Raw genomic sequence first — 57,671 nt, forward strand, 5'->3', positions numbered from 1 at the left:
GGGGCCACCGATTTCCGGTGGCCCCGCCTCTGTTGTTGGTGGGGTGGGACCCACAGTTAGTCGGCAGCTTCTTCGAGACATTGTCCGACAAATTGCAAGCTTTAATGAGGTCGGCCGTGTCGATCAATCTGCGGGCAGTGATTCTGCGGACGCGTCGTTCTTCTGGATCATCAACACATTGGATGCTTCTTTCAATCTGGGCGAGTTCGTGGGATATTGCTCAGCGCCGCTCTGTTTGTAGTAGCCGGCTGTGCATTCGCAGTGTTGTTCCGTTCGCGACAGCGTGAAAGGGCGCGGGACTTCTGCCTAGTGGAGGTGATGTCGTCTCGTTGTCGAAGAAACCGCCGAGGGTGTTGCATGCTTGGGAAGCTAACCCCACCCACTGTCATGAGAGCCAGGGAAATTGCACTGCCTGTAGTGCTTGATGGATAAGTGGGTTAAAGGTTTCGCCCCGGCGATAAGAGCCTCTGGGCTCTTCCTTGCGATAGCTTGGGAAGTCATTTTTGTCAGGACGTGGCGCGATCGTATGGACTTAGTGGTTCTGAGCGGTCATACTGGGAGTACCGAGGTCCGGCGTTCCGAATAGTTACCGTATGGTTGGCGTAGCTCAGTAATCACTGAGAGTAGGGCGCCGGGCCGTTATCATTCCTAGTGAAGTTCCAGTAGGTCCCTTCCGGGCGCCACGTTCGTGACCTAAAGGTATCGAAATCCCTGGACGGGTTCGCCTTCGCGTTCATAAGATGCCTACCAATTGCCCCCGCCGTCATATCGGCTAGTTGGATGCCGCGATTTACTTTCGAGTCGTCAAACTTGACGGAGTGCACGGTTCCCGGAACGTCGCGGTTCACTAACCCCATCAGGTACTGATTATCTGGGATGTCGAAAGCAGCTAGATCGTTTCCGTCGATGATGATCTTGGCATTCGTGATCTGTCCCCAGTTGCGCTCGAGTAGCATCTTGATCAGGTAAGACTTCAGTGCGTTGCCGTTGTTGCGAAGTTTAGGGCTGTGTATGAGTTCCTTGTCCGCGTAGATCGCACGCACAGCGAAGTCGAGTGATTTGATGAGGTCGAAGTAGAGACGTTTTGTCTTGTCCTTGGTGTTGTTGTATTTGAACTCCACTCGGTGGCTGCGTTTAGCTGCGCATTGTTCTGAGATGGACTTGAGGTTCTCGATCTGTTTGGGATCGCGGAAAATACATGCGGACATCACGATATAGCGGCTCGAACCCTTGTTGAGTTGCATCCCGGGGTCACCAGAATCGTCGATGAATACCCACATGTCTGGTGGGCCTGCAGGTGTTTTTAAGGCTAGTGCTGGTGGGTTGGGGCGTCTGCTGTAGGCAGAGAAGCTGTCGGCCATTGTCATGGGCTTCCCAATCACTGGTGGGGCTCTTCGCCCCGCCTGCTGGCGGCTTCGCCCTCAGCGTTGAGGGCCCGTTCGCCCCTGTGCGTTGCTAGGTAGGAGTGCAGCCGGTTACGCGGTGGGGCTGGGATCTTCTCGGCTTCGTCGGCTTCGCTCGGTGTTCCTACGGCTTGCGAATCAGATGATGAAGTGTCATTGCAGTCTCCTGTCGTCGACGGTTCTTCCACGAGCGACAAGATCAGCGCGTCCAAGGCGTCACGCTGACGCAAGGTCAGACGCTCAGTCCCCGACGGCGGCACCCACGGCTCCTCCGCGGGATTCCCAAGCATTCCCTGTAGCATACCGACGGACACGCCGAGACTGTCAGCCAGCGCGGTCATTGTCTTCGGCCGAGGAGCCGCGCCTCGGACAGTCCGACTGATAGTCGTCGTGTGCACGCCAGACGCAACGCTCCATTGGCGCATGGATGGTTCGTTTGTCCTCGGGTCGAGGAAACCTGCCCGCCGCATGGCTGCCTGGAGTGGCTTAGGAATGTCGTTGCTCACGTCTGTAATGTCCATCTGTCTAGGGGGGGAATTCGCAACACACAGCCTAACCGTCTTCTCCGCGTATTCCATGATTGTAATTACGGTGTTCCGCTTGCTGGTGAGTATTTGCCTTGTGATGTGGTGGAGCATGAGGAAGCGGTGTTGTGTCCACATTGAAGGGCAACGTGTTGGAGTTTTGTGTGCCTGTTTGGCGGCAACTAACGGATGGGAAACCTGCCGAGCACGTACAGCTGAAGGGCGCGCATAATTCGTACCGCGCTGGGGGGGGAGTCACCGGTAACAAAACAGTCTACGTGGCGGTTATTGATTTCAGCGCGTGGTCGGGAGAAGCGGTCCCGGCAAGCTGGGTCGTTAAGGATGAAGAAACCCTGCTTGAACCCATCGTCCCCGAGACATCAGGACCTGAGCCGGTGGGCCGAGCGGCGACGCACCGGTCCCTGCTGGTTGGATGAAACAAGACACGTTGAAATTGCTGAGGCCGTTCTGCGGTCGTCTTTGAAGCTCAACATCTGTGTCTTTTGGCAACACGCTAGTCTGGTGTTGTCGATGGCTACAGCGTGTGTGGCCGTTGGCTTATATACAGCTGGGCGCGTTCGTGTATCAAGTATTTACAAGCTGGTAGGGGAGTGAGACATAATGCGCCGGCCGGATGCTTTGGACGAGATTACGAGCGAAGTGCGGGCGCTTGTCGTGCAGGAACTCGGGCTCACCGACGATGATTTGTCGATCCCGGATTCTCTGATCCGAGACAACGAAACGCATGCGGCCTTCGAAATGCTGCGGACAGAGACTTGCCACGAAGGGATTATTTGGCCGGATCACCTGGTTAAGCAGTTCCGTGAACTTCCGGAGCGGTTTGATCTTGGGCGAGAGTTTGATGAGTTCATGAAGTGGCAGGACGAAATCCGAGCGAAGAAGAACGCGACTGCCTCAGAGCCTGTCTCTTAACCACATACAGCAGATAAAGATAGTGAACCCACCCGAGTTATCTGGGTGGGTTTTCTTATACCCAAAAGTTGAGTTTCCCCTAAACCGTCAGGGGCACATGGCGGGAACAGACTGCGCGCGTTCGTGCGGCATGAATGGAGGACGCATGTCTGACACCTTCGGACGAGGCGCTTTGCTTCCGTGTCCTTCTACGCCAACTCGCCATCTGAAAGGAGATGCGTCAACCCTGGTCTTCGGTTTCTTCGTCCGCGCGCTGCATCAGCACACCGAGTTGCTCAGAATGTGAGTGCAATCTGTCGATGGCTGTCTCCAAGGGCGCACTTACCTCGGCCTCGAGAGCCTTCACAAACTTCAGTCCAAAACTCGAGTCTGGATTTCGGCCCAAATCTCGGTTAGAGAGAACTTCCGACCTCAAAGCCTCAATCGCGCCTGCGCCGTTGTTTAATGTGCGCGACAGAATGATGTCTTCAGCGTGCGGAATATCCACCAGATCCAAGACGTACAGGTGAGACACCTCCATTGAGGCCGCAAGCCTCTGCACAGGGTCGAAGCACTCAAGCCATTGCTCAATGAAGCGGTGGCAGAGCGTGGAATCGGCAGGAGCGATTTCCTCCTCCAGAACTTCTATGACCAGAGAAATCGACATGTCGTCCGCAATCTTGAGTGCATCAGAGAAGTCATCGTGTAGTGACGCCGAGATCGCCTGAATCAGTCGAGCCTTGCTGTCTGACCTGCTCATTGCTGACCTCCCTTTCTTGGCCTCAATGTCCGCAACTGAGTGCTTCGTGCCCACATTTTGCACAAACTTTGGCAGCGCTGGTGTGGTTCGGCAGCGGCACACCGGTTAGCAACAAAAACACCCTTTAGCCGGAATCCACCCCTTAGCCGCAGGAAAACTCCCCTTAGCCGGAAAGTGTCGCCGTAGAAGCTGTTGCTAAGGCGCAGAATCCGGCTGTCGGGTGTGGGATCGCATGCGCTGTGCGGATACAGAAAGTCCCCCCAGTGGGACTCGAACCCACACTGAATCGATTTTAAGTCGACTGCCTCTGCCGATTGGGCTATAGGGGGAGTTGTGCGAATGTGGCCCGGGTACGGGCCCGCACGGCTTCATCGAGCTTAGCAGGACAGCTCCGAGCGCCGCCCGGTCCGGCCGTTCATCTGTCGTCAATCTGGGTGCGTAGAGTGGACACGAGAACCGAGCGAAGGAGCCAGAATGCACCCCCATCCGAAAGAGAACCTGCGCGAGTACATTGACAAGCTGCGCACGGAAGGCTACACGGTAGTGGATGGGCACACTCCTGACCCCCACCTGATCAGCCCCGAGGGCAAAGCCGTCGAAACCTGGCGCGAAGGCTACCCGTACGACACCCTGATGGACCGGGAAGCCTACGAGATCGAAAAGTACAAGCTGCAGATCGAACTGCTGAAGTACCAGTACTTTGCCGAAGACAACGGTCTGCGCAATGTCATCGTGTTCGAAGGCAGGGACGCCGCCGGCAAGGGCGGAACCATCAAGCGCTTCACCGAGCACCTCAATCCGCGCTCAGCCCGCACGGTGGCACTGGCAAAACCCACAGAAGAAGAAGCGGGTCAGTGGTATTTCCAGCGCTATATTCGACACCTGCCCACGCGCGGGGAGATCGTCATGTTCGACCGCTCCTGGTACAACCGGGCCAATGTCGAGCGCGTTATGGGCTTCTGCACCGACGACGAATACGAAGTCTTCATGCGCCAGGCGCCGGAATTTGAGCGCATGCTCGTCGAATCGGGCATCCACCTGACCAAGTTCTGGTTCTCGGTGACGGAAGCTGAACAGCGCACCCGCTTTGCCATCCGACAGATTGACCCTGTGCGCCAGTGGAAGCTCTCGCCGATGGACCTGGAATCACTCGGCCGCTGGGATGACTACACGGTGGCCAAAGAGCAGACCTTCCTGCGCACCGACACGGACCACGCACCGTGGATTTCGGTGAAATCCAACGACAAGAAGCGCGCCCGTCTCAACGCCATGCGCTACTTCCTCAATACCGTCGACTACGACGACAAGGACACCAGCGTCGTCTACGCGCCCGACTCCAACATCGTCATGCGCGGCATCGAAGCTGTCGGCGACTGATCTGAACGCAGCTGCCGCAGATGCACGAGGCGGGGCCGGAGAAATCTCCAACCCCGCCTCATGCGTGTGATTGCCCGAAGGTCAGTCCTTCTGCTGTACCTCAGACGGTTCGGCGGGCTTTTTGCTCAGGGAGTAGTCGGCGTCCTTTTTGCGCAGGCCGCTTTTCTTCTCTTTCTTCTTCTGTGCGCTGTGGGCGTCTTTTCCAGTCGAGGTGATGTCTTCGGGAGTGTATTCCTCGGTCGGCTGGTCTTCACTCTGACGCTTGTCATCACGTGCAGTGGCCGCGGAGCTCGGGGCCGGTGCGACAGTTTCCGTCTTCTTCGCCGGCTGTGCCTTGCCCTGTGTCTTCTTCTTCGCTTTGCGCTGCTTCTTGTTCTTAGCTTCGCTTTGGCGGTTGTAGTTGTTCTGGCGCTCGCGCAGCGATTTCACGGCTGCGCGAGCCTTCTTGCGGCGACCGTGGCCGATGAACGACAGACCAATGAGCAGGCCCGATGCCAGCAGGATGATGGCACCGGAGGCAATGCCGGCGTCCATCCAGAACGTCTGCGGGAACAGGCGGATGAGCGAGTCGTCGATGTAGAACTCCCACGTGCCCGCTGAGAAGAACAGACTGTGGAAGCCGCGGAAGAAGCCGTCCCAGCTGACGAGGGCGAGGACTCCCAGAACCAGAATCGACACGAGGGTGAGGACAGCGCCGAAGCGGACGCCGATGCGCAGGCCCGGTCCGTGGGGGCGGCTGAGATACAGACCGGCGAGCACAGCGCCGATGAGTCCGATGATCGCCACCAGCGTGAGGATCTGGACAAGACCCTTGACATCCGCCATGTGTGCGACTTCGGCCTCGTTGAACACGGGCACGCCGTTGCCGGCGACGACATCGGCCAGATACCGCTTGGAGTCGGCGTTGTACAGGTAATCGACGGTGTAGGACCCGAAGTGCAGGCGGTCGGAGTCGCTGAAGCCGAATTCGTCAGCGGGGAAGCCGGGCCGGTGGAAATACTCGAACTTCAGGAACAGTCCGGAGGCCACCGTGCGGACTGCCACCGCGAGCGTGATGAAGGGAACTGCGAGGATGACCCACGCGGTTGCCACAACATCGAAGAAAGTGAACTTGCGGTACAGGCGCGTTTGGCTGAGCAGTTCGACCGGAGTCTGTTCGGCTTTGGCTGTGCGACCGGCCCCCCGATCGCCAAGGTAGCGCCACTCTTCTTCCGACAGCGCGGTGGGCCTGCGGACTCGCGACTCCTGTCGGCGCACCGGCGGATACGCCTCGTACGGCGCGGTGTCGCCGAGTTCTTCGGGCCGGTCGACCGATTTGGCACTGCGCGAATCTTCGCTGCGCTCGGCAGCGTCGGCCTGCGTGTTCTCAGCGGTCTTCATCCGCTTGGACACGAGGTCGTCGGAGCTTTCTGGAGTGTTCGATTTTTCAGCCACAGAACCATGGTGCCAACTGTGGGCCGCCAGCGCTTGGATGACACGCGCAATCAGCACCTACAGCGGGCGTGCGGGGGCTTAAGACAGCACTGCGGACAACAGCACAATCGTGGGAAACGCGAGGATCGTTGTGACGAACACGGCATCGCGCACGAGCGTTTCTGCCATGCGATAGCGCATGGAATAAACATAGACGTTCTGGGCTGTCGGCAGGGCGGATGTGACGACGATGGCCAAGAGGTCAACGCCGGTGAAGCCGAGCAGCGGGCCGCCGATCAGCCATGCGATGAGCGGCTGAACGGCAAGTTTGACCACCGTGATGAGGGTCAGATCCGTACGTGTTCCGCGGGCCGGCAGCACCCAACCGTCCTTGAGGGAAATGCCGAACGCCAGCAGGGTCAGCGGAACGGAGGTCGCGCCGATCATCGACACGGGATCGTGGATGACCTGGGGCAGACGCAGACCGGTGAGAGCGAAGAACAGGCCGACGGCCGCGCCGATGAGAATCGGGTTGCAGATCACCTGCAGAAGGGGAGTCCACCAGCGGGTGAGAGTCCCGGCGCGCTTGGCCTGGTGAATGTCGAGAAACACCATGCCCAGCGGTGCGAGGATCACCAGCTGGAACAGCATAATCGGCGGAACGTACGAACTGGACTTCAGAACGTAGATCGCGATCGGAATTCCCAGGTTGCCGATGTTGACATACGACACTGACCAGCCGGTCATCACCGCCCGACCCAGAGACCGGTTCTTGAAGTACGAGAACGTGAACATTGCCGCGCCGACGAGCGCTGCCGAACCCGCCGTGGCGAAGATCGCGGGGGAGAAGATCCGCTGAAGCGGAGCTTCGGCAATCAAGTCGTACAGCAGCGCCGGAGTGGACACGTAGAAGACAGTGGAGGCCAGAACCCTCTGCCCCTGTGAGCCGAGAACTCCGCTGCGACCCAAGAGGAAGCCCACGAAGATGATGAAGCCGATGACGGCGAAGCCTTCGAGAGCGCCGAGCACAGAATGTCCTTTCTTCGATCAGTCGTCACTCTACGCCTGTCTCACCCAGTGCGCGCAGATGTCCCGAACACCGGACGGACCTGTGAGGTGCCGGGAGGCCGCCGCGTCATGTGCCGGTCAGCCCGCACGCTCACCACGAGGTGAGATCCGGCTACTGTTGTGGGGATATGTCTGACGCTTCGTCTTCACACCCGGGTTCCCGCCGCGCTTCGCGCCGCCGCGGGAAGCGTCGCTCTGATCGCGGCAGCGCTGCTGAACGCGCCGAAAGCACACAGCGGCTGCGCCAGGCGCGCTCGCGGACCCAACTGCACATTGAGTATCCGGACGAACTTCCCGTCAGCAGCCGCCGCGACGACATCGCGCGGGCCATCAAAGACAACCAGGTTGTCGTTGTGGCCGGTGAAACCGGTTCGGGGAAAACCACTCAGCTGCCGAAGATCCTGCTGGAGCTCGGCTACGGCATCAACGGGCTGATAGGACACACTCAGCCGCGGCGCATTGCCGCCCGCTCCGTTGCAGCTCGACTGGCAGAAGAGACCCTCACCGAACTCGGTGAGGGAGTCGGCTATCAGGTGCGCTTCACCTCGGACGTTGTTGATGCCACCCGCGTGAAGGTCATGACCGACGGTATTCTCCTGGCCGAACTCCAGCACGACAAGCGTCTGGAGGCCTATGACGCGATCATCATCGACGAAGCCCACGAACGCAGCCTCAACATCGACTTCCTGCTGGGCTGCCTGGCCAGGCTCCTGCCGAAACGGCCTGACCTCAAGGTGATCATCACCTCGGCCACCATCGACCCGGAGTCCTTTGCCGAGCACTTCGGAGACGCGCCGATCGTGTCGGTGTCCGGCCGCACCTACCCGGTGGAGATCCGCTACCGACCGGTTGACGAAGACTTCGCAGACGACCGCGAAGCTGACGGCGATCTGCTCGACAAAGAACAGCAGGAGCCGCGCGCCGCGGTGCCGCACGTGCCAGACGCTGATGCGCTCATGGGCGGTCTGCTGCGAGCCGTCGACGAACTTGCCGGGGAACCACCCGGCGACATCCTCGTATTCCTGTCTGGGGAAGCAGAAATCCGCGACGCGCAGGCAGAGCTCGAAGGCCACATGCGCACCAAGCGGCGCAGCTGGGAAATCGTTCCGCTGTACGGCCGACTGTCAGCAGGGGAGCAGCAGAGAGTCTTCGCACCCCACTCGACACCCCGGATTGTTCTGGCAACCAATGTCGCCGAAACATCGTTGACGGTCCCCGGCATCAAATACGTCATCGACGGCGGTACGGCGCGCATCTCCCGCTACTCCACTCGCACCAAGGTGCAGCGGCTGCCGATCGAACCGATTTCGCAGGCCTCCGCCCGGCAGCGATCGGGCCGCTCCGGCCGCACCAGCAGCGGCATTGCCATCCGGCTGTACTCGGAGGGCGAATTCGACGCCCGGCCCGAATACACGGATCCGGAGATCCTGCGCACCAACCTCGCCAGTGTGCTGCTCATGATGGCGCAGCTGGGCTTTGTGCGCACCGAAAAGGACATCCTCGATTTTCCGTTCCTCACCCCACCGGAACCGCGGGCAGTCAAAAACGGCAAGAACGCACTCGTCGAGCTCGGCGCGCTGCGCGAAGCCGGCGGCACCCTCACCCTGACAAAACTCGGCCGCACACTAGCCGCACTGCCGCTGGACCCCCGGCTGGCGCGTATGGTGCTCGCCGGGATCGAGGCGGGGGTTGGCCCGGAAACCGCAGTCATCGTGGCCTTCCTGTCGAGTCAGGACCCGCGCGAACGCCCCACGGAACAGCGGCAGGAAGCAGACGAAAAGCACAAGCGCTTCCACCATCCGACCTCCGATTTCCTGTCAGTGCTGCGCCTGTGGAACTACGTGCAGCGCAGATCTGATGAGCTTTCAACCTCGAAGTTCAAAAAGCTGTGCAAGTCCGAGTTCATCCACTTTGTGCGGGTGCGCGAATGGCAGGACCTCGTCCACCAGATCCGCCAGATGCTGGGCAACATCGGCAAACACATCGACAAGCCCGGAAGTGAACTCGGCACCAGGCCCAGTGAGACCGGGCAGCCAGATGCCCACCGCGGCCGCCGCAAGAAGCGCTTGGCGAACAGGCGCGGGCCCTACACGGCAACGGAACAGGCCGTGCACGAAAGCCTGCTCACCGGCATGCTCGACACGATCGGTGCGCGTACCGTTGAGGGCAAGGACTACATCGGCACCCGCGGCACCAAGTTCAGGATCTTTCCCGGATCCGGCGTATTCGGCGCCAATCCGGACTTCGTCATGGCCGCTGAGCTCGTTGAGACCTCCAGACTGTGGGCCCGCACCGTCGCCGCAGTAGAACCCGAGTGGATTGTCCGCGCAGCCGGTGACCTCATCACCCACAGCTACTCAGAGCCCCACTGGTCATCCCGCTCAGCAGCAGCCCTGGCGTACGACAGGATGAGCCTCTACGGGGTGCCGCTGATCTCAGACGCGCGCATCAACTACGGCAGAATCGACAGGGAAGCCGCACGCGATCTGTTCATCCGCCACGCGCTCATAGAAGGCGACTGGAACGAAAAACACGCCTTTGCCGCTCACAACGCCCAGGCCCTGGAAAAGGCCGAAGCGCTCGCCAGCCGCCTGCGCGACCGCCGACTGCTCGCTGAAGACGACGTCCTGTTTGAGTTCTATGACGAACGTCTGCCGGGCAATATTGTGTCCGCCGGGCACTTCAACAGCTGGTGGAAGCACAAACGGGCCGAAGAGCCCGACTTCCTCAACATCGACCCGAATTCGCTGCTGGCCGCTGACGGGACCGACCTTGCAAGCGCTGCCGACGACTACCCGCTGCAGGTGCACCTGGCCGACGGCAGCAGCGTGCGCCTCAGCTACGCCTATGAACCCGGATCCCGCCGCGACGGAGTGACCGTGTTCCTCAGCCCCGCACAGCTGCGCAGCGTCGATGCCGACGATTTTTCCTGGCAGGTGCCGGGACTGCGCCTGGAGTACATCACGGCACTCATCCGCTCCCTGCCGAAGGCCAAAAGAACCTACTTCGTCCCGGCACCCGATGTTGCCGCTGACATCCTCGCAGCCGTTCAAGGGCCGGAAGACGACACGCGCCTGCTGGCACGCCCAGCAGGCCGCGCCCTCGAAGCGCTGGCCGCCGAACTCACTGCCCGCGCCGGCGGAGGCGGACTCATGGACCGCGTGCCGATCACCGTCACACCGGATGACTTCGACCTTGCCCGGCTGCCGTCCCACCTGCGGATGAGCTTCGTCATCCGCCGCGGCAGAAAAACCCTCGCAAGCGGAGAAAGCCTCGCGGAACTTCAGCAGCAGGCAAAAAACGCAGATGCGGAAGCCGACAGGCAGACCACCCCCGCCCCTGCCGCCCCCGCCCACACGACCAAGGCGAAGACGAAGACCGCGGTGCCGGCGCCTCGGCAGGGGATCCGAGGTTGGGACTTCGGTGCCTTCCCCCAGCCGGTCGAAGCTGACGGCCGCCGATACTTCCCCGCACTGGTCGACGAGGGAACCTCGGTGACGCTGCGCTATTCAGCAGACCAGACGTGGGCGCACCAGACGACGATTCTCGGAGTCACCCGGCTGTTGAGCCTCAACCAGAAAGAAGCCGCCCGATACTGCCAAGACGGCCTCGACAACACCGCAAAGCTTGTGCTGGGCGCCCGCCGAACCAAGGACTCCGACCCGCTGGAAGACGCGGTTTTCACCGCCGTCGGCCGGGTGGTGCGCACCGCGCAGTGCCTGAACCGCGCCGACGCACCGGCCTCACCCGGCAGCGGTGACCACCCCCGAACAGAGGAAGAGTACAAAGCCCTTCAGCGCGAAACGGCCGGTCGAATCACCGGCGAACTTGACAGGGTCTACCAGGCTCTGACCCGAACCTACACGCTCGCAGCCGATATTGAGCGGACAATCAAAAACACCCGCTCGCTGAGCGTGCTCGCCTCCGTCGCAGACGAACAGACCCACCTGGCGAGACTCCTGCGCCCGGGCTTTTTGACTACGGTCGCACCGGACTGGGTTATGCGCATGCCCGCCTACCTCGAAGCCGCCCAGAATCGCATGGACAAACTCGGAACACAGGCCAGCCGCGACCGCCAGTTCATGGACCGAATCGAACGGGTGTGCGCCCAGATTGATGAAAAAATCGACCGCGCGCTCGGCAGCGCGGCAAGGGAAGACGCTGCGCGCTTCAGCGCTGTTCTGCCCGCCGAATGGCAGCAGATTCTGTGGGACGTCGAAGAGCTGCGGGTATCACTGTGGGCACCCCACATTGGAACCGCGCACACAGTATCCGAACAGCGGATCGCCAAAGCGCTGGCAAAACTGTAGGCGGACCCGGGCAAGCCCAGCGGCTCCGCAGGGGAGGCCGGTGGTCGGCGGCGCCTCGTGAGTCAGATGTAGAACAGGATCCAGGAAGCCGGGAAGACCGCGGCGGTGCAGACCGCCGCAATCGCCCAGCGGATGCGCTTTTTGTCGCCTTTGCGAGTCAGTGCTATCCAATAGACGATGATCGTGGCCGCCGTCATCAGCCAACCGGCGGAAGCCAAAAACCACATGCCCAGCAGCTGGCTGTTGGGCACGCCCAGCTGCTGCATGGGCTGCATGAAGTGCGCGGCCATCAGCGACATGCTGATGCTCAGCACACACAGTGCCGCAGATACGACCGCCGAGGCGATGAATACCCACAGCGTCTGCCGACCGTGCTTGACGGGACGTGCCGCCACCGAATACTCGGCACTGTCGGTGCGCTGTCTGCTGGTTCTGTTCCTCTTGGCCACGGCACCATCCTACGGAAAACGGTACGAGGCGCAGCCGACCTTCCGCGGCAGCCCCCAGCGGGCTGTCCTAGACTGGCCGAGTGACTCCGACCCCGCAGACCATCCGCGAAGAAGCCGCCCGACGGCGCACATTCGCCGTCATTGCCCACCCGGACGCCGGCAAATCAACGCTGACCGAAGCGCTCGCACTGCACGCCCGCGCCATCGGCCAGGCCGGCGCCACCCACGGCAAAGCCGGCCGCCGCGCCACCGTGTCCGACTGGATGCAGATGGAACAGGACCGCGGAATTTCGATTTCATCCGCCGCGCTGCAGTTTGAATACCGCGACTGCGTGGTCAACCTCATCGACACCCCCGGACACGCCGACTTCTCAGAAGACACCTACCGGGTGCTGTCATCCGTCGACTGCGCGATCATGCTGGTAGACGCCGCAAAGGGAATGGAAGAGCAGACCATGAAGCTCTTCGAAGTCTGCTCTCACCGCAGCATCCCCATCATGACGGTCATCAACAAGTGGGATCGCCCCGGCTTGGAGTCGCTGGAGCTCATGGACGAGATCCAGCAGAAGACCGGTATGCTGCCCACCCCGCTCACGTGGCCCGTCGGCGATTCCGGTGACTTCCGCGGCGTGCTTGACCGCGAAACGGGGGAGTACACCAAGTTCACTCGCACCGACGGCGGGGCGACGATCGCGGGGTCTGAAACCATGGCCCCTGGGCGAGCCGAAGAAGTTGAAGGCGATGTGTGGACAACAGCGGTCGAAGAATCTGAGCTGCTGGAACTGGAAGAGCAGAACTTCGACTACGACGAGTTCCGGGCGGGCAAGCACACCCCGGTGATGTTTGCATCGGCCGTTCTCAACTTCGGTGTGGCCAAAATCCTCGACACGCTGATCGACCGGGCACCCTCGGCTGAGCCCCGCCTGGACCGCAACGGCCAACCGCGCCCCGTCGAAGCGCCGTTCTCCGGCTTCGTGTTCAAAGTGCAGGCTGGAATGGACCGCAACCACCGCGACCTGCTGGCCTATATTCGCGTCTGCTCCGGTGTTTTCGAACGCGGCATGGTCGTCACCCACGCTGAAACCAAGAAGCCGTTTGCAACCAAACACGCCCAGCACGTATTCGGCCGCGACCGCGACTCCGTGGAAACCGCCTATCCCGGCGATGTTGTGGGCCTGGTCAACGCATCGGCCCTGCGCGTCGGCGACAGCCTCTACGTCGACGAAGCCGTGCAGTTCCCGCCGATCCCGTCCTTCAGTCCGGAGCACTTCATGGTCATCCGCGCGAAAGACCCCTCGAAGTACAAGCAGTTCCGCCGCGGCATCGACCAGCTCGACCACGAAGGCGTCATCCAGGTGCTGCGCTCCGACCTGCGCGGAGACCAAGCGCCGGTGCTCGGAGCCGTGGGCCCCATCCAGTTCGAAGTCGTCGAAGACCGCATGGTCAGCGAATTCAATTCACCGTGCAGGCTGGAGTCCCTGCCGTACACGCTGGCCCGCCGCACAGTGAAAGACGATATTCCGAAACTGGCCAAAGAGCGCAGCGTCGAAGTGCTCGAACGCTCCGACGGCACGCTGCTGGCACTGTTCTCCGACCGGTGGCGCCTGGGCGGAGTGGAAAGGGAAAACCCCGGCATCACGCTTGAGCCCCTCGTTGTCACCTGACCGTCTGCGAGCGCATCGCGGCGGGGGTTTAGAATAGGTCGTCGGGCAGTGTTAAGTCCTGATCGCGTGGCTGCGCTTAGGACTCTGCCCGCAGTCATTTCTGCAATAAGGAGCTAGCACAAGTGGGAAACACGTCGATCCGCGTAGCAGTCGCGGGCCTGGGAAACTGCGCAACGTCACTCATTGAGGGCGTTGAATACTACAAGGACGCAGATCCCGAATCGAAGGTTCCGGGCCTCATGCACGTGCAGTTCGGCGACTACCACATCAGCGATATCGAATTCGCCGCGGCTTTCGACGTCGACGCTGACAAGGTCGGCAAGGACATCTCCGAAGCTGCTTACTCCAGCCAGAACCACACCATCAAGATCACCGACATCCCTCACACCGGGGTGGAAGTGCAGCGCGGCCCGACCCTCGACGGGCTTGGCAAGTACTACCGCGAAACCATCACCGAATCCGACGCCGAACCCGTCGACGTTGCGCAGGCTCTGCGTGATGCCAAGATCGACGTTCTCGTGTGCTATCTGCCCGTCGGCTCGCAGAAGGCCGTCGAACACTACGCGCAGGCGGCAATCGACGCGAAGGTCGCCTTCGTCAACGCCCTGCCGGTGTTCATTGCCGGAACCAAAGAATGGGACGACAAGTTCAAAGAGGCGGGCGTGCCGATCGTCGGCGATGACATCAAGAGCCAGATCGGTGCGACCATCACCCACCGCGTCATGGCCCGCCTGTTCGAAGAGCGCGGCGTCATCCTCGACCGCACCTACCAGCTCAACGTCGGCGGCAACATGGACTTCAAGAACATGCTCGAACGCGAGCGCCTGGAGTCCAAGAAGATCTCAAAGACCCAGGCGGTCACCTCGAACACCTCGGCTGAACTTGCTGAGCGCGACGTGCACATCGGACCTTCGGACTACGTGGGCTGGCTGGACGACCGCAAATGGGCATTCGTCCGCCTGGAGGGCCGGAACTTCGGAGACGCCCCGGTGTCTTTGGAATACAAGCTAGAAGTGTGGGACTCGCCGAACTCCGCAGGCGTCATCATCGACGCCGTGCGCGCTGCCAAGATCGGTCTGGACAGGGGGATCGGCGGTGCGCTCATTTCGGCGTCGTCGTACTTCATGAAGTCCCCGCCGCACCAGCAGAACGACCAAGCCGCACACGCGGCCGTTGAAGCCTTCATTGCCGGCGAAGCCGACAGCTGATCAGCAAAGCACACACAGAACACTCCGAGGAGAGGTAGTCAATGCACGTCATCGTAGTCGGAGCCGGATTCGTCGGGCTCTCCAGCGCACTTCACCTGGCCGATCAGGGCTGTGATGTGACCGTTCTGGAGCGCAGCGGCGTAGCCGCCGGATCCAGCTGGGGCAACGCCGGCTTCGTTGTTCCGCCGATGACGAAGCCGCTCGCGGCTCCCGGCGCGTGGGTCAACGGCTTCGACATGATGCTGAACAAGGACGCACCGCTGTCCATGCCTCAGCCGTTCTCGCCGCGCCTGGCGCTGTTCTTGGCGAAGTTCGCATCCCAGATGACGAAGAAGCGCTACGCCGCTTCGGTGCGCGCCGAAGCCCCCGCCCTCAAAGACGCCTTCGCGGCCTTTGGCCGAATGGAAGAGCTCGGCGTGAAGGCTTCGCTGACGCGTGCCACTTTCACGATGGGCTTTGAATCTGCTGACGGCCTCGAAGGGCTCAAAGCGGGCATGGCAGAAAGCAACGCGGTCGGCCTCGAAGGCGAAGTCGACGTTGTATCCCCGGACGTCCTGCCGTTCTTCTCCGACAAGATCTCCCATGCCGCCCAGGTGCGCGACCAGGCATACATCGATCCGCCCGCCTATATGGAGGCGCTTGCTGAAGCCTGCCGTACGGCCGGTGTGAACATCATCGAAGACGCCGACGTCGTGTCCGGATATGAAGGCGACACTGGCGTTGGGCTCGTTGATCGCAAGGGCCGTTCCTATAGCGGCGATGCCGTTGTCGTAGCCGCCGGCGTGTGGTCGGATGACCTGCTGGAAACTCTCCACGGCAAGAAGGCGCGGATCGGCATGGCTGCAGGCCGCGGCTACTCGTTCACCGCCTCGGTCGACCCCGAGTTCCTGCCGACCGAACCGGTTCGCTTCCCTTCCGTGAGCGTTGTCGTCACCCCCTATCGCGGCCGCGTGCGCGTGGGCGGAACCATGGAGTTCCTGCCGGCGGACGCCCCGATGAACCCTGCGCGCATCGACTCCATCAAAAAGGCGCTGCGCCCGCTGGTCCGCGGCATCGACCTGGAGAACACCACCGACCACTGGATGGGTCCCCGCCCGGTCAGCCCGGATGGCAGCGAACGCGTCGAAGCCGTATCGCGGCGCACCTTTGTGGCGTCCGGCCACGGCATGTGGGGGATCACGCTCGGCCCGCGGGCCGGTGAGATCATCGCCAAGCTCGTCACGGACCGGCTCGGCCGCTGACACACTAGAATTCTCAGGGGAGAGCGTCCCCTCGCGTTCCTATAGTCAAGGAGGAGACTATGACGCATGTTGCAGTAGTCGGAGCCGGAATGGTCGGCCTGGCAAGTGCACTGAACCTGGCTGACGCCGGATACGATGTGACCGTACTCGACCGCAGGGGTGTTGCCGCCGGTGCCAGCTGGGGCAACGCCGGCTTCATCTGCCCGTCGATGACCTTCCCGCTGTCGGCGCCGGGCGAATGGAAGAACGGCTTTGACGCCGTCACCAATAAAGATGCCCCGCTGGCCCTGCCGCAGCCCTTCAACCCGAAGCTGTGGAAGTTCCTCACGACGTTTGCGCTGCAGATGACCGAAACGAAGTTCAAGCGCGCAGTCGACGAGCTCGCACCGGACCTCAAAGACTCCATCGCATCTTTCGAACGTCTCAAGGACTTCGGCGTCGAAGGCAAGTTCAACCACTCCGACTTCACCGTCGGCCTGGGCTCGGAAGCTGAACTGAACCACTTCATCGAAGAAACCGGAATCAACCGCGACGCCGGTGTCCCCTCTGTCGTTGAGACTTTCGACCCGCGTGAAAAGCCGTACTTCACCGACCTCGTCACCCACGGGGCAATCGTCAAGGACCAGGCGTACATCGATCCGCCGGCCTTTGTGCAGTCGATTGCCGATGCCGCTGAGAAGCTGGGTGTGAAGATCGTGACAGATGCGGAGATCGTCACCGGCCACGTCGGTGCCGACGGTGTCGGACTGGTCGACGCTCAGGGACGCAGCTACAGCTTCGACGGCGTCGTCATCGCTGCTGGCGTGTGGTCGGATGAACTGCTGCACAAACTGCACGGCAAGCAGGCCACTATCGGAATGGCCGCAGGCCGCGGCTATTCGTTCACCGCTCAGGTCGACCCCGAGTACCTTCCCACCACCCCGGTCTACCTGCCCACCACGCGCGTGGTCTTCACCCCCTACCGCGGCGGTGTGCGCGTGGGCGGAACCATGGAGTTCCTCGACCCGGATGCCCCGCTGCGCCCGGAGCGCATCGAATCGATGAAGCGCGTGGCCAGCAAGTACATGAAGGGCATCGACCTGGAGAACACCACCGACCACTGGGTTGGTCCTCGCCCGGTCAGCCCCACCGGTCCGCCCAAGATCGAGGCCCTGTCGCCGCGCAGCTTCGTCGCTGCAGGTCACGGCATGTGGGGAATTGCCCACGGGCCGCGTGCCGGTGAGCAGATCGCACAGATCGTCAAGCGCACCCTCAAGTGATGCTTTTCTGAGTGCCGCCGCAGAATCCTCGAACAGGGGAATTCTGCGGCGGCACTTTGCTGTTGAAACATCACAGACTGTAAACTCCCGTGCAACGGAAGCGATAAGAAAGAGTCTCATGGCAAACCCGCTGATGAACAGGGCCCTCAACGAGGGTGTTAAAGACCGCCAGACCCCTTCGTCCGACCAGCTCAACTCCATGTACATGGCCCCGTCGGCAGATAACCGCAATGCCGGCCCCGGCCAGCCCGTTCAGCCACAGGCCCCGGCAGCCGAACGCCCCATGCAGTACAACGACGTCTTCATGAAGTCTCTGGCCTGCTTCGGCATTCTGCTGGTAGGCGCGATCGTCGGATGGGTTGTGCCCGCCCTGGCGCTGCCCGCCGTGCTCATCGGCCTGGTTCTGGGCCTGATCAACGCGTTCAAGCGCGAGCCCGTCCCGTTCCTCATCCTGGCCTACGCCGCTGTTGAGGGTGTTTTCCTCGGCGGCATTTCGAAGATCTTCGAAACCGCCTACGACGGCATTGTCATCCAGGCGGTGCTTGCAACGCTCAGTGTCTTCGCCGTGATGTTTGCGCTGTTCAAGTTCAAGGTCATCCGCTTCGGCGCGAAGGGCATGAAGTTCCTCATGTTGGCCGTCGGCGGCTACGCGGTGTTCTCGCTGGTGAACTTCTTCTTCGTTCTGTTCACCGGCAGCGGCGGAGCGCGCAATGTGCAGATCGAACTGTTCGGCATGTCGTTCCCGCTGGGCATCATCATCGGCGTTGTTGCCGTAGTGCTGGCTTCGCTGACGCTCATCACCGATTTCCAGGCAATTGAAGCCGGTGTGCAGAACCGCATTCCCGAACGCTACTCGTGGACCATGTCGTTTTCGCTCATGGTGTCTCTCATCTGGCTGTACGTCGAAATCCTGCGTCTGCTGTCCTACTTCCGTCAGGACTGACATGACTGATGTGTTCGCAGCCTGCCCGGTGAGCGAACAGCACCGACAGAAAGCGGCGGACCTCGAAACCGAGGTCCGCCGTCTTCGTGTCCGGCTGGCATCGCTTACGGTCGACGCATGGTCTCAGGTGCCCGATGGGGAAAAGCTGGATCGTCGCCGGCTGGTGCAAGCCGCTGTGCGTCAGCTGCGCACTCTGACGGGCCCTCCTCCGGGTGCCCCCGAAATCTGGGAGGCTGACGAGGCGCAGCTTCCGTTTCGCCTGTTCGCTCTGTTGGAAGCGGCACAGCCGCGCAGGGGAGCGAACGAGGACCACACGGCAGCAGCACTGGCCCTTGCCGAACAGCTCAGGCGCAGTCTGTGAACTGCACCTCAGCGGCACCTCGGCCGTGTTGCAACGGCACGTGAGCTGTGCGGTCCCGGTGATTTTACGGTTCAGGTGAGAGCGCGCTTGAGGGTGTCGAGCCCGACTGAGCCGATTGCCAGGGCCTTGGTGTGGAAATCCTTGAGCGTGAAGTTCGGGTCGCTGTCCTTTGCGGCGTCGCGTGTCTGCTCCCAGAGGCGCTGGCCTACCTTGTAGGACGGTGCCTGCCCCGGCCAGCCGAGGTAGCGGTCGAGTTCAAAGGCGAGGAAGCTGCGCTCCATCGCCACGTTGTCGGTGAGGAACGTCCACGCTTTACCGGCATTCCACGTCCCGCCGCCAATCGATTCGGGCGCTGGCAGGCCCAAGTGCACGCCGATGTCGAGGCACACGCGGGCTGCGCGCAGACGCTGTGAGTCGAGCATGCCCATGTAGTCGCCCAGGTCATCCAGGAAGCCCAGTTCGGCCATGAGCGCTTCGGAGTACAGAGCCCAGCCCTCACCGTGGCCGGAAACCCAGCACAGGTGGCGACGCCATGTGTTGAGGCTGTCAGCCATGTGCGCGGCTCCGCCGATCTGCAGGTGGTGACCGGGTACTCCCTCGTGATAGACGGTTGTGAGCTCCTGCCACGTGTTGAATGTTTCGACACCGGCTGGGACTGACCACCACATGCGTCCGGGACGCGAAAAGTCGTCGGTCGGTCCGGTGTAGTAGATGCCGCCCGTACCGTCGGGCAAGACCATGCATTCGATTTTCCTGACCGGTTCGGGAATGTCGAAGTGCACCCCGGCAAGTGCGTCAATCGCCCGGTCGGCCTTGTCCTGCATCCAGGTGCGCAGGGCATCCAGGCCGTGCACTTGGCGCTGCGGATCGGCGTTGAGTCTGTTCAAGCACTCCGCAACCGTGGAGCCGGGGTAGAGTTCGTCTGCCACGTGCCGCTGCTTCGCGTCGATGGCCGCCAGCTGTTCTAGACCCCATGCGTAGGTTTCGTCGAGATCGATTTCCGCCCCGAGGAACTCCCGGGAGAACAGAGCGTAGTCTTCGCGCCCGCAGGCGTCCGTCTCTGAGGCCAGGGGAGCGATGATGTCGCTGAGGAAATCGGCAAGGGAATCATATGCCTCCCGCGCACCGTCTGCGGCCGTGCTGACCTCTGCCGACAGTGCTCTCGAGGCAGAGCTTGCCGCCTGCTTCGCAAAGCGGTCAAAGCTGCCGCCGGGCTTTGCGTGATCACGGCACTGGTCGATGACTCGCCTGACCTGGCGCAGCGCCGGTGGGCGACCGTCGTGAGCGGCCTGGCTCAGCGCGTGCCGGTATTCGGTCAGCGCTCTGGGCACCTGCGACAGCCGGACGGCGTTGTCCTTCCAGTCATCTTCAGTGCCGGTGGGCACAAGGTCGAAGAGCATCTGCACGCTCTGCGGAGGCGATGCGATGACGTTGAGCTGTCCGAAGCTCAGACCGGCGGCGTGCAGGTCGCGCTCACAGCCCAAGCGCTCTCGCATGGCATCGAGTGTGACGACGTCCACCCGATCGAGGTTCTGCGACTCCTGTTCTGCTCTGTCGAGTTCGCGCAGCGTGCGGGAGTTGAGCGCATCGAGCTGGTCAGCAGCCTCTTTGCTCTGGGGATCCAAGCGCGTGCGGTCTCCGTCAAGGCCGGCGGTGACGGACAGCGAGGGGCACAGTTCGACAAGGGATCGGGCGTGCTCTTCGGCGACAGCGTCGACTGCCGAAGGGGTTCGCGGGTGATGAGTCATAATCCCACTGTAAACGGCGGAAACGCCGTAGCCTACCATTGCACAGTCGGCGGACTGTGATTGTGCGCCGACTTTCTCAATGGCGTATAGGAGGCGCATGCGGCAGTGACCCCGAGCAGACTGTGGAACAAAGACTTCGTCCTCGCTTTCAGCATCAGTCTCATGGGATCACTGGTGTTCTATCTGCTGCTGACCTCCATGGCGGCATATGCGGTGATTTCGTTTGGTGCGGGACATGCGGCGGCCGGCTTCGCTTCGAGCTCCTTCGTTCTGGGTGCCGTGGTGTCCCGTGTTCCCGCCGGCAAGTACCTGGACTTCGTGGGCAGGCGCCGAACCATTCTGCTGTCCTCGATTGCCCAAATAGCGCTGTCTCTGCTGTACATTCCGACCGCCTCGCTTGACCTGTTCATTGTGGTGCGCTTCCTGCACGGCTTTGCGTTCGGGTTCAACCACACGGCAACCTCCGCGGCAGTGCAGACCGTCATCCCGCCGCACCGCAGGGCCGAGGGCACGGGCTATTTCGGTATGGCGACGTCCTTGGCGATGGCCAGCGGCCCGTTCTTGGCAGTGACGATCTCGGCGAAGCACGGGTATCAGCCGCTGTTCTACATCTGCGCAGCAATCGCCGTTGTCGCCTCACTGCTGTCACTGCTGCTGACTCTGCCGGAGAGCCCGCCGAGCCGGGAACAGAGGGCTGATAAGTGGCGGCTGACACCCAGTTCGCTCCTCGAGCTGAACACGCTGAAAACCGCTTCCGTGATGTTCGCCGCCGGTCTCGTGTACTCGGCCATCATGGCCTTCCTGGGATCCTATGCAGAAGCTGTCGGGGCGCCCGAGGCGGCAGGCTGGTTCTTTGTTGCACTCGCTGCCGCTATGCTCATCTGCCGTTCCTTTGTGGGGCGTCTGCAGGACAAGTACGGCCACGGCTGGGTGATCTACCCTGCCATCCTCATCTATGCGGCATCGCTCGCTGTGCTCACGTTTGCGCACGGCGCACCGGCGATCATTGTTGCTGGTGCGCTCGTGGGAGCCGGCTTCGGGTCGCTCCTTCCTGCAGTGCAGGCAGCGTGTGCTGCTGATGCGCTGCCTGCCCGCTACGGAGTTGTCATGTCGACGTTCTTCATCATGCTGGATTCCGGAACGGCACTCGGGTCAGTGGTTTTGGGCGCATTGGAGCCTATGTTGGGCCAGCGGGGAATGTTCGGAGTTTCCGCGTTCATCGTGCTGGCCGGGCTGGTGGTCTACTGGGCCAGCAGGCGCGGCCGGAAAAGCTGAGAACACCCCCAGGTGAGCTCGGGTCCATGAAGGCGAGTCTCATCGGGGGTGTTCTCAGAAGTGCTGTCAGAGCACGCGTCCAGAGGGTCAGGAACGCTGGCGCCGTGCCCAGGTCCCGGTGCGGGATGCGCGAATGCGGCGCACTGGACTGCTGTAGCCCGCGTCCGGCAGGCGCAGGCTGTCGCCGGAGCCTGCGGAATGGCGCAGCGCCATGACGGCGGCGAAAGCGGCTGAGCGAGCCAACCGCTGCTCTTTCGGTGTTCCGGTCTTCGGCTTTTCTCTCACAGCGGGATGTTTCCGTGTTTGCGGGCGGGTGCCTGCACGTGCTTGTTGCGCAGAGCGCGCAGGCCTCGGACAATCCGTTCGCGGGTTTCAGACGGCGCGATGACAGCGTCGATGTAGCCCTCTTCGGCAGCCAGATAGGGGTTGAGCAGAGCGTCTTCGTATTCCTGGACGAGCTCGGCCCGCTTGGCTTCGACGTCTTCTCCGGCAGCCTCGGCCTCTTTCAGAGTGCGGCGGTAGACGATATTCGCCGCGCCCTGTGCGCCCATGACGGCGATCTGCGCCGACGGCCACGCCAAGTTGAGGTCAGCGCCGAGCTGTTTGGACCCCATCACGCAGTACGCGCCGCCGTAGGCCTTGCGGGTGATGAGCGTCAGACACGGCACGGTTGCTTCGCCGTAGGCGTAGATGAGCTTTGCGCCGCGCCGGATGATTCCGCTGTACTCCTGATCGGTACCGGGCAGGAAGCCGGGAACGTCGACGAAGGTGAGGATTGGGATGTTGAACGCGTCGAGGAAGCGCACAAAGCGGGCGGCTTTCTCCGAAGCGTCAATGTCGAGCGTGCCGGCCATCTGCATGGGCTGATTGGCGATGATGCCGACCGTTTCGCCCTCTACGCGGCCGAAGCCCGTGACGACGTTTGGGGCGAAAAGCTCGCTGGTCTCCAGGAATTCGCCGTCGTCCAAGACGGTCGTGACGACGTCGAGGATGTCATAGGGCTGCGAAGCGGAATCCGGCACGAGCGTGTTGAGTGCGTTGTCGGCTTCCGTCAGTTCGAGATTCGCCGGAGCCGGGACGTTCGGCACGGGATCCATGTTGTTCGACGGCAGGAACGACAGGAGGTCGCGCACATAGTTCAGGGCGTCCTCTTCATCTTGTGCCAGGTACTGCGCGTTGCCCGAAACCGAGTTGTGGGTGTAGCCTCCGCCGAGTTCTTCGTGGCCGACGTTCTCACCGGTCACGGTCTTGATGACGTCGGGACCGGTGATGTACATGTGCGAGGTGCCGTCGACCATGATCGTGAAGTCGGTCAGGGCGGGGGAGTACACGGCACCGCCGGCCGAAGGGCCCATAATGAGGCTGATCTGGGGGATGACACCGGAGGACTGGACGTTCCAGTGGAAGATCTCGGCGAACAGGGCAATCGATCCCACGCCCTCCTGAATGCGGGCCCCGCCGGAGTCGTTGATGCCGATGATGGGGCAGCCGATCTTGAGTGCGAGTTTCTGCACCTTGACGATCTTGCGCCCGTTGGCTTCGGCCAGCGAACCGCCGAGCACCGTGAAGTCGTGAGCGAATACCGCAACGGTGCGGCCGTCGATTGTGCCCAGACCGCAGACCACGCCGTCGCCGTCGGGGCGCTTGTTCTCCATACCGAACTGGTGGCTGTGGTGACGGACGAATTCGTCGATCTCCTGGAAAGAACCGGGGTCGAGCAGCTCGGCGATGCGTTCGCGGGCCGTCTGCTTGCCGCGATTGTGCTGGCGCTCAGCGGCCTGGGGATTGGGTGTGTGCGCAGTGCGGCGGCGCTCAATGAAAGCGGCCAGCCGTTGCGCTGTCGTCTGCGGTGCGGTAGAAGGACTCATGGCACTAGACTATCGGGGATTCTCACACGGTGGGTCGGTGTTGTATCCGGTGGATAAAACGGCCTACAGTGATGTAGTGCATGATAGCGTTTCTCCCTTTGACCTCAACCTCTTCAGCGACGCTTGGACCCGTGAAAGCCAGCTGCCGCAGCCGGACATCACCTGGACGGAGAACACCGGCTCGACCAACGACGATCTCGCCGCAGCGGCAGAAAGCGGAAGCGCAGCGCCCTTCAGCATTCTCGGCACGGACCACCAGCAGGCCGGCCGTGGCCGCTTGGCGCGGACTTGGACGACGCCGCCGCGCACTTGTCTGACCTTCTCCATTGCCGTTCCAGTGCCGCCGACAGCCGCAGCGGACGACCTCGGATGGATTCCGCTCATCACGGGCCGCGCTGTTGTCGACGCTCTGCGCGCAGAGGGAGTTCCGGCCGAACTCAAATGGCCCAACGACGTTCTCATCCGCGACCGCAAGCTCGCCGGCATCCTCACTCGGATCGTCATCGGAGCTGACGGTGCAAAGACAGTCGTCATCGGCACCGGCATCAATGTGCACCTCGCACAGGAGGACCTTCCGGTTGAGACCGCCACGTCGCTGCTCGTTGAGGGCTTCGACTTCAGCCGCGAAGTGCTCCTGGCCGCTGTTGTCAGACGCCTGCGCGAGGCCCTGGACTCGGCGTTCAGCCGTCCGGCGGTCGGAACAGCAGAATTCTGTGCCGGCATGGCTGACTCCATGGCCACCATTGGCCGCGACGTTCGGGTTGAACTGCCCGGCCAGGAACCCCTCACCGCGCGGGCAGTTGGCCTTGACAAGCACGGGGGGCTCGTCATTGAAACCGCTGAGGGCCTGCAGACCGTCACCGCCGGGGATGTCATACACGCGAGGCTGCTGTGACCGAACCTGATCCGCGCACTCGAGCTCTGCCGCAGATCAACGAGCACACCGTTTTCTCACGTCCGGACGCACCGTGGAACCGCGACGCTGCGGCAACAACCGAAATCCAGCGGATTGCCGAAACCTCAGAAGAGTTCAGTTCGAGCTTCCAGGAAGAGCGCGCACGCGCCAACGCGCGGTCTTCCGATGACTCCAGCGTCTCTGAACTGCGCGACCGCCTGGAGTTTTCGCAAGGACTGGCGGACGACCCCAACCCGCCGACAGAAGCGGTACCGGACCTTTTGGACAACCCGGAGCTCATCGAGCAGCGCATACAGCGACTGCGCGCGGCGGCGTCGCTGCTGGAAGAACAGCTGCTGGGCGGCAAACGGGTCCTGACCAGACGCGAAGTTGCCCAGCTTGCGGGGGTGTCCAGCGTGTCCGCCAAGAAGTTCTGGCGCGCACTCGGCCTGCCGATCGCAGAAGAGGGCACGCCCGCGTTCACCATTCGCGACGTCAACGCGCTGGCGGAAATGGCCGACCTCGTGGCTCGCAACATGGTGGACGAAGAAACCGCGGTCGCGCTTGCCCGCGCCATCGGTCAGACCACTGACCGTCTGGTGGTGTGGCAGATGGAGACGGTTGTTGAATATCTCGCCGAATCGCGCAGGTTGGACGAGCGCCAGGCCCGCGCCGTCGCGCTGAGCCTGTTTGAGCAGATCCTGCCGTCTTTGGAAAAAGTCATGCTGTACGCGTGGAAGCACAACATGGCGAATGTCTTCGGCCGTCTCAATGTCAATCTCGGTGATGACGCAGGTCCCGGCGGGAAGAACGCAGGCCGGCCCGGATTCTACGATTCAGCCATGCCGCTGGCCCGCGGCATCGGCTTTGTCGACCTCGTGTCCTTCACCCGACTGTCCCAGCAGATGGAGCCACGGCAGCTGGCCAGCCTCGTCAAGCGCTTCCAAACCCTGTGCTACAACATCGTGACCGCAGGTGGCGGTCGTGTCATCAAAACCGTCGGCGACGAAGTCTTCTTTGCCGCCGAAACCCCGCGTTCGGGAGCGGAGATCTCGGTGCGGCTCATGGAGCGCATCACGGAGGACCCCGAGCTTCCGAAAGCGCGAGTGGGCTTTTCGTGGGGCAAAGTGCTGTCTCGTCTGGGCGATATCTTCGGTTCGACCGTCAACCTGGCCGCCCGCCTGACCTCGATCGGCGAACCCGGAACCATCACAACCGACTGGGAAACCTCGTCTGTCATTTCGCAGACGGAAGCCTATGACTTCTCCAATCGCCGCACCGTGAGCCTGCAGGGGCTGGGCGATGTCACGGTCGTCGACATGCACCGCGGCCAAGCGCCGTGCATGATCGTCGACGTCGAACCCTGACGCAGGCTCCCGCCGCAGTAGACGGGCGCTGAGCTTCACAGCGGCCGGAGAGTCAGAACAGCTGGTCCTTGTCGTCGGAAACGATGACGCCGCTGTCGTCGTCCTTTTCTCTGCCGATCTGGCTGTAGCGGTCGTCGTCACTGAAATCAGGTGCGCCGGCGCTGCTCTTCGGGGTGCTCTTGACCGCCGGTGCGTCACCGGCGGCCTCAGATTCGGTCGCATCCGCCGCCGAGGCGCCCTGGGCTGCGGCTGGATCTGCGGCAATTCCGGTGCGCGGGAGAGAGCCGATCGCATCGATTCGGCCTTCTAGGGGAGCCCCTGAGCCGTCGCGGCGCGAGAGCTCGTCCGGCAGAGCCCGTGCGCCGCCGGTTTTGGCCGCCGCCTGCGGATGGGGACCGACAAAAGCGGTGACGAGCGCAGTTTCATCCTTGAGGAAACGGTGGCTGCGCATTCCCGCTGTGGCGCGTCCCCGCGAGGGGAAGTCAGCCAGCAGGGAAACCTTGACGGACTCGCTTTCCTCGCCGTTGAAGTTCACACCCTTGGCAATTGTGACAACCCGGTTGTCTTCGGCGGGGTCGACAACGCTGAAGCTGATGACCTCAACGTCCTTCGGCAGGCGGATGCCTGCAACACCGCCGGCACCCGGCCCCTGTGCGCGCACACCGTCGAGAGTGAAGTTGAGCAGATTGCCCGCCTGGGTGATGAACACGGCGGAACCGTCATCGAGGTTGGGAAGCTGGCCTGCGCCGACCACCGTGTCCTTGCCCTTGAGGGCAATGATGTCCCACACGTCGCGGTTGTTCGGAATCTCACCGGCGGCAACGCGTTTGACCACGCCCAAGCGGGTGCCGAGCACCACCTCGGCAGTGGGGTCGATGAGCGCGATGACGTGCTCGCCCTTGTCGAGTTCGATGAAGTCGGTGATCTTCACACCGCCGGACAGCACGGGGCGGGTGGCCTGGTCCGGCAGAGCGGGCAGGTTGATGATGTCGACCTTGTGGACCCGCCCCCTGTTCGTCAAAGCGCCCAGGGACCCGCGGGTGCTCGAGGGGATCTGCGCAATGAGAGCGTCGTTGGCGGCTCTGCGGCCGGTGGCGGACAGTTCCCCTGCCGCTGCGGTGCGGGCGATCTTGCCGGTGGTCGACATGAGCACCCAGCAGGGTTCGTCGGCCACCTGCAGGTTCTGGCCCTTTTTGCGCCCTGCGGCCTTGATCTCTTTGAGGCTGCCTTCGACGAGCACCGTGCGACGGCCGGTGTCCAAAGCGTTCGCGGTCTCTTCGAGCTCATCGGACACGAGCGTCTTCAGCCGGTTCTTATCACCGAGGATGTCGCGGAGGTCTTCGATGGTGGCCTGCAGCTCATCGCGTTCAGCTTCGAGTTCGATGCGTGAGAACTTCGTCAGGCGGCGCAGCTGCAGGTCGAGGATGTAGGTCGCCTGGATCTCCGAGAGCTCGAAGACCTCCATGAGCCGTGTGCGCGCCTGTGCGGCGTCATCGGAAGAGCGGATCAGCTGGACGACTTCGTCGATGTCGAGGATTGCAATGAGCAGGCCCTCAACCAGGTGCAGACGGTCGAGTGCCTTCTGTAGGCGGAATTCGCTGCGGCGGCGGATGACCTCGATTCGGTGGGCGATGAAGACTTCCAGAAGGGCCTTCAGCCCCAGGGTGCGCGGGCGGCCGTCAACCAGGCAGACGTTGTTGATGCCGAAGGAGTCTTCCATCGGGGTCAGCCGGTAGAGCTCTTCGAGTACGGCTTCGGGATTGAAGCCGGACTTGATGCCGATGACCAAGCGCAGGCCGTGCTTGCGGTCAGAGTAGTCGTCAACCGAGCTGATGCCCTGCAGCTTTTTGGCCTGGACGTTGTCTTTGATCTTCTCGATGACCTTTTCGGGGCCGACGAGGTAGGGAAGTTCGGTGACGGTGATGCCGCGGCGGCGCGGGGTGATGTTCTCGAACTTCACGGTCGCGCGGGTGCGGAAGGTGCCGCGGCCGGTCTCATAGGCATCGCGCACACCGGACAGGCCGATGATCCGACCGCCGGTCGGCAGGTCCGGGCCCGGGACGAACCGCATGAGCTCATCAAGGGTCGCTTCGGGGTGGAAGATGAGGTGCCGGGCGGCGGCTATGACTTCGCCGGGGTTGTGCGGGGCCATGTTGGTGGCCATGCCGACCGCGATGCCGGACGCACCGTTGACCAGCAGGTTCGGCAGTGCGCTGGGCAGGGCTTCGGGCTGGGTGAGCGAACCGTCGTAGTTGGGAACCGTGTTGACGGTGTCTTCGTCCAGGTTGCGAAGCATGTGCATGGCCGCCTGGTCCAGCCGGGCCTCCGTGTACCGGGGGGCTGCGGGGCCGTCGTCGAGCGAACCGAAGTTGCCGTGGCCGTCGACCAGTGGGACGCGCATGACGAAAGACTGGGCCATGCGCACAAGAGCGTCATAGATCGCGGTGTCGGAGTGGGGGTGGAGCTTGCCCATGACATCGCCGACGATGCGCGAAGACTTCACGTACGGGCGCTCGGGGCGCAGCCCCATTTCCGACATCTGATAGAGGATGCGGCGCTGAACGGGTTTGAGACCGTCGCGGGCATCCGGCAGAGCACGAGAGTAGATGACCGAGTACGCGTATTCGAGGAACGACGTCTCCATTTCCTGGGTGACGTCAATATCGACGATCTGACCGTCGGTCACTCGGCTTCCTCCTTGTGCAGCTGCTGTGCCATCCGGAGGTCAGTGTAGCGCTCAGCTGGGCGAAAGCCGCTTATTTCGCGGTCGCCGCGCCGTCTGGCGCGCTCACGCTTCGGCTCCCGGCTGCCTTGGCCGGCTCACATCCTACGGCGCAGGGTGTCCATCCGGTCGGCATCAGCCGCAAGCTGAATGCGGGCCGACAAGAGGTAGCTCTTGTCGGTGGTGATCATGATGGGACGGACTTCGACACTGCGGATGACGGGGAAGTCATCAACCAGCGCGGCCAGCCGCAGCAGGATCTCCTCGGCCGGTTCGACATTGGCCACCGGCAGCCCCTTGTAGCCGAACAGGCGCGGGGAGGCTCCGGGAGTGCGCACCATGTTGCGGGCGTCGAGATCGGTCAGGGGAGCGACTCTGTGGGCAACGTCGTCCAGCAGCTCAGTGGAGTCACCGGCGATTGAGAACGACACCATGGGACCCAGCAGCGGGTCCTCACCGGCCCGAATGACACACCCCACGCCCGCCGGAGCCATAGCCTGCACGTCGATCCGACGGTCATCATCGTCATCAAGAGACTGCGCAATGACGTCCGCGATGCCGTTCCAGTCGCCCACGAGCTCCGCCTCGGACTGAATGGCAAGGCGCACTCCGCCGAACTCAAAGCGGTGGCGCAGCTTCTTGTGCACAGCCTTAAGCGCTACCGGGTAGCCGATCTTTGCCGCCGCTTCCTTGGCCTCTTCGACCGTAGCCGTCGAGATATACGGCAGCACCTCGATGCCGTAGGCGTCCAGAAGAGCGTGCGCGGCCTCATCAGTCATGGTCACCCGCGGCGAATCGGCTTCCGCCAGGCTGCTTTCGATGATCTGCCGGGCCCTGCGGCTCTTCAGATCCGTGAAGATCGGATAGTGGCCGTGATCGGACTTCTTGTACACCGCGTACTCGGTGGCCCGGGCAAGCGCCCACACGGCTGCTTCGGGGCCGCCATAGGAAGGCACGACGTGCTTCGTGCGCTCGCCGGTTTCGGACCGGGTGTAGGACGTGAGCATTTCGTCCTTGCCGTGCACGCCGAGGAAGCAGGCGACGGTCGTCTTGCCCGACTGTGCGGCGGCATCGGCAATGGCCTGCGCCATCTGCGATGACGAAACACTGGGAGAGGGGGTGATGATGACGACGACCGAGTGCACGTGCGGGTTGGCATACACCTGCCGCAGCTCAGCTTCGAAGTCGTCGACCGTGGCCTCCGGGTGCAGGGAGACAGGGGCGGTGCCGAGCTTCAGCCCCTCCGCGCGGACGCACTGCTCAACGAGTGTGGACAGGGCCGCGGAATTGCCCACAATGCCGACGCGCTTGCCGGCCGGCAGCGGCTGCGTGTCGAACACCTGTGCGATGTCGTACATCTGGCTGACCGAACGGGCGCGAATAACACCGGCCTGCGCAAGAACCTGATCCATGGCGCTGGCCGACAGGGACGATACGCGCACCGCGTGCCCCGGCGGAAGCTCACCGCCGGTGAGATCGGACTTGATGACGATGACGGGCTTATTGCGGGTGACCCGGCGGGCAATGCGCGAGAACTTGCGCGGATTGCCGATCGATTCGAGGTACAGGCACACGACGTTCGTGGCGGGATCTTCCTGCCAGTACTGCATCATGTCGTTGCCGGACAGGTCTGCGCGGTTGCCGGCGGATACGAAGGTCGAAATGCCGATGCCGCGCTCGCGGGCTGCCGCGAGCATTGCGGTGCCCAAAGCGCCCGATTGGCTGAACACGCCCACGTGTCCCGGATCGGGCAGGAACGGCGACAGCGAGGCGTTGAGTTCGATATCCGGGTCGGAGTTGAGCACGCCGAAAGAATTCGGACCGATCAGGCGCATGCCCCACGTACGCGCGGTTGTGAGCACCTGCTCCTGCAGGCGTGCGCCGTCTTCGGAAGTCTCGGCAAAACCGGAGGAGATCACAACAACGCCCTTCACACCCCGTTCTGCGCAGTCGCGGACAACCTGGGGGACAGCTGCCGCCGGCACCGCGATCACGGCGACGTCGATGTCGCCCTCAATGTCATCGAGACTCGACACGGTGGGCAGCCCCGCAACCTCGGAGGCCTTCGGATGGACGATGTTGAGCCGACCGCGGAAACCGCCGGCGGTCAGATTGCGCAGGAGCAGATTGCCGATCGAGGCGCGGCTGCGAGAAGCGCCGAAGACCACAATCGACTTCGGGTGCAGAATGCCGCGCACCGACAGCGCCTCAGCGCGGTGCTCACGCGAAGCGAGCACCTGCCGGGACTTTTCAGTGGGGTCGATGTCAAAGGCGACAGCCACAACCCCATCATCGAATTCGCGGGTGATTTCATAGCCGGCTGCGGCAAACACCTGCAGCATGGGCCGGTTCTGCGGCAGAACCTCGGCAACAAAGCGGTCAATGCCCATTTCGCGGGCCGCGGCGGCCAGGTGCTCCAGCAGAATCGAGCCGATGCCGCGGCCCTGGTGGGCATCCGCAATGTTGAATGCGACCTCGGCGGAATTCTCATCCAGGCGGTCATAGCGGCCGATGCCGATGATCTCGTCGCGGATCGTCATGACAAAGGCCACGCGGTCGCGGTAGTCGACAGTGACAAACCGTTCGAGGTCCTTCTCCGGGATCTGCTTGATCGGGGCGAAGAACCGCATGTAGATGGATTCGGCCGACTGGCGGGAGTGCATGGCCTGCACACCGTCGGCATCGCTTTGCAGAATCGGGCGCAGACGCGCCGTCGCACCATCGCGGAGGACAACGTCGGCTTCCCAGGACTGTGGATAGGCGCTCATAACACCCAGCTTAGGCCCCGCAGACGCTCCCGCCTAGCCCTACGCGCGGGTGGCAGTAGACAATGGTCGGATGGACCTTCCACAGCGACTCATCGCCGACATCCAAGACGCCGGCTACTATCCGCAGATCGCAGCGACTGCAATAGCAGAAGCCCTGCTGGACGAACCCGTGCTCGACCACCTGGTCTACACCGACACCCACATGGACCTCGACACCATCCACCGGCTGGTGAGCGTTTTCGTGCTCACCCCCACCCGGCTGGTGTTGGCCCGGGTTGACGACGAACCGCACCCTGAGCCCGGCTGGAGCGAACCGCGCGCCCTGTGCAGCACAGAAGAAGTCGCACTTGATCGGCTCGCCGCCCCGGCGATCTTCGCAACCTACGCCGATCCCGCCCACTACCGTCCCGGCGACAGCCCGGTGGAAGTGCAGCTCATCATGTCCTGGGGCGCACGCAGTCGCCTGGAGGTGTTCCCCGAAACCTGCGGCAACCCCGAATGCGATGTTGACCACGGCTTCAGCGGCGGCAGCTTCAGCGAAGACGTGGCGCTGCGCGTATCCGCTCAGGCAGAAGGCCAGCAGGCCGTCGACGCGACCGTCAGCTTCGCCCACACGCTGCGCCGCGTCATCCACGCCGCCCGCACCCAGCGGCAGTAAGCGCAAGAACTCCTCCAACCGCACGGCAGTGCGGAACCGAAGCTCCGCCTCGTCAGACAACACAGCCGCACACAACTGAGAAAGCCCAGCGTGACACAACAGCTCCACCCGCCGGATTACGCGAACAGCCCGCTGCTGTCGGACATCGTTCCCGCCGCGGCAGCCGCACTGGATGCCCAGAGCGTGCTGTCGGCCGATCAGCGCCTGCGCACCGAGACCATCCTCAGCGGCAGTGCAGCCCAGGCGCGCGTGGTGATCGTCGTGCTCATCGACGGAATGGGCTTGGAGCTGCTGCGCGCCCGCCGGGCCTACACGCCGTTTCTGCGTTCGGTGGGACAGCACCTGCGGCCCGGCAGCGCTGGTTTCCCGTCGACCACCGCGAACTCGCTGTCTTCGCTCGGCACGGGAATGCTGCCCGGCGGGCACGGCATCATGGGCTACAGGCTCCTCGACCCCGAAAGCGGCGAGGTGTTCAATCAGCTGACCGGCTCCAGCGAAGTCGACCCGAGCCGGTGGACCCCCGACACCACACTGTTCGAAAGGCTTGCCGCGACCGGGCTGGACGTTGTGCAGCTGGGAGAGCCGAAATTCTCCCGCGGGGGACTCAACGCCGCAACCCTGCGCGGGGGACGCTTCCGCGGTTCGGACTCCTGGGAGCAGCGGGTCCGCCACGCACACGAAGAAATGCGCGCCCCTGGACGTCGGCTCGTCTACTTCTACTGGGGCAAACTCGACAAAACCGGACACCAGGCCGGCTGGAATTCCGACCAGTGGATCGAACAGCTCGAACAGGTCGACCAGATGCTCAGCAGCCTGGCCGCAGCACTCGGACCGGACATGACGATGATCATCACCGCCGATCACGGCATGGTCGACGTCGCCCACCGCAACCGCATCGACCTGGCCGAACACCCCGACCTCACCGCGGGGCTGGCTGCAGTCGGGGGAGAGCCGCGCGCGGCACACCTGTACACCCGGGCCGGTGCCAGCGATGACACGGCGGAGGCATTCCGCGCCCACCTGGCAGGCAGAGGCCGCGTCATGACTCGTGACGAAGCGATCCGCGAAGGCTGGTTCGGGGAAGTCGCACAAGCCTTCCGCGCTCGCATCGGCGACCTCGTGGTGGTGTGCGACGAAACAGCCGCCGTCGTTGATTCGCGCACTGATTCGCCGTCGGCTCTGAGCCTGCTGGGACACCACGGGGGAGTGAGCTCAGCCGAACTTTCCATCCCGCTGCTTGTGCTCGAAGGCTGAGTTCGCGCCTTCCCGCACTGACGAGGTGTCTGTCAGCACCTCGCGCGTGCTCGCCTTGCCGCGGAACAGCCAGGACCGGTAGGCGAAATAGCGCATAATGTTGCCCAGCAGCAGCCCGATGCCGTTGCCGGCGATGTTGTCGGCAAGCAGCGATGTGAAGCCCAGAAGATCGTGGGAGATCCACAGGGTCAGCAGCGCAATGCCCATTCCGGCGGCATTGACGGCAAAGAACAGGACGCCTTCGAACGCGGGCCGGTAGCGCGGCTGCTGGTCGGCAAAGGTCCATCGTCGCGAACCGATCCAGGAAACCGCTGTTGCGCACAGCACCGCGAGGGTCTTCGCCAACACGGGGCGGCCCTGAAGGGCCGTCAGCATGAGCAGATTGAAAATGCCGACGTCGACGAGGAAGGCGACGGTCCCGACAGCCGTGAAGCGGCTGATTTTGACCAGTTCGCGTCTTTTCTTGCCCACGGGCCAACTATAGGCCGCGAGAACCGGCATCCAGCCCGATGGCATTGGGCGACATTGGGTGCGGGTCACTCAGAGTTCCGCCAGGTGGCGCCCGCTAGAGTGAAAGCGTGTCTTTTCCACGTATTGGTGTAATCGGCGGCGGTCAGCTGGCGCGCATGATGGCGCCCGCGGCCGAAGCTCTGGGCGTTGCGTTTCATGTTCTGTCAGAAGCCGAAGGGTCTTCTGCCGCGCAGGTTTCAAGCCGGGTGACCGTCGGGGACTACAAGGACCTCGACACGCTTCGCGCATTCGCCGAAACGGTCGACGTCATCACCTTCGATCACGAACACGTGCCTACCGAGCACCTCGAAGCGCTGACCCTGGCCGGACACAGCGTCCATCCCGGGCCCCACGCACTGGTCTACGCCCAGGACAAACTCAAGATGCGCGCCAAAATGGACGAACTGGGCCTGCCCAACCCCAGGTGGCGCGAAGTCGCCGACACCGAGTCCCTGCAGACTTTCGGCGATGACATCGGCTGGCCGATCATCGTGAAAACTCCCCGCGGCGGCTATGACGGCCACGGGGTCAAGCTCATCAGCAGTGCCGATGAGGCTGCCGACTGGTTCGGCACTGGGCCGCTGCTGGCAGAAGAGGCCGTTGACTTCACACGCGAGCTGTCCGTTATGGTCGGCCGTTCGCCCATGGGCCAGACTGCCGTGTGGCCGGTTGTGGCAACCCTGCAGGAAGGCGGCATCTGCACAGAAGCGGTCGCACCCGCACCCGGGCTCGACTCGGACAAGGCCGCGGCGATCACAGCCGATGTGCTCACTGTCGCCGAATCGCTCGAAGTGACGGGCGTTATGGCCATGGAGATGTTCGAAACTGCTGACGGCTACATGGTCAATGAACTGGCCATGCGCCCGCACAACACCGGCCACTGGACCCAGGACGGTTCGATCACCAGCCAGTTCGAACAGCACCTGCGGGCCGTTCTCGACCTTCCGCTGGGCGATCCGGCGCCGAAGGCGCCGGTGACAGTTATGGCCAATGTCCTCGGCGGTGACCGCGAAGACCTCTACCGGGCTTATCTGCACGTTCTGGCCCACGACCCTCAGATCAAGGTCCACATGTACGGCAAGGGCGTGCGTCCCGGCCGTAAACTCGGACACGTCAACCTCAGCGGTGAGAACGTCGAAGCGGTTCTGGCGCGCGCTCGCCACGCGGCGCACTTCATTGCCGGGACTGACACCAACCCTCATCCCGACCTGCCCTGACGGAGGAGCAGACATGAGCACCACGCCGAAAGTCGGCATTGTCATGGGGTCCGATTCTGACTGGCCCACCATGAGTGCCGCCGCCGACATCCTGGAAGAGCTCGGCATTGAGTTCACGGCGGAAGTCGTTTCCGCCCACCGTATGCCCCACGACATGATCGACTGGGGCACTCGGGCCGACGAGGCGGGATATTCCGTCATCATCGCCGGGGCCGGAGGCGCCGCCCACCTTCCGGGCATGCTCGCCTCTGTCACGTCCCTGCCGGTGATCGGCGTCCCGGTGCCGCTGAAGCACCTTGACGGCATGGACTCGCTTCTGTCGATCGTTCAGATGCCCGCCGGCGTTCCGGTGGCAACCGTGTCGATCGGCGGGGCGAAGAACGCAGGTCTGCTTGCCGCTAGGATCATCAGCGCCGGGCGCGACGATGAATCTGCGGCTCTGCGCCGACGCCTTGACGACTACCGCCTCGAACTGGGGCGTGCCGCTGAAGAGAAGGGCCGCGCGCTCAAGCGCCGGCTCGAAGACCACAGCTGAAAGGGAATCCAATGTTCGATGTTTATAAGCTCACCGACGAGCACCAAGAGATCCGCGCCGCGGTGCGCTCTATTGTCGAAGACAAAATCACCCCCGCCGCAGCCGAAGTCGACGCTGAGGCACGCTACCCGCAGGAAGCGCACGACGCTCTGTTGGCCACCGACTTCTTCGCCCCGCACGTGGCCGAAGAGTATGGCGGCGTGGGCGCAGATGCCCTGGCAACCTGCATCGTGATCGAAGAAGTGGCCCGCGGCTGCATGTCGTCGTCTCTTATCCCGGCGGTCAACAAGCTCGGCTCCATGCCGGTGATCCTCGGCGGCGGCGAAGAGATCAAGCAGAAGTACCTGTCGCAGCTGGCCCAGGGCCACGGCTTCTCCTACGGTCTGTCTGAACGCGAAGCGGGTTCGGACACCGCGAGCATGAAGACCCGCGCCAAGCGCGACGGCGACGATTGGGTGCTCAACGGCGTGAAGACGTGGATCACCAACGCGGGCGTTTCCGATTTCTACACCGTCATGGCCGTCACTGATCCTGACGGCGCCCGCGGCCGCAATATCTCCGCGTTCGTTGTGGAGAAGGACGATGAGGGCTTCACCTTCGGCGAAAAGGAGCGCAAGCTCGGCATCAAGGGCAGCCCCACCCGTGAACTGTTCTTCGAAGACTGCCGAATCCCGGGCGACCGCATCATCGGCACCGAAGGCGAGGGGCTCAAAATCGCCCTGCGCACCCTCGACCACACCCGCGTGACGATTGCCGCGCAGGCTCTCGGCGTTGCCCAGGGCGCACTGGACTACGCGATTGACTACGTCAAGGACCGCAAGCAGTTCGGCAAGTCCGTGTCCGACTTCCAGGCCGTGCAGTTCATGGTCGCGGACATGGGCATGAAGCTCGAAGCCGCCCGCCAGCTGACCTACGCCGCGGCTGCGAAGTCAGAGCGCGACGATGACGATCTGGGCTTCTTCGGCGCCGCGGCGAAGGCATTCGCCTCGGACGTGGCCATGGAGATCACCACTGACGCGGTCCAGCTGCTCGGCGGCGCCGGCTACGTTGTCGACCACCCCGTTGAGCGCATGATGCGGGATGCGAAGATCACGCAGATCTATGAAGGCACCAACCAGATTCAGCGTCTTGTCATGGGACGCAAGCTCCTGGGCTGAGAGACGATTCCCGCATGAGCCAGCGCAGAGAGCTTCAGTACGCAGATCCCATCCGCAATCCCAAGCGAAGCCCGGAGTATGTCCGGGACCGCCGCGGGTGGTGGCTGCTGCTGTGCTCTGCGCTCATGCCGGGTTCCGTGCAGAGTGTGCTCGGCGCTTCGCGGAAGTTCACCCGAACAGCGCTTTGCATCACACTCGGCACGTGGGTGCTGGTGCTGGCGGCCATCATCGTCGGGCTGTTCAATCGCAGCTTCTTCTTGACGATCGGCACCGACCCCATCCTGCTTGTCCTGGCGCTTGTGGTGGTGCTGGCGGCGGGCATCAACTGGATTGTGTGTCTGCTGGACACCATGCGGAGGGTGCGGGTTGTCAGCTTGAGCAAGAAGACCCGGCCGAAGTTCTTGGCTGTCGGTCTGGCTGCAGTTCTGCTCGTGGGGCTGGGCACCGCGTGGGGCGGTGTGACGGTCGACGCGCAGCGGTCGCTGATGTCTCAGCTGTTTGCCTCCGGAAAGATGAAGAAGCCGGTGGACGGCCGCTACAACGTGGCTCTGCTCGGCTCCGACGCGGGCAAGGGCCGCGAAGGCATCCGCCCCGACAGCCTCACGGTTGTGTCCATGGACGCCAAGACGGGCAAGTCAGTGGTCGTCGGCATTCCCCGCAACACTCAGAACGTGCCGTTTCCCAATTCTTCGCCGCTGAAGAAGCACTTCCCACAGGGCTACAACTGCGGTGACGCGTGCCTCATCAACGCGGTCTACCAGGAAGCCGAAAAGCACGCTGACGAATACAAGGGCGATGTTCCCGCAGGTGTGCAGGGAACCGTCGAAGCTCTCAAGGGCGTGACGGGTCTGGAAATCCAGTTCTACGCGATGATCGACCTCAAGGGCTTCCAGAAGCTGATCGACGCCATGGGCGGAATCCGCCTGAATTCGGAAGTGCGGGTGCCGATCTCCAGGCCGATCAATCCGGCCACGGGCAAGCACTACCCGCCCAAAGAGTGGATTGAGCCGGGGAAGAACATCAAGATGGACGGCCGTACGGCCCTGTGGTATGGCCGTTCGCGCGAGTTCGCCACTGACTATGAGCGCATGGTGCGCCAGCGCTGCGTGCAGGAAGCCATGCTGCGGCAGATGGATCCGGCAACCCTCATGACGCGCTTTACAAAACTCGCCGCTGCAGCACCGGATGTCGTTTCCACTGACGTCCCGCAGCGTCAGGCCGATGACTTCATCAACCTCGGCATGAAGGCGAAATCGCAGAAGATGCTCTCGGTTGAGCTCACACCGCCTCATGTCACACCCTCACACCCCGACTTCACGGTGACCAAACAGCTGGTCAAAGACGGAATTGAGAAGTCCAAGAAAGAGGACGAACAGGCTGCCCCCGGCCTTTTCGGACCAGCACCGGCGCACGCTTCCGAAAAGAAGCCGAAGCCGAGCTCCATCTGCTCGGTGCCCAAGTGAATCATCCGAATGTAACCTTCGCTTCACTCTGATGTCGCTTTGCGCGGCCACGGCGTTCACTGTGGACTTCTACTGTGGCCGGACGCTAAGGTTGCAAGGAGAAGATGTTGAAGCTACAAGGCTCACTGGCCAACTACGCCTGGGGTTCGACCACCGCCATTCCCGCCCTTCTCGAACAGGCTCCCACTGACGAACCCATCGCCGAAATGTGGTTCGGTGCCCACGAAGCCCGTCCGTCACAGGTCGTGTGGTCCTCGCCCGCATCCGAACAGGCCTACGGGGTCGCGGTTCTTCCGCGCACTCTCTCTGACATCATCGCAGAAAGCCCCGCGGCTGTTCTGGGTGAAGAATCTGTGAAGACGTTCGGTCCCCGCCTTCCGTTCCTGATGAAGCTGCTTGCAGCGGATAAGGCCCTGTCGATCCAGGTGCACCCTGACCTCGAACAGGCTCGGGAGGGCTTTGCGCGTGAGAACGCCGCCGGCATTGCGCTGGACTCGCCGCATCGAAACTATCGCGACGCGTGGCACAAGCCCGAACTCATCTACGCGCTGTCTCCGTTTGATGCGCTCACGGGCTTTCGCGAACCCCGCGCGATTGCCGCCACTGTTGATCGCCTGCTGGATGCCGAGGTGCCGGGAACCCACGCGGCACTGCTCACGTGGCGCGAAGTCCTGGCCGGTGAGAACCCGCTGCGGGACTCCATGAACCTTCTGCTGGGCACACCCGGTTTCGGCGCCGTCGCTGACCGTCTGGCCGCCGCTGACATTGCCGAGGCCTCACCTGAGTGCGCTTCGCGCATCGGCTGCGATATCGACCCCGTCGAGATCCTGCGGATGACCAACGGCGACTTCCCTTCGGATGCCGGGGCGCTGGTTGCGCTCATGCTCAACATGGTGCGCATGCTTCCCGGCCAGGCACTGGCCATGTCAGCCGGAATCCCGCACGCCTATCTGCGCGGTCTGGGTGTCGAGATCATGGCGTCGTCAGACAACGTCGTTCGCGGTGGCCTCACCAGCAAGCACATCGACATTCCGGAACTGCAGCGCCTGGTGCGCTTTGAAGTCCAGAAACCGCACATTCAGCACGCTGACAACAGCGGCAGGCTGGACACCGGCTGCCGTGACTTCGGACTGCAGGTCATCAGCTGCGCAGACAACCTGCAGATCGGCGAAGAGGGCCCCACAATCGTCCTGTGCACCTCGGGTTCGTTCCAGGTGAGCACCGGCCACGGCACTCAGCAGCTGCAGCCAGGGGACGCCTATTTCATCGGAGCTGACGAAGCGCCCGCCGCGTTCACCGGTCAGGGAGCCCTGTTCGTCGGCGGTCTGGGCCGCTGACGAACCCCAGCGCATAAACACAGGTGAGGGGCGGTCGTGATGACCGCCCCTCACCTCGTTCGGAGACACCCCGACACCCAGCAGCAACAGAAACACCCGATAGCAGTGACGGCTATCGGGTGTTTCTGTTGCTGCTGGGAGCTTTTGTTCAGGCTCAGACCTCGGCAACCTGCATTTCGGGAATGTCACCTTCGACAATCAGCTTCGCCTGCGTCTTTTCGGTGATTTCCTCGACCGTGACACCGGGGGCGCGCTCAACGAGCTTGAAGCCATCAGGCGTGACGTCGATGACGGCGAGGTCCGTGATGATGCGCTCAACAACTCCCTTGCCGGTCAGCGGAAGTTCGCACTTGGTCAGCAGCTTGGGCGAACCGTCGCGAGCCACGTGGTCCATGATGACGAAAACGGATTTGGCGCCGTGCACCAGGTCCATTGCCCCGCCCATGCCCTTGACCATCTTGCCGGGGATCATCCAGTTGGCGATGTCGCCTTTCTCATCGACCTGCATGGCTCCGAGAATCGCCGCATCGATTTTGCGGCCGCGGATCATCCCGAAGCTCTGCGCCGAATCGAAATAGGCCGCGCCCGGGCGCATGGTGACAGTCTCCTTGCCGGCGTTGATGAGGTCCGGGTCGACGGTTTCGCGTGTGGGGTAGGGGCCCACGCCCAGCAGGCCGTTTTCGGACTGGAGGACCAGCTGGACATCGTCGGAAACATAGTTCGGGACCAGGGTGGGCATCCCGATGCCGAGGTTGACGTAGCTGCCGTCTTCGAGTTCCTGAGCGGCGCGGGCAGCCATTTGGTTGCGTGTCAGTGCCATGTCAGTCCTCCTGCACCGTGAGCTTTTCGATGGGCTTGTCAGCGGCTTCTTCCGGGCTGAGCTTGACCACCCGGTGGACGTAGACTCCCGGCAGGTGAACATCCGCGGGGTCGATCTCGCCCGGCTCTACGAGTTCTTCGACCTGGGCGATTGTGATGCGCCCGGCCTGGGCGGCAGGCGGGTTGAAGTTCTGCGCAGACTTGTTGAACACGAGGTTGCCGTGACGGTCGCCCTTGGCCGCGTGGACCAGAGCAAAATCGCACGGCAGAGATTCTTCGAGAACATAGGTCTGCTCTTCGCCGAAGGTCTCAAACGTGCGCTCTTCTTTTGCGGGGGAGGATTCGACGACATTGCCGTCAGAGTCGTAGCGCCACGGCATTCCGCCTTCGGCCACCTGGGTTCCTGCGCCCGTGATGGTGTAGAAAGCGGGAATTCCTGCACCGGCGGCCCGCAGCTTCTCTGCCAGGGTGCCCTGCGGGGTGAGTTCGACGGTGAGCTCTCCGGACAGGTACTGGCGGGCGAACTCCTTGTTTTCGCCGACGTATGAGGAGATCATTCTGCTGATCTGCTTGCTCTCAAGCAGAATGCCAAGGCCCCGGCCGTCGGTGCCCGCGTTGTTGGATACGCACGTGAGGTTCTTTGCGCCCTGATCACGCAGTGCGCGAATGAGATATTCGGGAATTCCGACGACTCCGAAGCCGCCTACGGCAATGCTGGCGCCGTCAAAAATGTCTGCAACCGCCTCAGCGGGTGATGAAACTTCTTTGTCCATGCTGAAAACCTACCACGTGCCGCCGGGGCCTTCCGAAAGCGTTCAGCCCAGGGTGAGGACTGCGCCCAGCAGAGCTCGCAGCGCGGCCGTGAGCTCCTCATCGTCAGTCGGCGCGGCCGTAAGAACAGCGTCAGGTCCCGGCTCGGTCGGGACCGGAACACGCAGCTGCCGACCCGGAAAGTCCAAACGCAGCTGCCGTGTTTCAGCCAGCGGCACCACGTCTGGCCTGGAGCGGACCTCCGTGATGAAGTCGAGGAAGTCTGCGGGCACATCGGTGCTCAGTGCCAGGGGTTCTGTGGCGTAGACGAATACCTCGTCGGCGGCGAAAGCGGCCTCCGCATTCTCCAGACCTGCGGGCACAAGAGCGGCGTGAGGGTGATCGGGACCCGGCGTGTCCGGGTCGAGTACGGACACCGGCAGACCCAAGCCTGATGCTGCGAGCAGGCCGGCCGCAGCCCTCCAGTGCAGATGGCCGTCTGTGACGACCACAAGTCCGGCCACGCCGAAGTCCTCCCACAGAGCGGTGGACTTATAGATCCAGTTGGCGAAGACGGCGCCGGTCAGCTCCAGGTGCCCTGTCGGTCCAGACCAGCGGACGGCCGGTTCAGAGCGGGCGGCGAGCTGAGCGATGAACGAAGCGAACACGGTCCTCCTGGGGTGTTTGGTAAACAGGTTGATCAGGGCACGACTATGCGCACATCGGCACCGCCGCCGTCGGTGCGCACCTCGGTGTCGGCGCCCAGACCCTCAACCCATAGGGCTGAATTGAAGCGCTCGACAAGGGCTCCAAGACCCAATGCGGCGCGAGGGTCTGTCACCGCGGCACTGGTGGCCGGTTCGATAAGCACGCGGGCGCCGGAGCCCATGGGCAGAAAGCGCCAACATTCTTCCCCGGGTACGCGAGCCGGTCCGGACCGGACGGTCGCAATGGCGCGGCTGACGTGGGCGAGGATGTCCTCGTGGTGTGTGCCGGACAGCGGCCTCAGGCCCTCCGGGTGGGCGCCCAGAGCACTCTGGCACGCCTCAACCCAGCCCAGGCGGAACCACGGGGCCAGGCCGCCGACTTCGTCAAAGCTCTCAGCGGGACGTTCGGCGGCCGCGTCCGACACGACGGGGCGGCTGCTGTGTGCGCGAATGATCGCGAGTGTTGAATCCTCGGCTGTCAGCGCTGCGGTCCCGGCCGCGTGGTCGGCGATCCTTTGACCGACGACCCCGTACGAGGCGAGGCTCGCCGCCCGCTGTCCGTGACGGAAGGGGTGGGGGAGGTCCTGGAAGATGACGACCCCGATATCGGCCAAGAAATAGGAGCGCAGCCAGGCACAGGCATCGGCGGCCCACCGGTGCGGCTTGTGCACCGGGGCGATCACCGCCTCGCCCGATGTGCGGTGACCGCCGTTGAATTCCACGGTGCCGTTGACTGTGAGCGTCAGGCGCACGGGTGCGCCGTTGAACGACCGCGATGCCACGAGCGTGCGCGTGCTTGCCGCGGTGCTCGCCTCGACCTCCGGGCTGCCTGCCTGCAGCACCCGGCCCTGGCACGTCGAGACGAAGTCTGCGCGCACGGCGATGATGTCATCGTCGCGGATCTCCACGCGAGCCCTGTCGATGTCGGCAGCGATCAGGGCTGCAGCACGGTCCGTGTCCAAAGGGTTGGGCGGAAAGCTCGCGGCGATTCCGAATGCCGTGGCAAGCGATGTGCGTGCCATCAGCCCCACACCGTGGAAAGTCCGTCCTCGGGGCGCGCTGATGCGGCCTCGGCAAGGAGCTCCTCAAGTTTCGCATCGGCTTCTTCACCGCCGAGCAGGGCGCGTGTTTCTTCGTCCAGCCGATCAGCGCCGATTGTCAGAACCCGGGCGCGGGTGCCTGAGAGCGCGTCCACCATCCCCGGCAGGCTGAGCGCCGGTGCCGCCGTGAATTCAGGCCGTTCGTCGACGGCGAAGATGACGACATCGGCTTCGCGAATCGACTTGAGAACACCCGGCGCCGCCTTGGCGTCGTCGAATCCGGAGCGGACAATGCGCTTGGCGTCGGTGCGGCGCTGTGCAATGTAGCGGCGGGCCGGCCAGGCTTCGTCAGACTGCGGGCCGGAAACGACGGCCATGGTTTCGACCGCGGTGTCGGTCAGGGGCAGGACCGTGAAGTCCGGGGCGTAGCGCTTGGTCATAGCCTGCGTGACTGCGCTCAGCCCGTAGCCTAAGCCCATGAGTCGGCTGCGCAGAACGGCTGCTGCCAGCTGACGGTCGTTCATGGGGAACCACTCCGCATCTACCCGGAATGCGGCCAGTTCAGCGGCTGCCCCGCCGGGCACGGGGGAGGTCGGGGGTATAAGGCAGGCGTCGATGTCGGGGCAGAATCGCAGTCCGTGGACGGTGACATCGGTGAGCGTAGATGCAACCACCGTGAGCTCAGCTGCGGTGTGCTGCATTCCCGCCTGGCGAACATCGGCGATCACATGGGTGAGTCCGTCGGTGACGGGCAGGACGGTGATCTTCATGAGGTCATCATGTCATCCGGCGTCAGCGCGCGCCGAATCGGCACTGGATGTTCTTTTGGGCGTGTCGCAGCGGCGCTGTTTTCCGCCGATCTGGCGTCTTTTCGGGCTTCGAGACGAAGAAAAAATGAAAATTCATGAAAAAACTTCACCCACCCTACAGATTGTGGTACGGGAACGGAAGGGCGTCCATATATTGTGTTTCAACTGCTCGCCAGGTGGGAACATCCGTTCTATTATTGGGGGTCGAGTGGGCGAAATAACACGAGTGCGCTTGACTAAAGCGGAATGACACACGTGTAATTTAACTACGGCACGTCCCGCAAGGACGGTCGTAGAAAGGGGAAGCACGTGTCAGAAGCGCGCAAATACAAGAGTTCTCCGCAACGTCCGGCTCCCAGCGTCACCGAGCGCGCGGCTGAGGACTGGTTCGTTGATCCCGCGCACTCATCCCCGTCCTTCGTTCCGGACCCGCTGTCTGTCGATCCTACCGAGCTCAAGCCGATTTCCGGTGGACCCGATGCAGGCATTTCGAGCATCAGTCCGCTGGCTCTTCTGCTGGGCGAAGGCGACGGAGGTCTTGACTGGCAGGACCAGGCCCTGTGCGCCCAAACGGACCCAGAGGCTTTTTTCCCTGAAAAGGGCGGATCCACCCGCGAAGCCAAAAGGGTGTGTGCTTCCTGCGAAGTCCGCGCAGAATGTCTCGAATACGCGCTGTCGAACGACGAGCGCTTCGGAATCTGGGGCGGGCTGTCAGAACGGGAACGGCGACGTGTGAAGAAGCAGGTCGTGTGAACTCCACGGATTTGGCAAAAGGGGCGAGGCGCAGGCCGTCGCCCCTTTTGCCAAATCCGACCGGTGTCTGCGGGCGCTGCCTACGCGCGTCAAAGAGTGTTAGTCGAACATGAGTTCCAGCAGTTCGGTCAGCTCCGCATCGAGAATCTGGCCCCGCTGTTCACCCGTGGATGCCAGTGCGCGCAGCGGAAGATAGTTCACCTCGATGATTCCGGGGCTTTCCTGCGTTCTCTCGTAGGCAAGAGCGGCAAGCCCCATCGATGTTGTCAGCCCCTGTTGGCCCGCTGGCGGAACCCAGCGCAACCGCAGCTCATAGTCTGTGGTGCCGACGCCTCGGGCAGTAAGCAGTTCAGCCAGGAGCTCCGCCCCTGCCCGCTCCAGCTGCTCCCAACGGGGTGCAGACGCTGGAGCGTGCGGCGGCAGAGCCGAACCGCGGAAATCACGATGCCTGGACACGGGCCCTCCCTTCCGACCCAGCGTAGACGATCAAGAGCAGCTGCGGCTGTACTACACTGCCTGTGTGTTTCGCACCTGTTCCAAGCTCGGCTGTCCCGAGCCCGCCAACCGCACGCTGACCTATGTTCATTCCGAGGCGTGCATCGTCATCGGCCCTCTTTCCCAGCAACCCGAACCGGGAGCTCACGACCTGTGCGAAGTTCACTCCGACAGGATCACCCCGCCACGTGAGTGGCAGATCATTCGCCTGGAAACCGAGGGACCGCCCATTGAGCGGACCCGCGATGACCTTCTGGCAATCGCAGACGCCGTTCGCGAAGCCGAACCCGAAGCGCCCGACGGGCGCAAACGCGGGCACCTGACGATCATCGAGGACACATGAACCGATTTGCACGTGAACGCCGCACCGTCGGCGCCTACGACGTCCGCGGGCTTGTCGGAGAAGAACTCACCGACGACTTCATCTTCGCGTTCGGCTGGGCCGTCGCCCGCGCCGCAGGGGAGGAATGGGGAAGCTCGCAGATCCTCATCGCCCACGACATGCGGGAAACCTCACCGCGCTTTGCTTACCTGCTGGCAGCCGGCAGCCGGCAGGCAGGACTACAGCCGCGCAACATCGGCATGGCATCGACCGATCAGCTCTACTTCGCCTCCGGCGAATTCGGTCTTCCCGGATTCATGGTGACTGCCAGCCACAACCCGGCCGAATACAACGGCATCAAAGTGTGCGGCCCCGGCGCATCGGGAGTGTCGCGAGCCGACCTCCTGGGCGCGGCGCTGGAGCTGTTGGACTCCGCACCGCAGCGGCCGAACAGCACAGCCTCTACGACGGCTGTCGACAGTGCGTTCGGTGTCGACGAAGAGCTTGCGCATCGGGTTGTACAGGGCTTTGCCCAGCGCATCCGCACCCTCACGGGCCTGGGACGAGTGGGGGACATCACGGTCGTCGTCGACGCCGGCAGCGGTATGGCCGGGCTCACTGTTCCGCAGGTGCTCGGCAGTGCGGCAGGCCTCGATGCACTGAACATCACCGTGCGCGGCATGTACATGGAGCCCGATGGCACATTCCCACACCACCCCGCCAATCCGCTTGACCCGGCCAACCTGGTCGACCTGCAGAAAGCCGTTGTCGCAGCCAGCAGGGAATCGAGCCAGCCGGTTATCGGTCTGGCCTTTGACGGTGACGCCGACCGCTGCTTCTTCGTGGACGAAAACGGCGACACGGTTTCGGCCTCAGCGATAGGGGCGATGACCGCGGTCAATGAAATCCGCCGGGTTCGGTCTGACGAGCAGCCGGTTGTGCTGCACAATCTGCTCACTTCGCGTTCATCAGTGCGATGGGTTGAACAAGCAGGCGGAAGACCGGTGCGCACGCCCGTGGGGCATTCGGGCATTAAACAGGCCATGCGAGCCAACAACGCGGTTTTCGCCTTCGAACACTCCGCCCATTACTACTTCCGCGACTTCTTCGGGGCGGATTCCGGTCTGCTCGCCGCAGGCCACGTTCTTGCAGCCGTTCACGATTCCGGGAAGCCGCTGAGCGAGCTCGCCGCCGATTATGCGCCGGGACCCATGAGCGGTGAAATCAATTCGCGGGTGGAAGATCAGCAGGCCGTGCTGGACGCCGTGGCCGAGGCCGGCCAACGCGGTGAGTTCGGCCCGGTGACGATTGATCGGCTCGATGGGATCACACTCGACGGTGAGGACTTCTGGATCAACGTGCGCACCTCCAACACGGAGCCGCTGGTGCGGCTGAACGTGGAAGCCTCAAGCCAGCAGCACACAGACGAACTCGTCGCTGCCGCTCTGGCCATTATCCGCCGCTAAGCCGCACCCGGGGCGCGCAGCCGACGGCGCCGAGCAGTTCCTACTGCAGACGCAAGCCGTGCGGCAGCCTGTCCATGCGGCTGGCAAAGACGTCTTTTGCCTTCTGCGCGTTCTGCGCTCGCCGGTAGCCGTCCCAGCGCTGGAACTCCACGATCGTGGCAATGAATTCTTCGGGCAGGGTGCCCATCGGGGGTGCCGGTGCGGCGTAGTTGTTGAGTTCATCGGCGATTTCGACCGAGCGGGCCCACCTGGATCCTTCTGTGTGCATGTGCGCCGTGGTGAGGAACTGCGCGGCGCGGTGCTGCAGGGGTGCAGGGATGGGCGAAATATCGGCGCTGCGCGCCCAAGCCGCCATTTCGGGTTTGACGTGATTGGTGCGCGCCGCGGGCAGCTTCGCCCGTTCGCTGATGGCGATGGTGCCCGCCAGGTGGTCGCCCAGGCGCTTGGTGTCTGCAGAGAACAGGCCCACGAGAGCCGCAACGCCGCCGCCGGAGCCCAGGATCTCGAAAGGCCACAGGAGCGCGCGGATGAGGCTGTGGCGAAAGGCCAGGGCGCCTCCGTCGTCGCGGACGATCCGCAGCCCGAGGGCGAGCTTGCCGACCGAACGGCCTCGCGTCAGGTACTCGACAATGCAGGGCACGCCCACGATCGTGAAGATTGTGGCAAGAAACGCAATTGTCCCGGCAAGCATTTCGCTTTGGTAGGTGTCGATTCTGCCGAGGAAGTAGGCCAGCCCGATGAGATAGGCGGTGTTGACGATCATGTAGATCAGGAAATCGATGGCGCATGAGCCAGCCCGCGCCATGAGGGATGCGGGGCGGATGCTCAGGCTGATGGCCTCACCGGTGACGAGTCTGCTCACCCGTATATCCTCGCATATTCGCCGCCGGGTCAAGATGCCTTAATCTGGTCTTCATGGATCCCATTCTGCTGGCCGCACTGAACTCGCCGGACTGGAAAGAGCTGCAACGCCTTTCGAAGAAGTCTCGCCTGTCCGGCCCCGAGGTGGCAGAGTTCAACCGCCTGTACCGCAGGGCAAACAAAGACCTGTCGCACCTGCAGACGGTCGCTCCGGAATCCGATGCCGCGGTCTACCTGAGCAGGGTTGTTCTGCAGGCGAGGGTTCACTTCGGCTCTGTTCCCGGTTCTGCGAAGTCGACGGCCATGCGCTTCTTCGGGCAGTCGCTGCCGGCGGCACTGTATTCGCTGCGCTGGTACTTTGTGGGCGTCTTCGTGCTGTTCACCGGTGTTGCCGTGGGCGCGCACATTTGGGCGGCCACGACCCCCGGTCTGCTTGACTACATGCTGCCGCCGGCAGCGCGGCGCGAGATTGCCGAACGCGGCTTCGTCGCCTACTACCGTGAAAACCCCAATTCGGTCTTCGCCGTGGGCGTGTGGGTCAACAACGCCTGGATTGCCGTGCAGTGGGTGGTGCTCGGGATCACGGGGTTCTATGTCATCGCCGGCATCATCAGCAACGCCGCAAACACCGGTGTGACGGCGGCCATCATGTATGACGCCGGCTATGCGGAGGACTTTTGGAAGTTCATCCTGCCCCACGGTGTCCCGGAGATCACCTGCATCCTCATTGCCGCTGCCGCGGGGCTGAAGATCTTCACGTCCTGGATCATTCCGCGCAATATGACGCGGCGTCAGGCTGTGGCCAAAGAGGGCCGTTCGCTCATCACGGTGGCTATGGGGCTCGTGATCTTCCTGTTCCTGTCCGGCCTCATCGAGGGCTTCATCACCCCGTCCTACATGCCCTTTGGAATCAAGATGATCTTCGGCGCGGCACTCACCATCGGCATCGTCGCCTACACGATTGCGCTGGGTCGGCCGGCTTATCGTGCGGGCCTGGACGGGGACCTCGAAGAGGAGCGCGCCGGCTACCGTACCGTCACCGTCCAGTAAGCCTGACCACAGTCAAAGCCGTGGTCTGCTGACCACGGCGGCAGGCACCTCGTACGTCAATTCACGAGGTGCCGTTCATCAGAGCTTCCCCTGCGCCTTGAGCCGGATGTAGAGGTCCGCAAGCGCCGGCGGGAGCTTCTCTTCGGGTTCCGTCAGCGAGTACACGCCGCTTGCTGACATTGCGCGGCTGAGCGCACGCTGATTGAGCATTTCCCGCTGTGCCGCACCGGCCCGGTACACCTGAGCTGGTGAATAGACTTCGTCGGCCATGTCCTGCAGCTGCGGATCAGAAACCGAGGCGAAGGCAATCTGATGGCCGCGCTTGAGCAGCGGCAGCGAGGGCAGAACATCCTCCTGAATGGTGATGGCATCCAGGGGCGTGAGGAACACGACGAGCGCCTGCGTGGGACAGCGCTTGAGGACTTCCGAGGCCATGACCTGCCAGTCGGACTCGTACAGGCTGGGGAAGACGTCCGCGATCTCTTCGTCGAAGCGCGGAATGGCCTTTTCCCTGGCCAGGGGGCCGAAAGCGGTGCGGATGCGCGCATCGGCGACGATCACGTCAACTCGGTCGCCGGCTGATCCGGCCAAAGCCGTCAGCAGCATGGCGGCTTCGACGAACGTGTCGAACTGGGTGCCCTCAGCCGAGCGCTTCGCCGCCAGGCGGCCGGAGTCGATGACGATCACCACGCGGCGGTCGCGTTCGGGCCGCCACGTTTTGACCATGACCTCTTGGGCGCGCGCCGTGGCCCGCCAGTCAATCGAGCGCACGTCATCACCCGGCACGTATTCGCGCAGCGAATCGAACTCGGTTCCCATGCCGCGCACCATGAGTGCCGTGCGGCCTTCCATTTCGCGCAGGCGGTGCAGTCGCGACGGCAAGTGGCGCCGCGACAGGAACGGGGGAGTGATCGCAACCTGGGCCGGAACATCGAATGACACCTGACGGCCGGCAATCCCCAAGACCGAAAAGCTGCGCAGTGTGACCTTGTCAGCTGACAGCCAGCCGCGGCGCGTGGGCTTAAGCGTCTGCCGGCGCACGTGCGACTCCCCCGCGGCAAGACGGCAGCGGTCCCGGTTGTTCTCTGCACCGGCACTGGGCGACCACGCATCGCGCAGGTGCAGCCTGTACGTGCGCCTGGTCGGATTGTGCAGGGTGAGATCCGCCCACGTTTCCTGGCCCAGACGAACCTTGCCGCCGGGAGTGCGCGCCGCCTCAATCCTGCGCGGGGACGGCGTGATGATCAGGTCGACGACAATGCCTACCAGCAGCACCGTGATGCCGATGAGCGCGGCCGTGGTCGTCTGCAGGGCAACAACGCCTACGCCGATGATCCCGGCGAAGACCATGGTGCGCCACGTGAGAACCATCAGCGCGGAACCGCAACCGTCGACACGATCGATTCGAGAACATCGTCGACGTCGAGACCGTCCATGTGCGCTTCAGGGTTGAGGCGCACACGGTGGCGGAAGGAGATCGGCACGAGGAACTTGACGTCGTCCGGGGTGATGAACGCTCGCCCGTACAGCCACGCGTGAGCCCGCGCGGCAGACAGAAGACGCGTAGCACCTCGGGGAGACACACCCAGTTCCAGCGAAGGGGCCTGGCGCGTGGCCTGCACCAGGTCGACGATGTAGCCGAGCACTTCCGGGGCGCAGTAGACATCTGCCACGCGCTCACGGGCGGCGAGGATGCCCTCGGCGTCGATCTGCGGGGTCACACCGGCATCGGCCAGTTTGTCTGCGGCAAAGCCGCCGGCGTGACGCTGCAGGATGTCAAGCTCAGCATCGCGCTGCGGCAGGTTCATCTGGACCTTGAACAGGAAGCGGTCCAGCTGAGCTTCCGGCAGCGGATACGTGCCGTCGTACTCAATGGGGTTCTGAGTTGCGGCAACCAGGAACGGCTTCGGCAGGGAGTACGTGTTGCCGTCGACCGACACCTGCTTCTCTTCCATTGCCTCGAGCAGCGCTGACTGGGTTTTCGGCGGGGTGCGGTTGATTTCGTCGGCGATGAGGATGTTGGTGAACACCGGGCCGGGACGGAACTCGAAGTCGCCGGTCTTGGCGTCGTAGATGGTCGAACCTGTCACATCGCTGGGCATGAGGTCCGGGGTGAACTGGATGCGCGCGTGTTCGAGCTCAACAGCGTGCGACAGGGCGCGCACCAGCAGCGTTTTGGCGACACCGGGAACACCTTCCAGCAGCACGTGACCGCCCGTGAGCAGCGCAATGAGCAGAGCGTGCGTGGCGTGGCCTTGACCGACGACCGCGTTGGCCGTGGCGCTGCTGACAGCGCCGAAGCGGGCACGCAGTTCGTGGTCGACGTCCGTCAGCTGGTGGTCCTGGGCCAGGCGGTCAACAAGCGACGAGGCGGGTTGGACACGGGTCTGCTGAGCGCTCGCCTGGGGGTTCTGCTGGGCGGCAGCCGCTGCCGAGGCGGAGCCGGCGGGGGCAGGTACCGAACCGGACGGCTGTGCGCCGGGCTGCTGTGTGCCGGGCTGGTTTTCCGGCATGTCCGGGATGGGAGCGCTGGGGTCGTGCTGGTTTGTCATAGTCGCCTTTCGAGTTCGCTGATGGCCTGAGCCAGGCTGACAAGTTCTGCGTCTGATGTCGGTTCTGCGTGCAGCAGAAGGTGTTCAATGCGCTGTGGGCTTTCGCCCAGTTTGGCCGCGACCGCGCGGCAGACGTCATCCGCGGGAGCCGAAGCGGACATGCTCAGTTTGCGGGCCAGTGCGATGATCGCGGCCTGCTGAATGGGCCGCAGGGCTTCTGGCCGGGCTCCGGCACGCTGCAGAAGACCCGCGTGTCCGGTCACGGTTTCCTTTGCCGGCACAGTCACCGGCAGGTGCTCAGCCGCCAACGGGCCGAAGCGGCGTCCGCGCCACAGCAGAGCCACCAGTGTGAGCACGCCGATCCACAGGACTGCGAAGTACACCCACTGGGGAACGAAATCCTGGGTCTCCTGGATATCGGAGTCGATGAAGTCATCGGGATTCGGCCAGAACAGGACGACGGAATCTGCATCCGCAACAAGGCCCATGACGAGTGATGCGTTGCCGTGCAGGGCGATCTCGTCGTTGCCGATCCAACTGCTGTTGCCCAGCACCGTCATAGTGCCCTTGCCGACCGGAGCCTGGACGAGGCCGGAGGCCTGCTTGCCCATGTCGGGGCGGTAGTAGCACTTCACCGAGTCTTTGTGGGTCGAGTAGTAATGATTGAAGGGTGCGCTGACCGGGCCCGCCTTCTGGGCTGTGGGGAAATCGCAGGCGGGTTCGCGGGAACCCGCAACGTCGTCGGGGGCCGCGAATTCCTCTGTCGGGTGGATGGTGTTTCCCCAGCCGCCCATGTCATACGGGGCTGAAAGGATCACATGGCCGCCTTTTTGAGCTGCCGCGGTCATCTTCTGCCTGCTGTCGACGGATATGTCGTCCGGGTTGATGACGACGACCGTCGTGCCCGGCGTGGCAGCGGCTTCTGCGGCCGTGTCGAAGTTTTCGGTCTTTTTAAGCTTGGCGCCGTGGTCCTCAAGGAGTTTGGCGTAGGCGTGGGTGCCGTCTGCGGCGAAGCTGTCGTAGTGCCCGGAACGCCTTTCGTCTCGTTCCGCGGAGGTCAGTGTGATGGCCGCACTGGCCATGAGGAGAACAGCCACCAGCACGAGCCACAGGCCGGCTGATCGGCCGAGAGACTTCAGGCTGCGTCCGGGGCCGGCTGAACGCGTGCCGCGGACCGCGACGTCGAGTGCGGCGCTCATGCGCTCACCTGCTGGGAATTGCGAGAGTCGGCAGTTTCAGCCGCGTCAGCCGTTTCCTGAGCGGGCGCGCGCAGCGCTTGAGCTGCGGAGTCGATCTGCTCGGCAAAGCGGTAGTCGGCTTCGTCTGCGGAGTGGCTGCCGAAGACGATCCGGTCGAACAGCGAGGCGGCCTGATTCAGCTTGTCGCTCATAGCCGGCACTGCCGCGGAAGCCGCTGCTGCAAGCTCCGCTGCGGTCGAGGCGGCCTCGACGTCGATGATCCGCTTCTTGTTCAGCTCTGCGAAGACTGCGCGAATCTGGTTGGCAGCGGCGTCCGCCCAATCGCCGTTCTCGGCCGCTTCGTGTGCGAGTTTGCGGAACACGCAGGGTTCGACGCCGCTGAATTCGGCGTCCATCTGGAAAAGCTGCTTCGAGAAGTCGTCGTCGGTGCCGCGGCGAATCCGCCAGATGACGAAGCCCACAACGGCTGCTGTGAACAGAATGACGCCGATGATGAACCACGGAGACTGGGCACTTTCAACGCTGTCCGCGAGCCTCTGGAAGAACAGGTCGAGCATGCGCTTGATCTTGCCGAAGAAAGAAATGTCGACCTCGCTGTAGCGCGGATCAGACAGTTCGCGTTCGGCCCACTCCCGGCCCTGCTCCGGGGTGGGCTGCTGCAGTCCGCTCATACTTCCTCCGCTTCTGCCAGGAGGACGAGGTCATAGCCCTCTGTGCGCATCCTCAGGTTGAAGTAGACGGTTGACAGAAGTGCCGCCCGGTAGGCGTAGAGGAGAACGCCGATTGCCAGAAACAGCCCCGTGAAGATGGTGCCGAGAACAGCGGCGACAATCGGCCCCTCGAGCTCGCTGCCGCCGAGCATCAGAATCGAGAGCACGCCGATGACGCCTCCCAAGTAGATGAAAGCCGGTGTGGCGATGATGCCGATGACCTGATTGGCCAGCCAGAAGCCGAACACGGTCTGGCCTGCCACCTGCAGGAAGCCGCGGCCGGTCATCTTCCAGGACCGGGCGATTGCGGAGAAGATCCCCACTCGCTCCTGGGTGATGATGCATCCCGTCAGACTCAGGCGAATGCCGAAGAACACCGTCAGCGCCCACCAGACAAGGACGAGAGCCGTTCCCAGGGTCAGGCCGATGACAGTTCCGCCCACAGCGCCGGCAAGAACTGCTGCGGCAAGGAACACCGCGAGCACAATCAGGTGGGCCGTGCCCATCAGCAGTGCAGCGCCGAACAGCGTTCGGCGGGATCCCCGGAGGTGCTGCCACCCCTGGCGCAGTGACATTGTGCGGCCGAAGAATGCTTCGCGGGCGCCGATGCTCGCCAGTCCGCTGAAGACGATGAGAGCAGCCAGGGTGAGGTATTCGACGATTCCCGCGCCGATCTGCACCACAAAGCTCAGACCGCTCAGAGCCTCCTCGGATGAGTCGAGGAGCTTGGTGAAGAAGCTGTGCCCGAAGTACCACGTGATGGCCCCGGCGAGTGCAAACACGCTCGCTGACAGCCCGGCTGCAATGCCGGCGCTGCCGTAGGTCAGTCCGGGGAGGCTGCGCATCAGGCGGAAGCCGCCATCGAGCACCTCGAAGAAGCCCAGCGGACGTTTGGGCAGAATCCCCGGGACAGGCGGGGGAGACCACTGGGGCCTGCGGCGGGCTTTGGCCGGAACCCGCTGGCCCGTCGACCAGTCGACGGTCAGACCCCAGTCGGGGCTGTTCTGTGTGAACACTTCACTCCTGCGTGATGAGCTTTTGACGAGCCCATCATTCCACAGCTTCCCGTGATCAGGCTGCGCGAAAATCGGCGGGCCGAAGTGAAAACCTTTGGTGGGTAGGGAACAATAAAGGCTATGAACGCACGGATTCTTGTGGTAGACGACGACACAGCGCTGGCTGAGATGATCGGCATTGTGCTTAAGTCAGAAGGATTTGAACCTGATTTCTGCGCGACGGGCGATGCAGCTCTCGGCGCATTCCGCGAATCCAAACCCGACCTCGTGCTCCTTGACCTCATGCTGCCGGGCAAAGACGGAATGGAGGTCTGCCGCGAGATCCGCAGGGAATCCGATGTTCCGATCATCATGCTCACCGCCAAATCCGACACGGTTGATGTTGTCGCCGGCCTCGAAGCAGGGGCCGATGACTACGTGCCCAAGCCGTTCAAACCCAAGGAGCTCATCGCCCGGGTGCGCGCACGGCTGCGGATCAGCGAACCGACCGCGCCTGAGCACCTGACCGTCGGCGACGTCACGATCGACGTGTCCGGCCACACCGTGACTCGCGGCGGCGAGCCGATTTCGCTCACCCCCCTGGAGTTCGACCTGCTGACCGCCTTGGCCCGCAAACCGTGGCAGGTGTTCTCACGCGAACAGCTGCTGGAAGAAGTGTGGGGCTATCAGCACTCGGCGGATACTCGCCTGGTCAACGTGCACGTACAGCGTCTGCGCTCCAAAATCGAGCGCGACCCTGAAAACCCGGAAATCGTCGTCACCGTTCGCGGTGTGGGCTATCGGGCCGGTCACGCTGCGTGAGACTCTGGACGACCGCCCGTCGGCTGGGGCTGCGAGCCTATCTGCTCGCCGTTCGGCTGTTTCGCCGCTCCCTGCAGGTGCGCGTTGTTGCGCTGACGCTCATCCTGTCGATTGCGGCGGTTCTGCTGGTCGGTTCGTACGTGTCGCGGGAAATCGCCCGCGGCCTGTTTGAAGCCAAACTCCAGTCGATCACCTCCCAAACGGCAGGCTATGCCTCGGAGCTTGAATCCACCGCGACATCCGAGGGCATTGCCCAGCTGAGCGAAACCGTGAACACCCAGCTGCGCTCCATGATGGTCAGATCGTCTACTCCGCTGCGCAGCATTGCCCTGGAACCGCGGGATCGCGGACGTTCTGTCGCGCCGATCATCGCCCTTCCGTACGGCCAGGAGCCCGTGCGCCCATCAGAACTCGACGAGGCGTTTCTCACCAAAGCACAGGAAACTCCCGTGGGAACCCAGACGTACCAGTCGATCACCCTGCCGGGGCAGAAGAGCTCGCCCGGCATTGTGGTAGCACAGTCTGTTTCTCTGCCGGGAAGCGGCAAATTCGACCTGTACGTCGTCGCCGACCTGCAGGAGGAGCAGAATACGCTCAATTTCATTCAGCGTGCGCTCACAGTCGCGGGGATCGTCATGGTCGTCCTCGTCGTGGCCGTCGCCTGGCTTGTCACCGGGCTTGTCGTTTCGCCGATTCGCTCAACAGCACGGGCCGCACTGCGCTTGGCCGACGGCGACCTCGACGAGCGCGTCACAGTCACGAGCCATGACGAGCTCGGCGCTTTGGGCCGAAGCTTCAACGACATGGCGGACACCCTGCAGGATCAGATTGTGCGCATGAAAGAGCTCACCGTCTTACAGCGCCAGTTCGTATCCGATGTCTCTCACGAACTGCGCACACCGCTGGCCACGATCGGCGCGGCCACGGAAATGCTGTACGCGGAAAAAGACGAACTCGACACAACCGGACAGCGCTCCGTTGAGCTGCTGAAATCGCAGGTGGAGCGCTTTGAACTGCTCCTGTCCGACCTCCTCGAGGTGTCCCGGCACGACGCCGGCTTCGTCAAACTTGAGACCAAGGAACAGGACATCACCGAAATCGTGTCCAACGTCGTCGACGGGCTGACCATCGTGGCTGAGCAGGCGGGCAGTCAGATCGTCATGCACACGCCGTCGACGCCGGTGACAGCGGAAGTCGAGCAGATCCGCATCGGCAGGATCCTGCGCAACCTCGTCGTCAACGCGATCGAACACGGCGAAAAGAAGAACATCGATGTGTATGTGGCCGCGAACGCAGAATCCTGCGCGATCAGCGTCCGCGATCACGGTGTTGGGCTGACCGTCGAGCAGGTCGAGCACGTGTTCGACCGGTTCTGGCGCGGAGATCCGTCCCGCCGGCGCACACTCGGCGGCACCGGCCTGGGCCTGGCGATTGCGCTGGAAGACGCGCACCTGCACGCCGGCTGGCTCCAAGCGTGGGGAAGTCCCGGCGACGGCGCCTGCTTCCGCCTGACCCTTCCGCGCAGGCAGGGAACCGAAATCACATCGTCCCCGCTTCCGCTGCCTCCCGCGGATGCTCCCGCACACGGGCCCGCGCTCATTGCCGGGCCGGCAACCTCGGACGGTTCTGTGCGCGTGCAGACGGGGTCGATACCGATTGTCGTCGAAACCGCATCACCGGCCGATGCGGCAGATGAGGACGGAGAACAGTCATGACCAGTCGCCTCCGACGGTTCGCGGCTGCTGCAAGCGCCTTCTTGCTGACTCTCAGCGCAGCCGGATGCGCCACCATTCCCCACGGAGGGCAGATCGGAACGGCCGCGGTGGAGGAATCCGAGAACGACGTCCAGTCCCGCACAGACCCAGACGGTCCTGCACCGGGGGCCAGCCCCGCCTCGATCGTGCGCGGCTTCCTGGCTGCCGGTTCGAGCTCATCCGGCAGCTTCGCGGTGGCCCGTTCCTTTTTGACCGATGACCTTGCCGGTGAATGGAGTCCGCTCAAAAACGTGTCGATTGTCGAAGCGGGCCTGTCACTTGAAAGCCTCACGGCCTCTGTGACGACCAATTCGCGCAATGTGTCGTTTGCGGTTCCCGTGCAGGCTTCCCTCGACTCTTCCCACGTCTACCGCGACAGCCCCTCCGGCACTGAAACGAAGCTGGAGTTCAGCCTGCGCCAGGTCAACGGCGAATGGCGGATTTCGGATGCTCCCGACGGCATCGTGCTGTCCGAAGCGAACTTCAACCGGATCTTCCAGGCCTACCCGCTGTACTTCTTCACGCAGGACTATTCGTATCTCGTGCCGGACGTTCGGTGGTTTGTCCGCGGCAACGGCACGCTGACGGAAGTGGCCCGCCAGCTGCTCAAGGGCCCCGGGGAACATCTGCGCGGCGCAGTCATCTCCGCCGTGCCGGAGGGAACCACACTCGAACCCTCCGTCGTTACCGCTGAGGGCGGCACGGTCGACGTCGGCCTGTCCCAGGAAGTCGGCGATCTCGATGACACGACGAGCAAACGCCTGTATTCGCAGATTTCCCAAACCATGCGCGCAAACACCTCGATTTCGGACGTTCGCGTCCAAACACCCCAGTCGAACATCCCCTCGGGTTCCGATGTGTCTGCTGACCTGCCGGTGGACGCAGCCGCCGTGGTGGTTTC

51 protein-coding genes and 1 tRNA gene (1 of these 52 running past the window's edge) are annotated in these 57,671 nt (G+C 63.2%); 27 read left to right on the forward strand and 25 right to left on the reverse strand.

From position 1 onward, the window contains the following. Positions 1-241: hypothetical protein (locus HMPREF3162_RS11880; protein WP_218079171.1), on the forward strand; the 241-nt coding region annotated here is incomplete at its 5' end. Positions 242-614: 373 nt separating this feature from the next. Here HMPREF3162_RS11880 and HMPREF3162_RS04545 read toward each other — a convergent pair. Continuing rightward, the gene (locus HMPREF3162_RS04545; RefSeq protein WP_141750267.1) at positions 615-1,367 is read right to left on the reverse strand and encodes a DUF3800 domain-containing protein; all 753 of its coding nucleotides are present in this window, start codon (positions 1,365-1,367) and stop codon (positions 615-617) included. 11 nt (positions 1,368-1,378) lie between these two features. Further along, on the reverse strand, positions 1,379-1,693 hold the full coding sequence (locus HMPREF3162_RS11640) for a hypothetical protein (protein WP_141759544.1): 315 nt from the start codon (positions 1,691-1,693) through the stop codon (positions 1,379-1,381). Between the two features lie 855 nt (positions 1,694-2,548). Between HMPREF3162_RS11640 and HMPREF3162_RS04555 the strand changes: the two genes are divergently transcribed. Continuing rightward, positions 2,549-2,860 (forward strand): hypothetical protein, encoded by a 312-nt coding sequence (locus HMPREF3162_RS04555; RefSeq protein ID WP_070576807.1) that lies wholly within the window; start codon positions 2,549-2,551, stop codon positions 2,858-2,860. Between the two features lie 220 nt (positions 2,861-3,080). On the opposite strand, the gene HMPREF3162_RS04560 is transcribed toward HMPREF3162_RS04555, so the two are convergent. Together HMPREF3162_RS04560 and HMPREF3162_RS04565 are read right to left on the reverse strand one after the other, a co-directional pair. Next, a complete protein-coding gene (locus HMPREF3162_RS04560) occupies positions 3,081-3,653 on the reverse strand; it encodes a hypothetical protein (protein ID WP_256282681.1) in 573 nt (190 codons plus the stop codon). A 201-nt stretch (positions 3,654-3,854) separates the two neighbouring features. Further along, positions 3,855-3,928: transfer RNA gene (locus HMPREF3162_RS04565), tRNA-Leu, on the reverse strand. 145 nt (positions 3,929-4,073) lie between these two features. Here HMPREF3162_RS04565 and ppk2 point away from each other — a divergent pair. Next, positions 4,074-4,976 (forward strand): polyphosphate kinase 2, encoded by a 903-nt coding sequence (gene ppk2 / locus HMPREF3162_RS04570; protein WP_070576801.1) that lies wholly within the window; start codon positions 4,074-4,076, stop codon positions 4,974-4,976. Positions 4,977-5,057: 81 nt separating this feature from the next. Here the strand turns inward: ppk2 and HMPREF3162_RS04575 are convergent, their stop codons facing one another. Further along, positions 5,058-6,410 (reverse strand): TIGR01906 family membrane protein, encoded by a 1,353-nt coding sequence (locus HMPREF3162_RS04575; protein WP_070777052.1) that lies wholly within the window; start codon positions 6,408-6,410, stop codon positions 5,058-5,060. Positions 6,411-6,488: 78 nt separating this feature from the next. After that, the gene (locus HMPREF3162_RS04580) at positions 6,489-7,418 is read right to left on the reverse strand and encodes an AEC family transporter (RefSeq protein ID WP_070777053.1); all 930 of its coding nucleotides are present in this window, start codon (positions 7,416-7,418) and stop codon (positions 6,489-6,491) included. 167 nt (positions 7,419-7,585) lie between these two features. Between HMPREF3162_RS04580 and hrpA the strand changes: the two genes are divergently transcribed. After that, entirely contained in the window at positions 7,586-11,767 is a 4,182-nt protein-coding gene (gene hrpA / locus HMPREF3162_RS04585) for an ATP-dependent RNA helicase HrpA (protein WP_070777054.1), read from the forward strand. A 62-nt stretch (positions 11,768-11,829) separates the two neighbouring features. Here hrpA and HMPREF3162_RS04590 read toward each other — a convergent pair whose 3' ends face one another. Next, positions 11,830-12,216, reverse strand: a complete 387-nt coding sequence (locus HMPREF3162_RS04590) for a hypothetical protein (RefSeq protein ID WP_070576791.1) — start codon at positions 12,214-12,216, stop codon at positions 11,830-11,832. Between the two features lie 80 nt (positions 12,217-12,296). On the opposite strand from HMPREF3162_RS04590, the gene HMPREF3162_RS04595 reads away from it, so the two are divergent. The 6 genes from HMPREF3162_RS04595 to HMPREF3162_RS04620 all read left to right on the forward strand — a co-directional run bounded on the left by HMPREF3162_RS04595 (position 12,297) and on the right by HMPREF3162_RS04620 (position 18,892). Then, entirely contained in the window at positions 12,297-13,880 is a 1,584-nt protein-coding gene (locus HMPREF3162_RS04595; protein ID WP_070576788.1) for a peptide chain release factor 3, read from the forward strand. A 122-nt stretch (positions 13,881-14,002) separates the two neighbouring features. Then, complete coding sequence (locus HMPREF3162_RS04600) at positions 14,003-15,088, forward strand: inositol-3-phosphate synthase (RefSeq protein ID WP_070576785.1); 1,086 nt, start codon at positions 14,003-14,005, stop codon at positions 15,086-15,088. Between the two features lie 41 nt (positions 15,089-15,129). Then, entirely contained in the window at positions 15,130-16,329 is a 1,200-nt protein-coding gene (locus HMPREF3162_RS04605) for an NAD(P)/FAD-dependent oxidoreductase (protein WP_070777055.1), read from the forward strand. 59 nt (positions 16,330-16,388) lie between these two features. Continuing rightward, on the forward strand, positions 16,389-17,588 hold the full coding sequence (locus HMPREF3162_RS04610; protein ID WP_070777056.1) for an NAD(P)/FAD-dependent oxidoreductase: 1,200 nt from the start codon (positions 16,389-16,391) through the stop codon (positions 17,586-17,588). A 118-nt stretch (positions 17,589-17,706) separates the two neighbouring features. Then, positions 17,707-18,531: a Bax inhibitor-1/YccA family protein gene (locus HMPREF3162_RS04615; protein WP_070777057.1), complete on the forward strand. Its 825-nt coding sequence runs from the start codon at positions 17,707-17,709 to the stop codon at positions 18,529-18,531. Position 18,532: 1 nt separating this feature from the next. After that, positions 18,533-18,892, forward strand: a complete 360-nt coding sequence (locus HMPREF3162_RS04620; protein WP_070777058.1) for a hypothetical protein — start codon at positions 18,533-18,535, stop codon at positions 18,890-18,892. Positions 18,893-18,963: 71 nt separating this feature from the next. Here HMPREF3162_RS04620 and HMPREF3162_RS04625 read toward each other — a convergent pair whose 3' ends face one another. Then, on the reverse strand, positions 18,964-20,640 hold the full coding sequence (locus HMPREF3162_RS04625; RefSeq protein ID WP_070777059.1) for a DUF885 domain-containing protein: 1,677 nt from the start codon (positions 20,638-20,640) through the stop codon (positions 18,964-18,966). Between the two features lie 105 nt (positions 20,641-20,745). Here HMPREF3162_RS04625 and HMPREF3162_RS04630 point away from each other — a divergent pair, with 105 nt between their 5' ends. After that, positions 20,746-21,915 (forward strand): MFS transporter, encoded by a 1,170-nt coding sequence (locus HMPREF3162_RS04630; protein WP_083318908.1) that lies wholly within the window; start codon positions 20,746-20,748, stop codon positions 21,913-21,915. A gap of 87 nt (positions 21,916-22,002) precedes the next feature. Here the strand turns inward: HMPREF3162_RS04630 and HMPREF3162_RS04635 are convergent, their stop codons facing one another. Together HMPREF3162_RS04635 and HMPREF3162_RS04640 are read right to left on the reverse strand one after the other, a co-directional pair. Continuing rightward, the gene (locus HMPREF3162_RS04635; RefSeq protein ID WP_070576769.1) at positions 22,003-22,200 is read right to left on the reverse strand and encodes a hypothetical protein; all 198 of its coding nucleotides are present in this window, start codon (positions 22,198-22,200) and stop codon (positions 22,003-22,005) included. Next, complete coding sequence (locus HMPREF3162_RS04640) at positions 22,197-23,783, reverse strand: acyl-CoA carboxylase subunit beta (protein WP_070576764.1); 1,587 nt, start codon at positions 23,781-23,783, stop codon at positions 22,197-22,199. The genes HMPREF3162_RS04635 and HMPREF3162_RS04640 overlap by 4 nt, the downstream gene beginning before the upstream one ends. Positions 23,784-23,859: 76 nt before the next feature. On the opposite strand from HMPREF3162_RS04640, the gene HMPREF3162_RS04645 reads away from it, so the two are divergent. Both HMPREF3162_RS04645 and HMPREF3162_RS04650 read left to right on the forward strand, forming a co-directional pair. Continuing rightward, positions 23,860-24,678 carry a biotin--[acetyl-CoA-carboxylase] ligase gene (locus tag HMPREF3162_RS04645; protein WP_070777060.1) on the forward strand — a complete coding sequence of 273 codons (819 nt, stop codon included), beginning with the start codon at positions 23,860-23,862 and terminating at the stop codon, positions 24,676-24,678. Further along, the gene (locus HMPREF3162_RS04650; protein WP_070777061.1) at positions 24,675-26,045 is read left to right on the forward strand and encodes an adenylate/guanylate cyclase domain-containing protein; all 1,371 of its coding nucleotides are present in this window, start codon (positions 24,675-24,677) and stop codon (positions 26,043-26,045) included. Before HMPREF3162_RS04645 ends, HMPREF3162_RS04650 begins: the two co-directional genes overlap by 4 nt. A 52-nt stretch (positions 26,046-26,097) precedes the next feature. On the opposite strand, the gene HMPREF3162_RS04655 is transcribed toward HMPREF3162_RS04650, so the two are convergent. Beyond that, the gene (locus HMPREF3162_RS04655; RefSeq protein WP_256278317.1) at positions 26,098-28,689 is read right to left on the reverse strand and encodes a DNA gyrase/topoisomerase IV subunit A; all 2,592 of its coding nucleotides are present in this window, start codon (positions 28,687-28,689) and stop codon (positions 26,098-26,100) included. A 176-nt stretch (positions 28,690-28,865) separates the two neighbouring features. Beyond that, the gene (locus HMPREF3162_RS04660) at positions 28,866-31,535 is read right to left on the reverse strand and encodes a bifunctional acetate--CoA ligase family protein/GNAT family N-acetyltransferase (protein WP_070576751.1); all 2,670 of its coding nucleotides are present in this window, start codon (positions 31,533-31,535) and stop codon (positions 28,866-28,868) included. Positions 31,536-31,605: 70 nt separating this feature from the next. Between HMPREF3162_RS04660 and HMPREF3162_RS04665 the strand changes: the two genes are divergently transcribed. Together HMPREF3162_RS04665 and HMPREF3162_RS04670 are read left to right on the forward strand one after the other, a co-directional pair. Beyond that, a complete protein-coding gene (locus HMPREF3162_RS04665) occupies positions 31,606-32,193 on the forward strand; it encodes a DUF5998 family protein (protein ID WP_070576748.1) in 588 nt (195 codons plus the stop codon). 90 nt (positions 32,194-32,283) lie between these two features. Beyond that, on the forward strand, positions 32,284-33,447 hold the full coding sequence (locus HMPREF3162_RS04670) for an alkaline phosphatase family protein (RefSeq protein WP_070576744.1): 1,164 nt from the start codon (positions 32,284-32,286) through the stop codon (positions 33,445-33,447). Here the strand turns inward: HMPREF3162_RS04670 and HMPREF3162_RS04675 are convergent. After that, on the reverse strand, positions 33,406-33,918 hold the full coding sequence (locus tag HMPREF3162_RS04675; protein ID WP_070576741.1) for a GtrA family protein: 513 nt from the start codon (positions 33,916-33,918) through the stop codon (positions 33,406-33,408). The genes HMPREF3162_RS04670 and HMPREF3162_RS04675 overlap by 42 nt on opposite strands. A gap of 107 nt (positions 33,919-34,025) precedes the next feature. Between HMPREF3162_RS04675 and HMPREF3162_RS04680 the strand changes: the two genes are divergently transcribed. From HMPREF3162_RS04680 to manA, 5 genes are all read left to right on the forward strand, one after another. Beyond that, a complete protein-coding gene (locus HMPREF3162_RS04680) occupies positions 34,026-35,174 on the forward strand; it encodes a 5-(carboxyamino)imidazole ribonucleotide synthase (protein WP_070777062.1) in 1,149 nt (382 codons plus the stop codon). A 13-nt stretch (positions 35,175-35,187) separates the two neighbouring features. After that, entirely contained in the window at positions 35,188-35,709 is a 522-nt protein-coding gene (gene purE / locus HMPREF3162_RS04685) for a 5-(carboxyamino)imidazole ribonucleotide mutase (protein ID WP_070777063.1), read from the forward strand. Positions 35,710-35,720: 11 nt separating this feature from the next. Continuing rightward, complete coding sequence (locus HMPREF3162_RS04690) at positions 35,721-36,866, forward strand: acyl-CoA dehydrogenase family protein (protein ID WP_070777064.1); 1,146 nt, start codon at positions 35,721-35,723, stop codon at positions 36,864-36,866. Positions 36,867-36,880: 14 nt separating this feature from the next. Beyond that, positions 36,881-38,329 (forward strand): LCP family protein, encoded by a 1,449-nt coding sequence (locus HMPREF3162_RS04695; RefSeq protein ID WP_070777065.1) that lies wholly within the window; start codon positions 36,881-36,883, stop codon positions 38,327-38,329. 104 nt (positions 38,330-38,433) lie between these two features. After that, positions 38,434-39,666, forward strand: coding sequence for a mannose-6-phosphate isomerase, class I (gene manA / locus HMPREF3162_RS04700; protein WP_070777066.1), 1,233 nt, complete (start codon positions 38,434-38,436; stop codon positions 39,664-39,666). Between the two features lie 154 nt (positions 39,667-39,820). On the opposite strand, the gene HMPREF3162_RS04705 is transcribed toward manA, so the two are convergent. Genes HMPREF3162_RS04705 through HMPREF3162_RS04725 form a run of 5 tightly spaced genes read right to left on the reverse strand, consistent with a single transcriptional unit; the run spans position 39,821 to position 43,752 of the window. Next, positions 39,821-40,486, reverse strand: coding sequence for a CoA transferase subunit B (locus HMPREF3162_RS04705; RefSeq protein ID WP_070777067.1), 666 nt, complete (start codon positions 40,484-40,486; stop codon positions 39,821-39,823). 1 nt (position 40,487) lies between these two features. Continuing rightward, positions 40,488-41,258 carry a CoA transferase subunit A gene (locus tag HMPREF3162_RS04710; RefSeq protein ID WP_070576723.1) on the reverse strand — a complete coding sequence of 257 codons (771 nt, stop codon included), beginning with the start codon at positions 41,256-41,258 and terminating at the stop codon, positions 40,488-40,490. A 42-nt stretch (positions 41,259-41,300) separates the two neighbouring features. Next, on the reverse strand, positions 41,301-41,903 hold the full coding sequence (locus HMPREF3162_RS04715) for a hypothetical protein (protein WP_070576720.1): 603 nt from the start codon (positions 41,901-41,903) through the stop codon (positions 41,301-41,303). 32 nt (positions 41,904-41,935) lie between these two features. Continuing rightward, the gene (locus HMPREF3162_RS04720; protein WP_070576717.1) at positions 41,936-42,964 is read right to left on the reverse strand and encodes a coenzyme F420-0:L-glutamate ligase; all 1,029 of its coding nucleotides are present in this window, start codon (positions 42,962-42,964) and stop codon (positions 41,936-41,938) included. After that, positions 42,964-43,752 (reverse strand): 2-phospho-L-lactate transferase CofD family protein, encoded by a 789-nt coding sequence (locus HMPREF3162_RS04725; RefSeq protein ID WP_070777068.1) that lies wholly within the window; start codon positions 43,750-43,752, stop codon positions 42,964-42,966. Before HMPREF3162_RS04725 ends, HMPREF3162_RS04720 begins: the two co-directional genes overlap by 1 nt. A 348-nt stretch (positions 43,753-44,100) precedes the next feature. On the opposite strand from HMPREF3162_RS04725, the gene HMPREF3162_RS12080 reads away from it, so the two are divergent. Beyond that, the gene (locus HMPREF3162_RS12080) at positions 44,101-44,544 is read left to right on the forward strand and encodes a WhiB family transcriptional regulator (RefSeq protein WP_305366933.1); all 444 of its coding nucleotides are present in this window, start codon (positions 44,101-44,103) and stop codon (positions 44,542-44,544) included. 99 nt (positions 44,545-44,643) lie between these two features. On the opposite strand, the gene HMPREF3162_RS04735 is transcribed toward HMPREF3162_RS12080, so the two are convergent. Beyond that, positions 44,644-45,000, reverse strand: coding sequence for a hypothetical protein (locus HMPREF3162_RS04735; protein ID WP_070777069.1), 357 nt, complete (start codon positions 44,998-45,000; stop codon positions 44,644-44,646). Between the two features lie 64 nt (positions 45,001-45,064). Between HMPREF3162_RS04735 and HMPREF3162_RS04740 the strand changes: the two genes are divergently transcribed. Both HMPREF3162_RS04740 and manB read left to right on the forward strand, forming a co-directional pair. Beyond that, positions 45,065-45,382, forward strand: coding sequence for a DUF3499 family protein (locus tag HMPREF3162_RS04740; RefSeq protein WP_070777070.1), 318 nt, complete (start codon positions 45,065-45,067; stop codon positions 45,380-45,382). Next, positions 45,379-46,827, forward strand: coding sequence for a phosphohexomutase domain-containing protein (gene manB, locus HMPREF3162_RS04745; RefSeq protein ID WP_070777071.1), 1,449 nt, complete (start codon positions 45,379-45,381; stop codon positions 46,825-46,827). The genes HMPREF3162_RS04740 and manB overlap by 4 nt, the downstream gene beginning before the upstream one ends. Positions 46,828-46,867: 40 nt before the next feature. On the opposite strand, the gene HMPREF3162_RS04750 is transcribed toward manB, so the two are convergent. Beyond that, complete coding sequence (locus HMPREF3162_RS04750; protein ID WP_070777072.1) at positions 46,868-47,689, reverse strand: RDD family protein; 822 nt, start codon at positions 47,687-47,689, stop codon at positions 46,868-46,870. Between the two features lie 53 nt (positions 47,690-47,742). Between HMPREF3162_RS04750 and HMPREF3162_RS04755 the strand changes: the two genes are divergently transcribed. Continuing rightward, a complete protein-coding gene (locus HMPREF3162_RS04755; RefSeq protein WP_070777073.1) occupies positions 47,743-48,738 on the forward strand; it encodes a stage II sporulation protein M in 996 nt (331 codons plus the stop codon). A gap of 78 nt (positions 48,739-48,816) precedes the next feature. On the opposite strand, the gene HMPREF3162_RS04760 is transcribed toward HMPREF3162_RS04755, so the two are convergent. Genes HMPREF3162_RS04760 through HMPREF3162_RS04780 form a run of 5 tightly spaced genes read right to left on the reverse strand, consistent with a single transcriptional unit; the run spans position 48,817 to position 54,215 of the window. Further along, positions 48,817-50,109 (reverse strand): DUF58 domain-containing protein, encoded by a 1,293-nt coding sequence (locus HMPREF3162_RS04760; protein ID WP_070777074.1) that lies wholly within the window; start codon positions 50,107-50,109, stop codon positions 48,817-48,819. Continuing rightward, a complete protein-coding gene (locus HMPREF3162_RS04765; protein WP_070777075.1) occupies positions 50,109-51,290 on the reverse strand; it encodes an AAA family ATPase in 1,182 nt (393 codons plus the stop codon). Before HMPREF3162_RS04765 ends, HMPREF3162_RS04760 begins: the two co-directional genes overlap by 1 nt. Continuing rightward, positions 51,287-52,489, reverse strand: a complete 1,203-nt coding sequence (locus tag HMPREF3162_RS04770) for a DUF4350 domain-containing protein (protein ID WP_070777076.1) — start codon at positions 52,487-52,489, stop codon at positions 51,287-51,289. Before HMPREF3162_RS04770 ends, HMPREF3162_RS04765 begins: the two co-directional genes overlap by 4 nt. Next, positions 52,486-53,160, reverse strand: a complete 675-nt coding sequence (locus HMPREF3162_RS04775; protein ID WP_070576690.1) for a DUF4129 domain-containing protein — start codon at positions 53,158-53,160, stop codon at positions 52,486-52,488. Before HMPREF3162_RS04775 ends, HMPREF3162_RS04770 begins: the two co-directional genes overlap by 4 nt. Then, positions 53,157-54,215, reverse strand: a complete 1,059-nt coding sequence (locus tag HMPREF3162_RS04780) for a hypothetical protein (RefSeq protein ID WP_070777077.1) — start codon at positions 54,213-54,215, stop codon at positions 53,157-53,159. Before HMPREF3162_RS04780 ends, HMPREF3162_RS04775 begins: the two co-directional genes overlap by 4 nt. Before the next feature lie 120 nt (positions 54,216-54,335). Between HMPREF3162_RS04780 and mtrA the strand changes: the two genes are divergently transcribed. The 3 genes in view from mtrA to HMPREF3162_RS04795 are tightly spaced (each overlapping or abutting the next) and all read left to right on the forward strand, a layout consistent with a single transcriptional unit that may run on beyond the window. Then, positions 54,336-55,016: an MtrAB system response regulator MtrA gene (mtrA, locus tag HMPREF3162_RS04785; protein WP_070576684.1), complete on the forward strand. Its 681-nt coding sequence runs from the start codon at positions 54,336-54,338 to the stop codon at positions 55,014-55,016. After that, the gene (mtrB, locus tag HMPREF3162_RS04790) at positions 55,013-56,731 is read left to right on the forward strand and encodes an MtrAB system histidine kinase MtrB (RefSeq protein WP_070777078.1); all 1,719 of its coding nucleotides are present in this window, start codon (positions 55,013-55,015) and stop codon (positions 56,729-56,731) included. Before mtrA ends, mtrB begins: the two co-directional genes overlap by 4 nt. Beyond that, positions 56,728-57,671, forward strand: the 5' portion of a protein-coding gene (locus HMPREF3162_RS04795; protein WP_070777079.1) for an LpqB family beta-propeller domain-containing protein. The gene runs 745 nt beyond the window's last position; only the first 944 of its 1,689 coding nucleotides appear in the window; the start codon lies at positions 56,728-56,730; its stop codon lies beyond the right edge, outside the window. Before mtrB ends, HMPREF3162_RS04795 begins: the two co-directional genes overlap by 4 nt.

Source organism: Brevibacterium sp. HMSC07C04 (genome assembly GCF_001815905.1).
In the GTDB taxonomy this organism is placed as follows: Bacteria; Actinomycetota; Actinomycetes; order Actinomycetales; family Brevibacteriaceae; genus Brevibacterium.

What these genes read in the sequence shown, in the direction of transcription:
- HMPREF3162_RS04545 (WP_141750267.1), bottom strand. Translation starts at nt 1,367, where the DNA reads ATGACAATGGCCGACAGCTTCTCTGCCTACAGCAGACGCCCCAACCCA.
- HMPREF3162_RS11640 (WP_141759544.1), bottom strand. Translation starts at nt 1,693, where the DNA reads ATGCTTGGGAATCCCGCGGAGGAGCCGTGGGTGCCGCCGTCGGGGACT.
- HMPREF3162_RS04555 (WP_070576807.1), top strand. Translation starts at nt 2,549, where the DNA reads ATGCGCCGGCCGGATGCTTTGGACGAGATTACGAGCGAAGTGCGGGCG.
- ppk2 (WP_070576801.1), top strand. Translation starts at nt 4,074, where the DNA reads ATGCACCCCCATCCGAAAGAGAACCTGCGCGAGTACATTGACAAGCTG.
- hrpA (WP_070777054.1), top strand. Translation starts at nt 7,586, where the DNA reads ATGTCTGACGCTTCGTCTTCACACCCGGGTTCCCGCCGCGCTTCGCGC.
- HMPREF3162_RS04605 (WP_070777055.1), top strand. Translation starts at nt 15,130, where the DNA reads ATGCACGTCATCGTAGTCGGAGCCGGATTCGTCGGGCTCTCCAGCGCA.
- HMPREF3162_RS04610 (WP_070777056.1), top strand. Translation starts at nt 16,389, where the DNA reads ATGACGCATGTTGCAGTAGTCGGAGCCGGAATGGTCGGCCTGGCAAGT.
- HMPREF3162_RS04615 (WP_070777057.1), top strand. Translation starts at nt 17,707, where the DNA reads ATGGCAAACCCGCTGATGAACAGGGCCCTCAACGAGGGTGTTAAAGAC.
- HMPREF3162_RS04620 (WP_070777058.1), top strand. Translation starts at nt 18,533, where the DNA reads ATGACTGATGTGTTCGCAGCCTGCCCGGTGAGCGAACAGCACCGACAG.
- HMPREF3162_RS04625 (WP_070777059.1), bottom strand. Translation starts at nt 20,640, where the DNA reads ATGACTCATCACCCGCGAACCCCTTCGGCAGTCGACGCTGTCGCCGAA.
- HMPREF3162_RS04640 (WP_070576764.1), bottom strand. Translation starts at nt 23,783, where the DNA reads ATGAGTCCTTCTACCGCACCGCAGACGACAGCGCAACGGCTGGCCGCT.
- HMPREF3162_RS04655 (WP_256278317.1), bottom strand. Translation starts at nt 28,689, where the DNA reads ATGGAGACGTCGTTCCTCGAATACGCGTACTCGGTCATCTACTCTCGT.
- HMPREF3162_RS04660 (WP_070576751.1), bottom strand. Translation starts at nt 31,535, where the DNA reads ATGAGCGCCTATCCACAGTCCTGGGAAGCCGACGTTGTCCTCCGCGAT.
- HMPREF3162_RS04665 (WP_070576748.1), top strand. Translation starts at nt 31,606, where the DNA reads ATGGACCTTCCACAGCGACTCATCGCCGACATCCAAGACGCCGGCTAC.
- purE (WP_070777063.1), top strand. Translation starts at nt 35,188, where the DNA reads ATGAGCACCACGCCGAAAGTCGGCATTGTCATGGGGTCCGATTCTGAC.
- HMPREF3162_RS04690 (WP_070777064.1), top strand. Translation starts at nt 35,721, where the DNA reads ATGTTCGATGTTTATAAGCTCACCGACGAGCACCAAGAGATCCGCGCC.
- HMPREF3162_RS04695 (WP_070777065.1), top strand. Translation starts at nt 36,881, where the DNA reads ATGAGCCAGCGCAGAGAGCTTCAGTACGCAGATCCCATCCGCAATCCC.
- manA (WP_070777066.1), top strand. Translation starts at nt 38,434, where the DNA reads ATGTTGAAGCTACAAGGCTCACTGGCCAACTACGCCTGGGGTTCGACC.
- HMPREF3162_RS04705 (WP_070777067.1), bottom strand. Translation starts at nt 40,486, where the DNA reads ATGGCACTGACACGCAACCAAATGGCTGCCCGCGCCGCTCAGGAACTC.
- HMPREF3162_RS04710 (WP_070576723.1), bottom strand. Translation starts at nt 41,258, where the DNA reads ATGGACAAAGAAGTTTCATCACCCGCTGAGGCGGTTGCAGACATTTTT.
- HMPREF3162_RS04720 (WP_070576717.1), bottom strand. Translation starts at nt 42,964, where the DNA reads ATGGCACGCACATCGCTTGCCACGGCATTCGGAATCGCCGCGAGCTTT.
- HMPREF3162_RS04725 (WP_070777068.1), bottom strand. Translation starts at nt 43,752, where the DNA reads ATGAAGATCACCGTCCTGCCCGTCACCGACGGACTCACCCATGTGATC.
- manB (WP_070777071.1), top strand. Translation starts at nt 45,379, where the DNA reads ATGAACCGATTTGCACGTGAACGCCGCACCGTCGGCGCCTACGACGTC.
- HMPREF3162_RS04755 (WP_070777073.1), top strand. Translation starts at nt 47,743, where the DNA reads ATGGATCCCATTCTGCTGGCCGCACTGAACTCGCCGGACTGGAAAGAG.
- HMPREF3162_RS04760 (WP_070777074.1), bottom strand. Translation starts at nt 50,109, where the DNA reads ATGGTTCTCACGTGGCGCACCATGGTCTTCGCCGGGATCATCGGCGTA.
- HMPREF3162_RS04765 (WP_070777075.1), bottom strand. Translation starts at nt 51,290, where the DNA reads ATGACAAACCAGCACGACCCCAGCGCTCCCATCCCGGACATGCCGGAA.
- HMPREF3162_RS04770 (WP_070777076.1), bottom strand. Translation starts at nt 52,489, where the DNA reads ATGAGCGCCGCACTCGACGTCGCGGTCCGCGGCACGCGTTCAGCCGGC.
- HMPREF3162_RS04775 (WP_070576690.1), bottom strand. Translation starts at nt 53,160, where the DNA reads ATGAGCGGACTGCAGCAGCCCACCCCGGAGCAGGGCCGGGAGTGGGCC.
- mtrA (WP_070576684.1), top strand. Translation starts at nt 54,336, where the DNA reads ATGAACGCACGGATTCTTGTGGTAGACGACGACACAGCGCTGGCTGAG.